We start from the raw sequence: 57,671 nt of genomic DNA, 5'->3' as shown, positions 1-57,671 counted from the left end.
TTTGGCGGAGCAGCCTCCGGTAAATTGAGGTTATCGGTTCATGCGGCGAGGTCAATCTGCTGATCGAGTGGCTTGGCGGGGAGCGTGTGCCATCCGTCGATTTTTCGCATCGAGATTTGGCCGGACGCAATCAACGCCCAGAACAACATTGCCGCGGTTTCGGCCGAAGGCAGCACGGTCTGGGTCTTGATGCGCCGCTTGAACTCTTCATGCAGACGCTCAATCGCGTTTGTAGTTCTGGTGCTTTTCCACTGGCTCGGCGGCAGGCGCGTGAAGGCGAAGAGGCGCTCACCGGCCTCCTCCAGGCTGTCGGCCACCGCCCGGCACTTGAGCCGCCATTTGCGCAGGAACGCCTTGCGGCGGCTCTCGATCTCCTCCGGCGTGGCCGCGTAGATCATGTCGGTGTAATCGGCGCTGATCTCCTCGTGCAGGCGCTCGGGAGCGTGGGCGAGCAGGTTGCGGTGCTTGTGAACCGTGCATCTTTGAACCGGCACCCCGTCCACAGCCCGGCGATCGCCCCGTCCAAGCCGGGTGCGCCGTCGACGATGAGGAACTCAGGGCGGCGGAGGCCGCGTGCGACGAGATCGTCGAGGATCGCCCGCCAGGCCTCGGTCGTCTCGCCGCCCATGTTCTTGACCGCGAGCAGGATCTTCTGGCCGTCCGCGCGCACGCCGATGACAACGAGCAGCGAGATCGAGGTCGCCTTGCGGTCGAGCCTGACACGAACCACCGTCCCGTCGAGGATCAGGCGCACGATCGGGCTCGTCGGCCAGCGAGCGACCATTCCAGGCGTCCCAGTCCGTCTTCACCTTGCGCCAGGTGCGGCTGACGACGTCCTTGCCGATCGCGCCGCCGAACAAGGCGGCAAGCGCACGACGGACGCGTCGCGTGTTCGTGCCCGCCAGGTAGCTCGACGCGATCAGTGCGTCGGCGGCCTTCGTGCGCCGCTGATAGGCGCGCAGAGCCTTGCTCCTCCATTCCACCGTCTTGTCCTCGTCGACATCAAGGCGCGCCCGCGGAACCGTGATCTCAGTGGTGCCGAAGGTCCCCGTCAGCGTGCGCGTCCGGCTGCCGTGGCGGTGGCCGGCGACACCGGTGGTCTCATCACTGGCGCGCCGCCGGCTGCCGCCATAACGGGGACGGGCAAGCACCGCTTCCAACTCGGTCTCGAGCATCGTCTCGATGAAGCCGCGCACCCGCTCGCGCAGGCCAGCTTCGATCGGATCAAACCAGTTGTCGAAAAGATAGCTCGTCGCCTCATCCCCCGGGATGAACGGCTTCGGCTTTCATGGTAGTCCTTGTCATGGCGTAGTATCCTGTCCGGCACCGCAAGGCCGGATGATTCGAGGTTGACACCCCGGAGACTACGCCAACTCACAATTCCAACCACTCCCGCGACGGCACCTTGGCAGTCATCTGCTCGGCAATCAAATCGAGCGGGACTTCGCTCTTGCGGGACTTCTCGAAGAGGAGGCGGGTTCTGCGAACCCAAGTCATCGCGACCACACGCCGGCGACAAGGATTGAGACCCAGCCGCCGTCGAGCACTTTCATGATATTCGCCGAGAAGAAGCCGACATCGACCACCCCGAAGACGAGCGCAAGGCCGAGCGCCGGGAGGAGCGTCCACCTCCAGATACGCCTCATCACGATGTGGAGCAGGATTGTCGTCACAACCATTTCGCCCGTGACCGATATGCCATAGGCTGACGGGAGGGCGCTGGACTCACCAAAGCCGATGACCGCAACATGACCGACCATGCGAGCAGCAGGTTGACGCGCGGCAGGTATATCTGCCCGAATTGCATTTCGGATGTATGCCGGATTTCGAAGCGCGGAAGCATGTTGAGCTGGACGGCCTGTCGCACAAGTGAATAAGCGCCGGAATCACGACTTGGCTGGCGATCACAGTTGCCGCCGTAGCCATCACCACCATCGGCACCAACGTCCAGCCGTGGTCATCTCGAAGAATGGATGTCAGATCGTCCCGCCTCGGGAAAGAACGAACGCGCCCTGCCCGAAATTGTTAAGCAGCAGGCACGGAAATGCGATCGCCAGCCAAGCCAGCACAATCGGCCGGCGGCCGAAATGACCGAGATCAGTGTAGAGCGCTTCAGCCCCGGTTACGGAAAGGCTCCGCGGGCGGCATACTGCCTTGCCGAAGGGGCCATAAATGCTGCGCATCTACACGGGCCAGAACGGCCATCTGACAGCAATTGACGGCTTGCCGGAGGCCGAAGCTCTCGGTGCTCTCTGGCTCGACCTCCTCAACCCGACTGTTGAGGAAGTGAAGCTTGTTAAGGCGCATCTGGCCATTGATATCCCGACGCGCGACGAGATGGCGGAAATCGAGTTGTCGGACCGTCTTTATCATGAAGACGGCGCCGAGTTCATGACGATCACCGCGGTCGCGAATATCGAGGGCGAGGACCCTGTCAAAGCGCCGGTTACCTTCGTTATCAAGGGCCAGACGCTCGTCACTGTCCGCCACGCCGAACCGAAGCCGTTCTTGATCTATGCGGCGAAAGCACAGCGTACTAGCGGCCCTCCCTGCACGTCCGGCGAATTGGTGATGCTGGGTCTGATCGAAGCGATCATCGACCGCGCGGCCGACACGCTTGAGCGCATCGGCGACGAGATTGATGCACTCTCACGCGAAATTTTTCGCAACACGTCTCCGAGCGCCTCGAAGAAAACACGCAACCTTCAATCCCTTGTCGAGCGAATCGGCCGGAAGGGTGAGCTGCTGACGAAAATTCAGGAGAGTCTCGTGAGCATCGCGCGGCTCGTCGCCTACCATAGCGCGAGTGACTCGACCAGCTGGGCAGTCGCGTCGTCCGGTCGCAAGTTGCAGAAGGAAATCCGGCAACGTATCAAGCTCGTCCAGCGCGATGCCACGTTCCTCAGCGACCATGCGACCTTCCTGTCCAACAAGATCAACTTCCTGCTGGACGCGACGCTGGGTCTCATCAATCTGGAGCAGAACCAGATCATCAAGATTTTCTCGGTCGCTGCCGTCGTGTTTTTGCCGCCGACGCTGGTTGCCTCGATCTACGGCATGAACTTCGATGCCATGCCCGAGCTAAAATGGCTTCTGGGCTATCCTTTTGCGCTGGGTCTGATGGTGCTCTCCGCCGTGGTTCCGTATCTCTTTTTCAAGCGGCGCGGTTGGCTGTGAAAGGAAATAGGCTGGTTCGGGGCGCTTACTGAAAGTCCCACGTCCCGGAGCGGTCGCGCAGCTCAGCGAATTCGACATCTTGACTATCGCACGACACGTTGGCCTCGAGGTTGAGCAGCTCAAGCGGGACATGGAAGACCGCGCCATCGAAAACGTCCTCGAGCGCAATTGCGCGCTCGCCAAGGAGCTGTACATCAACGTCACGCCGGCGTTGGTTCTCGGCGACGAAGTGATTTCAGGTGTGCTCAAGATTCACACGCTGGAACGCTTCATCGCCAAAGAGCGGGAAGAAGCTAAGCGTCGTGCCGGATCACCAACTTCGGCATTTTGACAGCGTGGCGGCCGGTGCGATCCCGTTCTCTGGCCACGAGTGCCGCCTCTCGCGTCGGGCCAAATCTCTTATATGGTCCGGCAACGCGGTAGTGGGCGGACCAAGCCGTTCTATGCAGCGCACCAGACAAAGGGCAATGACCAAAGCCGTCCCGGACATCGCATCGGAGTTCAACGTCTTTGCACCAATGCCCAGCAATGGTCGCCGCGACAAACAACGCCTGCAAACGGGCGCTGTGAGCCGCCGTCGTTCAACGAAAGATCACCAACGGATGTCCCGAGGAGGCCCCATGAATCGCTGCACATCAGCATTTGCAATTCTTGCTTCCGGCACGTTCTGCACATCGTCGACCATCGCCATGGCGGCGCATTCGACCACCTATTCAGCGCCCGACAAGAGCGTCGTGTTTCTTGGTGGCGTTGGCTACACCTGGCTAAAGGGCAACGAGCTTTTCTACGACGAAGTGGGCAATCGTATCAGCAAATTGATCTGGGAAACCGGCGCGCCGGTTCTGACCACCGGGCTAAAGGCCGAGGTCTGGAAGAACTGGACCATCTCAGACAACGGCGTATTGCCGGACAGGATTGGTCGGATCAGTCAATCCACCCCGACACCCGCCTTGACCGCTACATCAACCTTGACATGGCAGCAGGCCCAGACTTCGTGATCAACGATGCCACGGTTATCAACCTTCATGGTGGCTTCAAATACACCAACATGAAGTGGAAGGCCTATGGCGGTTCGTACATATAGAGTGGGGACGGCTTCGGCTTTCGCGAGGATCGCGGCAAGTTCCCGGACGGCGAACCGGTCATCGATTACGAACAGCGCTATTTCGGCCTGTTCCTTGGCGCGAAAGCGACCACGACGCTCGGGAACTTGACGCTCTCGGGTCTGCTCCGCAGCGGCTTCACCGTTGATGCAAGCGCTGTTGACCATCACTGGCTGCGCGAGGAGGGGCGCGGCCTGCGATTTGAGGACGACTTCTTCACGGTGCCGTTCATCTCGGCCGGCGCCAAGATCGATTATCAGATGACCGACCGCGCCAGCGTCTTCCTGGCCGGCAATGTCGACAAATATTTTCGCAACAAAGGCTAGAAAACGGCCTACAGCATCGCGACCGGCGAACAAGGAGCCCACAAGGATAGCGCTGGCATGGACTTCTATGCCTTGACCCTGTCGGCCGGCTTCAAGCTGACGTTTTAAGCGCAGTCATTTCTGACGCTGAGCACGTAAGACCATGCGTGCATTAAGGACGCACAATGCCTCTGCGCGCAATCCATTCAATCGCGGCTATCCAAGCGGCGCCGACGTCGGCCAGGATCTCAGGATTGTCCGGGCGGTCCGCCAGGCCTGGTATGGCCGGCGTGGAGGTGTTGTCCGCCGGTCATCCCGTCGATTTTAAGGTCCCGACGGCCGTCTGGCACCGGTGCGCGAGCCGCCAGAAAAGCGTGGCCTTCCGCGCGATCCCGAAGCCACAAACCGTGAGAACCCGTGCGACACCGCCGCATCACGTCGTGTCGTGCATCGATGCCAAGCGGCTCGGCGTTGAGCTCGCCGCACGCCAGAATAAACTTGGCGCTCCTCAAGATTGCAGAGTCAGGCTAGTGGGTTGCGTCCCGCGGCGTCGTCTCCCAGCGTCAACCGGATCGTCTCGGCAATCTCCTCATCGGGCGCGCCGGGACGCGGTTCATCGTAAAGGCTATCGAGCCGCTGTTCGGCAAAGCGCCGACGCAATGTGCCCACTGTATTGGGCGTTGCACCAAGGCGTAAGGCAATTTCCTTGTTCTACATCCTCTCGCTGGCCAGCAGCACTATCCGCGCCCGTCGCGGCAGGCCTTGCGCCGTGCCTCGACGCCGGACCAGACCCTCCAGTTCACTCGGCTCTGCTGCGGAGCCAGCGCCTTGAGCAGCGGCCAACCTGGACTCGTCCCGTCCTCGAAAAGCAAATTGTTACGCAGATGCTTGTCCACCCTGACCCGAGCCATCCTCCTGCACGCTTTCGCCGTTGCGCGCGACGAAGACCGCAACGCTTCATCGCGCTTGGCGTAGTGGCACCAGGGACCGCCCATCGAATGACTCATGCGAGGCATCTCAAGGCTGTCCGCGGTCCAGCGCCAGATCTCCGCCTCGCCCGAGGCGCGCAGAGCTGGCCGGTTGTGCAGGAGCCGTAGGCAATATTCGCCGTCCTTGTTCGGATGGGTAACGCTTGCGTCTCCCGTCGCATTCTACCTCGCTTTCCGAACGTAGCCGTGATGCGAACTCTTGCTGCATATAAAGTCGAATCAGGGGGATTTGGATCATACAATACGGAGGCTTGACTTTGGCAGTCGCTCTGCGACATTACCTATATAAAGGTCGAAATGAGGTGATATGGCTCATGGACAGGTCACGGAGACCCGAATGACGGCAACGCATAAACGCACCTATTCGCGCTACGCAATGGAAGCGCTTGGCCTTTTCGGTAAGACCATCCGGCTAGGCCGGATGCAGCACCGGTTAACCGCACAGGAGTTAGCCGAGAGAATCGGTGTTTCACGCAGCACCCTGCAGCGCATCGAGAAGGGCGATCCCAAAGTTGAAATCGGACTGATGTTCGAAGCTGCTGCCATTGTCGGTGTGAAGCTGTTCGATGCGGACGGCAAGGGCATCACAGCCCTCACAGGCCGCATGGACGATCGCATCGCGCTGCTGCCGAAGCACGTCTACAAGGCCGGCAAGCAGATCGTCGATGAGTTCTAAGGTCCCCAAGTACGACGAAGCCTATGTCTGGGTCTGGCTGCCGGGCGAGACCGCGCCGGTTGTCGCCGGGCGGCTATATGCCCATGACGGACTCGTCAGCTTCAACTATGGCAGGAGCTTTCGTGAACTGGGCAGCGCGATCCCGCTTTATCTCCCGGAACTGCCCCTGAAGGCAGGCGAATTGCCTTTGCTTCCTGGCCTAACCATGCCGGGATGCATCCGCGATGCTGCCCCCGATGCCTGGGGACGACGGGTTATCCTAAACCGCAAATTCGGTGTGAAGGGCGATGAAATCGCGCGGCTCGATATTTCAGAACTGACGTTCCTGCTGGAATCAGGCTCGGACCGCATCGGCGCGCTCGATTTTCAGTTTTCGCCCACGAATTACGAGCCGCGCGCACTGGCCAATGCCACTCTCGAAGAGCTTGTCCAATCGGCGGAGCGGGTAGAGAAAGGTATTCCGCTCACCCCCGAATTAGATCAGGCGCTGCATCACGGCAGCTCGATCGGCGGCGCAAGGCCAAAGGCGCTGATCGAGGACGACGCCATCAAGCATGTCGCGAAATTTTCCTCGTCTGCCGACCTTTACAGCGTCGTCAAAGGAGAATTCATAGCCATGCGGCTTGCCGCCTTGTGCGGCATCAGAGCGGCATCCGTCTCGCTCGTTCGCGCCGCAGGCAAGGACGTGTTGCTCGTCGAGCGATTCGACCGGATCAAGGTCACGGGCGGCTGGCAACGCAAATCCATGGTCTCAGCGCTGACGATGCTCGCGCTCGATGAGATGATGGCGCGTTACGCCAGCTACCAGGATTTGGCGGAGATCATTCGCCACCGATTCACCGCGCCGTCGGAAACTCTGCGCGAGTTATTCAGCCGCATTGTCTTCAACATACTTTGCGGCAACACCGACGATCATGCCCGCAACCATGCGGCATTCTGGGACGGGGCTAAGCTCACCCTCACGCCTGCTTACGATATTTGTCCGCAGGCCCGCAGTGGCCAGGAGGCCAGCCAGGCCATGCTCATCAGCGGCAATAACCGCATGAGCCGGATCGCGTCCTGCCTTGAAGCCGCGCATCACTTCCTGCTCAGCGCGCCGGAAGCTCTTGCGATTGTTGAAGGCCAGCTCCGATGCATTGCGGAGAATTGGCCGCGTGTCAGCGAGGAAGCTACGCTATCCGGCACAGATCGCAATCTGTTCTGGGGCCGACAGTTCCTCAATCCCTACGCTTTTACGGCGCTGGAAGGGAGCGCCGACGTTCTCCTCGCTCTGGCTGACGAACTACGCAACAGTGTTCACGCCTGATCCGGCGCTGGATTTCGGACAAGCTCGGCAAGCGCAAGACGCCCACAATATGGACAATCCTTGCCGTGCCAGCACGAAGACATGAACAGACGGCTCTTCGACAGCGACAACGTGCACTGCGGAGAGATGTGGAGCTGACACCGCAAGAGCCCACAGACGCGCGACTTCCCACGATACAACTCCACATAACTGAGCGTCTACAAGCGGTGCAGCCAGCCTAACATCCCGCCATCATAGCGATGATCGTCTGATCTTTTGCCGATGACATCACGTCGGGAAAGACTTGTTCGAGCGTTTGCCGCTTCATATCGATACCGGCCCGGGCGTAGCGCATCGTTAGTTCAGCCCCGAGTGGCCTAGCCATTGACTGATGGTGGCGATGTCAACACCCGCCTTGACAAGGTGGATGGCCGTCGTGTGCCGCAAAGAGCGGTGATGGATGCTTTTTTCCGCCAGGGTGGTTCCTTCCCCCGCAGCCATATCAAAATGTTTGCGCAGCAAGTATCCAACACCGAACCGGGTCAGCGGTGTGCCGCGGTCGTTGAGAAAGCCCCTTTGCTCGGCGGGACAGGGCGATACCAGACGAAGGTCAAAATTCGAAGTTTCAGGATTTCCTGAACTCGTGCATCCGTATTGAACATCAGCGAGAACAGCGCGTAATCCCGCTGTCCAGAAGGCGTGCGGCGGTCGATACGCGCCAGGACGCTCTTGATTTCCGGGCCCTTCGAGATATTCGACAGGTGCCACCCGCGCGCCCTCTTGAAGGGAAGTGTCACCACCAGTTGCAGCGTATCCATATATTCGGGGTGCTCCGAGATCAGGGACCGCGCAAAGGTATGCATCGCCGCCAGCCTTGCATTGCGGGTCGCAACTGCCACGCTCGACCTCAAGTGACGTGAGAAAGCTGCCGATCCTGTCGGTATTGATGTCGGAGACCGCTTCTTTCAAGAATATCTTCCCGCTCTCCGCGGCATGAGCCCGTGGCATGCTTCGGCCCAATGCGGTGGATTGATGTTTCTTCATGTCCACAACCTCGCTGACGAGACCGCCGAAAGCCCCTTCAAAGCGGTCGGTGGCGATCTCTCTCAGCTTTGGAAGGTAGTGCATTGATTTTTCGTGGAATGAGGACCCTGTTTAAGGGGTGATTTTCGTCCAAACGGGACCCCTTAACGATGGGGTCATCAAGATGCCTCCGGTTTGATCGGAGGCATTTGTGTTTTGGATGTTGGTTTTGGAGACGATTGCAAAGATACGTCGGCTGTCGCTGGTCCAGGGGAAGTCGATCAAAGCGATCTGCCGTGAGCTGAAGATCTCGCGCAAGGTGGTGCGCAAGGTCCTGCGTTCTGAGGAGACGGAGTTCCGCTACGAGCGCAAGCACCAGCCCTATCCCCGCATGGGAGCTTGGCGTGAGACGCTGGACCGGCTGCTGTCGGCGAATGCGGCCAAGCCGCAGCGGGAGCGGCTGACGCTGATCCGTATTTTCGAGGAGCTTCGCGGCCTCGGCTATGACGGCAGCTACAGTTCGGGGTGGCGGCATGCTCAGAGCTGGGCGGCGGATCGCGGCAGCGCCGTGGCCGAGGCCTACATTCCGCTGAGTTTTGCACCTGGCGAGGCCTACCAGTTCGACTGGAGTCACGAGATCGTCCTGCTCGACGGCGTGACGGTGACAGTGAAGGTCGCGCACATGCGGCTCTGCCACAGCCGCATGTTCTTCGTGAAGGCCTATCCGCGCGAGACGCAGGAGATGGTGTTCGACGCGCATGACCGGGCGTTCGCCTTCTTCCGTGGCGCCTGCACGCGCGGCATCTACGACGACAACATGAAGACGGCGGTGGACGCGATCTTCATCGGCAGGGATCGCCGCTACAACCGCCGCTTTGCGCAGATGTGCGGGCATTACCTTGTCGAGCCGGAGGCCTGCACACCGGCGGCCGGCTGGGAGAAGGGGCAAGTCGAGAACCAGGTCGGGCTGGTGCGCGAGCGCTTCTTCACACCGAGGCTGCGCTTCAAGACGTTGGAGGATCTCAACGGCTGGCTGGCCGACAAATGCGTTGCCTAATGCCAAGGCGCGTCGGCATCCCGAACAGGGTGAGCGCACGATCTGGGACGTATTCGAAGAAGAACGCGCCAGCTTCATTCCCTATGCCGGTCGCTTCGACGGCTACCATTGCATTCCCGCGTCGGTGTCGAAGACCTGCACGGTGCGCTTCGACAACAACAAATACTCGGTGCTGTCAAGCGCCGTCGGTCGGCCGGTCGAGATCCATGCTTATGCCGACCGCATCGTCATCCGCCAGGATGGCGCGGTCGTCGGCGAGCACGCACGCTCTTTCGGCCGCAACGAGGTCGTCTACGATCCCTGGCACTACGTGCCGGTGCTGGCCCGCAAACCGAACGGCCTGCGCAACGGCGCGCCTTTCCGGGAATGGGTTCTGCCATCAGCCATGGAGAAGGTGCGCCGCAAGCTAGGGGCGGCCGATGACGGCGACCGGCAGATGGTGTCGATCCTCACCTGCGTTCTGACCGACGGATTGAGCGCGGTCGAGAGCGCCTGCCAGGAAGCGCTCGAGCATGGCGTCTGTTCGGCGGCGGTGATCCTCAACATCCTGGCCCGCAGCCGCGATCCGGCGCCGGGCACGATCCTTTCCATTCCCCAGGCCCTGACGCTGGCTCACGAGCCGGTCGCCGACTGCGCCCGCTATGACAGTCTCAGGAGGACAAACAGCCATGGAACGCGCCGAGGTACTGGAACTGATGGGAGCGCTGAAGCTCTACGGAATGCGCAGCGCCTATGACGAGATCATGGGCGCGTCGCCATCAAGCGACAGCACGAGCCGCCCAGGATTGTCGGTGATCTCTTGCAGGCCGAGATATCGGAGAAGCAGGCCCGCTCCATCAAATACCAGCTCGCCGTCGCCAAGTTGCCGCTGGCCAAGGACATCGACGACTTCGACTTCGCCGACACGCCGGTCACCGAACCCCTGATGCGCGATCTCGCCCGGCGGCGCCTTCGTCGCCGATCAGCGCAACATCGTCCTGGTCGGCCGCCTTCACGGGTCACCCAACTCGCGCGGAAGGTCGACCGCATTGCGACGGGCGCGTGTCGACTTCCCAACAATGTCAGACAGGAGACACAACGCTATCGGAGCGATCGCATTGCTTTGTAATGAATTTCCCAGTTGGCACGACAAATGCGGTCCTATGGGCAAAAGCAAACTAGACCTGAGAGCCGCACCGCATGAATGTAGCCTCCGAACCTCTCCCGCTTGTGGCGCACCACGAAGCCGGGCACGCGGTGGCCGCCATCGTTTTGAAGCGTCAGATGTTCGACGACGACCGTGAATTCCCTGCTTTCTCAAGTGTTAGTATTTACCCCGACGCCGGTGACGGAGATTACTATGTTGTTGTCATGGGCAAGGCTTTTTATTCAGCGCAAGGATTCACCTCGAAGCGAAAGCCGATTTTCGAAGACGATATGGATCGATATTTGGAACGCGATGATGCGATCCGGGAGATAGTTACGTGTCTGGCAGGTCCTTTTGCAGGATCCGCATTCGAAGGCTATCTGGACCCGTTCGATATGGCGATGAATGCGTCCGACGCGAATGAGGGGAGCAGCGACTACGCGGATGCCAAGCGAATCTATGGTGAGTTGCGGTTCCTGATGCCGCGCCGCCCCGGTTGGAGGCGGATCGAAGATCGCACGGCCCGGCTAGTACTCGATCACTGGTCGGCCATCAAAGCATTGGCCGCGCATTTGCTGGTCAAGCATGATCTCCAATTCGATGAGGCTCTGACGATTGTTGCGCCGCATCTTCCGCCCATGCCAGTAGCTACGCCGCCAGAGCGTTTCCGCCGCCTGCTTGATCAGCCATTCGATGTGATTTGACCACATCTGCAACACCTCGCGCTTCTCCTTGACGTAGGTATAGAGATTGTAGATTTCGCCTATGTCTGTCAGGGACGCCGCCTTGTGATTCAGTATGTGCTCGATGACGTGTGGCAATACCTGCCGCCTGCCGAGATTTGTCGCGAGCGTCCTGCGCAGATCGTGAAGGGTCCAGTTCTCCAAAGCCACCCCGTCAATATTGACCTTGCCGTCTAGAGCCTTCTTGCCCTTCGCGTAGCCTGAGAAGTGGCTTCTTTCGTTGCCCCTCGCAGGGAAAACAAACGTGTCATTGGTCTTCGGTACCGACTGGGGGACCGACACCGCCAGTGTGGACAGCGGAATAAGCGTAGGCTCTTCGTTCTTCGTGCGGTCACCCGATAGTTCCCATGTTCCGGCTTCAAGGTTGAGTTCAGACCAACGCATCGCGGCAACTTTCCAGACCCAGCATCCCTCCGCATCGCTGCCGTCGAAGGCGTGGGTCATGATCGGACGAAGAGCGCTCGCGCCGATCGGCCGACCCCGTTCGAGGAAGGGCGTGATCTGGTCGGCGGCATGCAGAATCCGGGTGGCGCGGCTGGTCCGGGCTGACCGACAGATTGAGCGCGGTCGAGGCCGCCTGTCAGGAAGCCATCGAGCACGGCGCATCGTCGGCGCCGGTGATCCTCAACATCCTGGCCCGCAGCCGCGATCCGGCGCCGGGCACGATCCTTTCCATTCCCCAGGCCCTGACGCTGGCTCACGAGCCGGTCGCCGACTGCGCCCGCTATGACAGTCTCAGGAGGACAAACAGCCATGGAACGCGCCGAGGTACTGGAACTGATGGGAGCGCTGAAGCTCTACGGAATGCGCAGCGCCTATGACGAGATCATGGGCGCGTCGCCATCAAGCGACAGCACGAGCCGCCCAGGATTGTCGGTGATCTCTTGCAGGCCGAGATATCGGAGAAGCAGGCCCGCTCCATCAAATACCAGCTCGCCGTCGCCAAGTTGCCGCTGGCCAAGGACATCGACGACTTCGACTTCGCCGACACGCCGGTCACCGAACCCCTGATGCGCGATCTCGCCCGGCGGCGCCTTCGTCGCCGATCAGCGCAACATCGTCCTGGTCGGCCGCCTTCACGGGTCACCCAACTCGCGCGGAAGGTCGACCGCATTGCGACGGGCGCGTGTCGACTTCCCAACAATGTCAGACAGGAGACACAACGCTATCGGAGCGATCGCATTGCTTTGTAATGAATTTCCCAGTTGGCACGACAAATGCGGTCCTATGGGCAAAAGCACTGCCGCTCTGGATCGACCGAAAGGAATTTCCCATGATCACGCCTTTCGAACATGCCGTCGCCGCCGCCAACACCGCGGAGACCCGAGCCGACGGAAGCCTCTATCCCTTCTTTCTGAAGGCTGTCCGGACATGAACGCATTTGATGTCCGTCCAACGCTGGATGCTCCCGACGACGATCCCTATCTCTGGCTTGAAGATGTAGAGGGCGAGCGGGCACTTGCCTGGGCCGCCGGCCAGTCGGCAAAGACCCTGAAGCACTTCGGTGGAACGCAGTTCGAGCGCGACCGCGCGGCTCTGAAGGCAGGCCTGTTCCCTAGGCGGCGGCGCATCTCCCCCGGCCGAGTCGCATGGCTTGAATCCGATATCAGGGCTTGGATGGAAACTGGACCTGAGAGCCGCACCGCATGAATGTAGCCTCCGAACCTCTCCCGCTTGTGGCGCACCACGAAGCCGGGCACGCGGTGGCCGCCATCGTTTTGCAGCGTCAGTTGTTCGACGACGACCGTGAATTCCCTGCTTTCTCAAGTGTTAGTATTTACCCCGACGCCGGTGACGGAGATTACTATGGTGTTGTCATATGCAAGGCTTTTTATTTAGCGCAAGGATTCACCTCGAAGCGAAAGCCGATTTTCGAGGACGATATGGATCGATATTTGGAACGCGATGATGCGATCCGGCAGATAGTTACGTGTCTGGCAGGTCCTTTTGCAGAATCCGCATTCGAAGGCTATCTGGACCCGCGCGATATGGCGATGAATGCGTCCGACGCGAATGAGGGGAGCAGCGACTACGCGGATGCCAAGCGAATCTATGGTGAGTTGCGGTTCCTGATGCCGCGCCGCCCCGGTTGGAGGCGGATCGAAGATCGCACGGCCCGGCTAGTACTCGATCACTGGTCGGCCATCCAAGCATTGGCCGCGCATTTGCTGGTCAAGCATGATCTCCAATTCGATGAGGCTCTGACGATTGTTGCGCCGCATCTTCCGCCCATGCCAGTAGCTACGCCGCCAGAGCGTCCATTTCCGCCGCCTGCTTGATCATCCATTCGATGTGATTTGACCACATCTGCAACACCTCGCGCTTCTCCTTGACGTAGGTATAGAGATTGTAGATTTCGCCTATGTCTGTCAGGGACGCCGCCTTGTAATTCAGTATGTGCTCGATGACGTGTGGCAATACCTGCCGCCTGCCGAGATTTGTCGCGAGCGTCCTGCGCAGATCGTGAAGGGTCCAGTTCTCCAAAGCCACCCCGTCAATATTGACCTTGCCGTCTAGAGCCTTCTTGCCCTTCGCGTAGCCTGAGAAGTGGCTTTTTCCGTTGCCCCTCGCAGGGAAAACAAACGTGTCATTGGTCTTCGGTACCGACTGGGGGACCGACACCGCCAGTGTGGACAGCGGAATAAGCGTAGGCTCTTCGTTCTTCGTGCGGTCACCCGATAGTTCCCATGTTCCGGCTTCAAGGTTGAGTTCAGACCAACGCATCGCGGCAACTTCCGTACGCCTCTGTCCGGTCAGCATGAGCAGCTTGACGATGGAGCCGAACGAATAGCCGATATCGCCCGGTTCGGGCTCACAGCCCGTCCATATAGCCGCCAGTTCGGCATCGTTCACCACTCGCTTGCGCTTGACGATCGGGGCCGGATTTTCCAATTCCTCGCGGGGAAACCGCGATGAGCCGTTGCGGCGGTTTGCGACACCAGTTGAAAATGCCCGCATATACCAGAAGGCCGTGTTAGCCGCTTGCGGGTGACCCCCGGCGACGATCTTATTGGTGATGTTAGCAATGTCGGTGTCGGTCACATGGTGGATAGAGCGACTCCCGAGGGCAGGCACAAGATACCGGTTCAGGCTGGCCTCGACCAGTTCCCCAGGAATCCCATTCTGCCTTGCCGGTCTTTGCAAAGCCCGCTCCCTTGCATTCGCGCCGATCGGCCGACCCCGTTCGAGAAAGGGCGTGATATGGTCGGCGGCATGCAGAATCCGGGTGGCGCGGCTGGTCCGGTTGGACGCGGTCTGATCGAGGAAGCCAGCCGGAATGCCGGCGGCTCGTGCGGGAAGGGCGTTCATGAGACGGTCCTGTCGGGCGAGCGGTTTGGGGGCACGATCACCATAGTTGATCAGCTTCCCGAGTGGGGCATTCTCGTAAATGTCGCTTGCGGACATATGTTTGCTCTTTGTCCAGAAACAGAAAGGCCCGATGGGACGGCCGGCCCAGGGCGGTGTTTTGAGGGTCGTTACTTGGCGGCCTGGAGGTGATCGCCGTCGCCGTCCTCGGTATCGTCAGCGCTGATCTGCGCCTGATCGGCAAGGAAGGCTGGCAGTTCCGATGGAGCTATGCTGGAATTTGGGTGACGAGGCTGATCAAGCGGCGCTCTGCGGCTTCGTTTCGATGACCTCGATTCCGTCCAGGAACCTGGCACCTGCGATGAGTTTCGGCAACTGATTTTGTCCTTTCAATCGTCGCCACGTCCTGGCCGCGGCCATGACCAGCTTGAAGACCATCAGCTGGGCGGTTGTCGAGGATAGCGAGCCCTTGGTACGCACCGTGCGGTGGCGAACGGTCGCAAAGACGCTTTCGATGGGATTGGACCTTCGCAGATGATCCCGGTGTTCGGCGGGGAAATCGTAAAACGCCAGGAACGCATTCTGATCCTTCGTCAGGCAGTCGACCGCCTTAGCATACGCCTCGGCTTCCATCTCGATCGCCTGCGCAAGCAATTTGCGCGCGCCGCTGCGAAGTACATCCGTCAGGTATCACCGATTTCGTCGGGCTGACGAAGGCGAACAATGTTGATAGTCTCGTTCATGGCGTATCGCTCTCCTTGAGAGGTACTGGCAGGCTTCATCACCCGCCTCGATACGCCGCTCTCCTCAAACCGTCATCACCCAGTTTCCGCCATAGCTCCCCCCTGATTGGTCCGCTTCACCTGTGCAACTGCACAGGCTGCCATAGCGGGGAGATTGGCCTCCAATGGCGAAAACTTGCCGCAGGAGACCCTCCGATGACCGTGCCTATGGCGCCGCCGCTACGACAACTTGCCGACAAGCAGCGTGCGATCCACTGCCGCGCTACTGCGCCTTCAAGGGACGTCTGGATCGCGACGCAGGAGCCGATGACCGTTAAGGAATCAATTCCCTTGGCGTGCTCAGGTCGCGCTGGCCGTCGCTGTGCCCGTTCGACGGTCTGGTGGCAATTTGGGCACATCTTGTGTCGTCGCCAGTGCCAATGCCGCACGCTTCAACAAAAAGGTGCCTTCGACGTCTGCTGCCTTCGCCGGTGCTTTGCGAAGTGGCATAATGTTTCGACGCACGCAGGCGCGGGCAGGGGGTGTCAGTCATGAATCTCCTGACTGGCGCGGATCAGGCCGATTGGCGGGATGAAAGATCATACGACTACACCGCTGGCCTGACGCTGCGGGAGTGGGCTTGGGAGTTCTTACGCCGCAACCCGGCGTTCCAGCGCGATCTGACCGCTGCGCGCCAGCATTGCAAGACTTGGTCTCTCCGACCCTTTCTCGATATGGTCGCGTCGGCCGGCGACCTGTCACGCTGGGGTGTTCTGTTTCGCGGAGTCTTGTGGCCGCGCTTCGGTCGTATTCTGGTGTCCGCTCTGGTGCGTCCATGTGCTGCCGCTCATTGCGGAACGGTTGCCTGCCTCGTCGCCGACACCGCCGTTCGAACTCTCGGCATTGCCCTGTCGTGCAACCGTCCTGCAGGCGCCCGACAAGAGCCAGCATGTTCTTCTTCGCAATGCGGACCACGCGCTGCAGCTCGCCGTCTCGGGCGCGAATATCCTCCACCCTGTTTGCCTGCATACGCAAGCCATCTGGCCCGCGGTGCTTTTAAAGCATCGACTGAGGGGACTGGAGTGCCTCAATGCTCTCAGTCTAGGGCAACATTTGCCCCCCCGCTTGTTTGCGCCGGAAAAGCGCGGCGTCCGTTTGTCCTTCGTTCTTCGTGCGCTCGACGGTTCGCTCGCCGGAGCACCACATCGCGAGCTCGCCGAAGTTCTCATCGGTCAACGGCGCGTCCATGCCGACTGGGCGGATCCTCGCGATCATCTGCGCGACCGCATCCGTCGGGCCGTCTCGCGTGGCCGCGCGCTCATGAATGGTGGCTACAGAGATTTCCTAATTTGAAATGCGACAGTCCGCGCTGTGCGTCAGTGGATGAACGTTCGCTCGCAGCTGACCCGTCACCAACAGTTCGCCCGCCGACAGATCTGCATGGCGCCTTGCGGGTACGCTCTGGTCAGGCGTCGGCCGACGCCACAATGACATCGGTGAAGTTGCCAAGGCGGTGGTTCATTAGGGCCGGCCTCGACCTAAACCCACATCAGTGGTCGGAAAGCGGCGTGCACCGCAATGTCGCCATAGCAGCCAAGATCCTTTGAGTCCGGACCTGCAGTCCTGTTGGACCGGCGGGTGCAACAATATGGAGGGATTTGAGACCTCACACTGTCCCCTGGACCGACAGCTCGGTCAGACATCGCACTCACCGCTTGATTATGGAAATGGTGTGCCTGTAGTACAGCGGGTAGCGCTTGCTGCGCACTGTCCTAAGAATAGCAATCATGACCCGTCTGGGGGTCTGCAACACGACGATCCAACCGCTTGGGCATTGTCGCATATCCCACAATGTAGAGTGCGCAACAGGGCAAAAGCTGATCCATCGGCGGTTTATCAATGCTTTTTGGCTTGGCACGGCACATGCAACGCAATCGGCAAAAGGCGCACGAACTGAGTGGCCCCATCGGCCCTAGGAGCGCTGACTTATGCCCTCCCAAGGCATGTCCGGCCCGGCAGCGAGCTCAGTCTCCTGCCGGGCATCCGTGTTTCAGGTCAACGGCGTTTGGAACTTCAAATTAGGTGGCGGCATTGACCGCAGGCCGCCCCCGGTGGGCGGCCGGTGGGCGGAGAGACAGTGCAGCAGGTTTCAAATCCCGCCCATGCAGAGATATTTCATTTCCAGATAGTCCTCGAGGCCATGGCGGGAACCCTCCCGCCCGATGCCGGATTGCTTCATGCCGCCAAACGGTGCCGCCTCCGAGGACATGCGTCCCGTGTTTATGCCAACCATGCCATATTCCAGAGCCTCTGCCACACGCCAGACCCGCTTCATGTTGGAGGCATAGAAGTATGCGGCGAGGCCGTAAATCGTGTCATTGGCCTCGCGCACGACCTGATCCGCATCGTTGAAGCGAATGATCGGCGCCAGCGGCCCGAATGTCTCCTCTTGCGCGACTGCCATGACGCTGGAAATCTCGGTGAGGACCGTGGGTTTGAAAAACGTGCCATTCTTGCCGATACGTTGGCCCCCGCATCGTATTGTGCCGCCTTTCGCAATGGCATCTGCGATGTGAGACTCTATCTTGGCCAGAGCATGCCTGTCGATGAGCGGTCCGATGTCCACTCCGGCATCGAATCCGTCGCCAACCGACAAGTGCCGGACTTTCTCCACGAATTTCTTGACGAACTCATCGTGAACGCTCGATTGGACGTAAATACGGTTCGCCGAAACGCAGGTCTGGCCGGCATTGCGAAACTTCGCCTGGATCGCACCGTCAACAGCAGCGTCGATGTCGGCATCATCGAAGATGATGAAAGGTGCGTTGCCGCCGAGCTCAAGGCTAACCTTCTTGATCTGGTCAGAGCACTGACGCATCAGCAGCCGCCCGACCTCGGTCGAACCGGTGAAGCTGATCTTGCGGATCTTGGAATTGGTGCAGAGTTCACGGCCGACGCGATCACCTTCGGACGCATAGATCAGGTTGACCACGCCATCGGGAAAGCCGGCCTGATGGGCAAGGGCGAACATTGCGCCAGCCACGAGCGGCGTCTGTTCAGCGGGCTTGAGCACGATCGTGCAGCCCGCAGCCAAGGCCGGCGAGATTTTGCGCGCCACCATGGAGGCCGGGAAATTCCATGGCGTGATCGTGCCAACAACGCCGATGGGCTGCTTGATCACTAGCATTCGGCGGTCTGTCGAGGGTGCCGAGATCGTCTCGCCATAGACGCGATTGGCCTCCTCGGCATACCATTGCAGATACGCCGCCGCATGCGATACCTCTGACATGGCTTCGGCAAGCGGCTTGCCCATTTCCGCAGTCAGAATCGCGGCGAGATCGCCTGCATGGTCGATGATCAGCTGATGCCATCGCCAAAGAACGTCGCTACGCTCTCGGGCAGTCAACGCGGCCCATCCCGACTGCGCAACATAGGCCTTGTCTACCGCAGCACGTGTCTCCTCCACGCCCATATCGGGAAGCTCTGCCAAAACTTCGCCGGTCGACGGATTGACGACCTCGAACGTCTTATTGCCAACCGGTCTGCCGAGTGCCGGCAGGCGGTCGATGGCTCCAAACAGGTGCGGGGATTTCAGACGGCGGATCATCGGCAGGCACAGGGGCAATACCGGATTCCTCCTCAACGCAGCGAACATCCAGGTCGACAGGCCGTCGGTGTGTATTCTGCACCAGCGGGTTCGTCCTAGGGCCTCGGCAAAGCAGCTGGTAGACCAAACATACGACAACAGTTCCGTTAGTTTGAGTGCCGCCTGGACCGCCAATGCCGCGCAAGGCCCGCGAAACGACTCCGCGGGTCTGCATGATCTGCTTGGCCCACCGGCCTCCATATTCGCTCTTCCCACGAGAAGCCCCAAGGAAGAAGGAAGGCGAGATGAGTTTCTTTACTCATCCTTGCCGCCCAGCGGCGGGCCGACCACCAAAATGGCGGGCTCGGCCGAAAGCAGCTTCTTGGCCGCCGCCTTGACCTGTTTGAGCGTCACCCGACCGATGCTGCGGGCGCGACGCTGGTTGTAGTCGACGTCGGCCTTGTGAATCTGCAAATCCAGGAGCCGGTCTGCAATCGAGCTGGTCGAGCCCAGACGGTCAATGGCATAGGTGCCGATCAGGTGCTTCTTCGCCGCCTTGAGCTCGGCCCCGGTCGGTCCTTGCTGCGCCATCTGCTTTACCACATCTCGCACGATGCTCAGCGTTTGGGCGGCGCAGTCCGAGCGTGTCTCTGTCGTAACCAGAAGCTTGTCAAGGGTCAGTTCAGAGCTGACGTGATAGGCAAGGCCGCGTTTTTCGCGCACCTCCTCGAAAAGGCGGGAAGTCATGCCCGAGCCGCCGAGGATGTCATTCATCAGCACGGTGGCGAAGTGATCCGGCGCGCTACGCTTCACGCCAGGCCAGGCCAATCGCAGCGAAGTCTGCGGCAGGTCGCAGTTCTCCTCCACCAGTTGGCCGAGCTTCGGTACGACATCGGCGACGGGGGCGAGGGTTTGTTGCTCAGGCAAGTCACCAAACAGCTGGTCGAGCCTTTCCCTCAGCGTGTTTGCATCAATGTCACCGACCACGGCAATATGGAGCCCGTCGCGAGCGAAAATCGCCTTGTGGAAGGCGAGGAGGTCGGACGGCGTGATGCCGGCCAGGCTCTCTTTTGTGCCTTCTCCCGGCCTCGAAAAAGGATGCGTGCCATAGATCGCGCGCAGCCATTTGCGCTGAGCGATTGCGTCAGGGTCGCGCTCGCTGCCGACGATGTCGGAGACAATCTCGGCGCGGACGCGATCGATCGGCCCCTGGTCGAAGCGCGGCGCGTTGAGTGCGAGCCGAAGCAGGCCGAACGCGGCGTCCTGCTGTTTGGGAAGCATGCACACCGATCCGCAGATGTAGTGTCTTTGCGCCTCCAAACCCATCTCGGCGCCGGCATCGTCGAGCTTCATCTGGAAGGCATCGCTGTCGTAATTACCGGCGCCTTCGATGAACAGGCCGGCCATCAGATTGGCCATCCCCTCCTTCCCGACCGGGTCCTGCGTGATGCCGCCGTTGAAGGCAAAGCCGATGTTGACGATTTCCACTGTGTGGTCCTCCACCAGCCAGGCGATCATGCCCTTTTCGGACTTCACCTCCTGGATGTTCATCGCAGCATGGGGCTGAGCGCCGAGCGTCATCTCTTCATTCTCCGTCTTGGGCAAGAGATAGCCCGTGGTCGAACGGTCGAACGCGAGATAGCGGGCGGCAACTGCTTTGATTTGCGCGGCGGTAACCCTGCGGATGCGAGACGGCCGTTCCTCGACATCTTTCACGGTGCCGCCGGTGGCCAGCGTCGAGCCGTATATGCAGGCGAGGTCGTCCTGGTCGTCTTCGGCAAAGATCATATCGCGCACAAAGCGCTCCTTGGCCTTGCCCAGTTCCTCGCTGCTGACACCATCCTTGGCAATGCGAGCGACTTCGGCAGCGGCCGCCGCTTCGAGATCGGCCAGCTTGGCATCGCCGCGCGGCGCGCCATAGATGGCGAACCTGGTGTCGTCGAGCATGGTGCCCTGGAAATAGGCGCAGGCGCTGGAAGCGATACCTTGCTGGACAGCGAGCGCCTGGTAGAGCCGGCTGCGGTTACCGCCGCCGAGGATTTCGGACAGCAGGTCGAGCGCTTCGGCCTCGCCCGGCTTGGCGGTATGGTAAGACGGCACCACCCACTGCGTCGAAAAACTGGGCACGCTGACGCGGGCGTCGGAGAGCGTGACGGTGCGCCTGGTGTTCTGCTCGGGCTCAACCGGCCGGATGCGCGGCGGCAGGTCGGGCCCGCGCGCCACCTTGCCATAGGTCTTCTCGGCCAGCACCTTCACCGTCTCCGGCTCGACATCGCCGGCCACGATCAGCACGGAGTTGTTGGGCCAGTAGTATTTTTCATAGAAGGCGGTGGCGTCGACGCGGTTCAGCTGCTCGATCTCCTGCATCCAGCCGATGATCGGGATGCGATAGGGCTGGTTCTGCCACAGCGTCGCGTCGATCTCCTCATGGAGCACGTCCTGCGGGTTGGTGTCGGTGCTTGAGCGGCGCTCCTCGATGACCACGTCGCGCTCGGTCTTGACGACATCGTCGGTGAGGATGAGGTTTCGCATTCGGTCGGCCTCGAAGCTCATCATCAGCTCGAGCGCCGACGGCGCCACTGTCTGATAGAAGGCGGTGTAGTCGGAGGAGGTGAAGGCATTTTGCGAGCCGCCGATCTCGAACACTGCGCGGTCGAATTCGCCGGCCGCATGGTTGGTCGTCGCCTTGAACATCAGATGCTCGAAAAAAATGGGCAATGCCGGATTTGCCCGGCGGCTCGTCGGCGCTGCCGATCTTGTACCACACCATGTGGCTGACGATCGGCGCCCGGTGGTTGGGAATGACGACCACCTCCATGCCGTTGTCGAGCACGAAATCCGTCGCCTTGCCGTCCTCCCATGCGACGGGGACCGGAGCCGTCCTCGCGCCGCCCAACTCGGTCGCAACGGACGTCCTGCGAAGCCCGTGAGTGCGGGGCTTGCTTGGTAGTTCTGATAGGGAGAGTGGGATTATGGGCTGGGTTCCTGGCAAAGTGATTTGTTCCTCATTTTGAAGGCTCTATGTCTCCCGACGCCTATTGGGAGAAAGTGGATCGGCACGCGACGCCGAGCCAGATGAGCCGTCAGCGTGTTGCCGGGCCTGACGCGGGCCTCATCTTTGGATGCGTCCGGGGAACGTTCGGCAGTATTTTGGTGGGGCCATGGGAAGTCTGCTCGTTATCCATTGGGTGTTTGCGGATACCTGAGCATGCGCCGTGCCAAGTAAGAAAGCCCCGATTTGCAAGGTTTGATCCAACCTTGATACTTGCGATATCCGACATTGTCGGGCATCCGACAGAAAGCGCCTTTCGCCGGCGCGCCGGCTACGGCGCTCGCCTCCTCCGGCGTGACGACGATCCTTTGGCGGGCGCCGCGCACACCGATCTGCCCGCCTATCAGCACCGCGACATCGAAGGACAACGCGATCGTGACTGATGGGTCTTACGCAAACATGCAGCAGTGCCACCGCCATCAGGACTTCATCCGCCCCTCAAAGCCCCGAGCGCGAGGGGACGACGTGTAAGGCAACATGTCATCCTCGACAATGATGCCGCGCATAAAGAGGTAAGGTCCCTCGTCGTACCGGCGAGCCCCTTCGCTGGGTTCGCCGAGGGTCTGGTTTGCGAACGTCGACCGACAGCATCACGCATGGGCGGCCGGATCGATAGACAAGCATTGACCGTGCCACCAGCGCATTGAGGGCAGCGCAGAGTCCAATTGGCCTGTGCCAGCCGGTATGCTGGAGCTTCAAGTGTGGCCAGCCAAGCGGGCTGGGATATCCTGGACCGTCCAGATTGCAACGCACGACGCCTGGTCATCGCCCGAACGTTCATTGACGCTCAGCGAAGCTTGCGTCATCCGGACGATCTGGGAAAAGCTTGGCCGGGCCGGCGCCTTCCCAGGCGCACGGGACGCGCGACGACCCATGTGGACCTTGGATTTCACTCCGCACCTACGCTGCTTTGGCCTTGTCAGCAGCCTGGGCGGCATAGCTGAGTCCCGCCCTTGCTCAATCTGCCAAACCATCTCGCTCACAAGCGATCGGGTGGTTTGTGCCGTCTGAACGCGCATTGTCAACTTGCCGACAGTCTGGGGTTCCGAACCCGACAGTTGATTCAAACCGACAATGGCCCGCCTCAGAAGCAGGCAACCGCGCTTCGTAGCAGGCCGAAGCTAATCGAGGTTCGCGGGTCTCGGTTTGAGTGTGCAGTGTCGCTGCGCGCCTGATCTTTCGGTCTGATGACAAAAACATCGTCATTTTGGCCGACGATATCGGTCAGGAGCGGGTATTGCGGTCGAGCAGCGACCCAAGCACGTCCACAAGATGTGCCGAGTTTGCAGGGTTGGGTCATTGTTTCTGTCGACGTTTGAGCGACAGCGCACGACGAAACGTCTGGCATACGCCTCGTCTGGCACGCGCCTCGCATGTGTGGCAGGTGCTGCTGGAGATCAGGCGGTCGAGTGGGCCTTGCAATTTTCCGATTTTGCTGCGCCTAAAGTCTCGTGTACAAATCAGGCTGGCGTGAATGGCCTGCCTAAGTTGCGACTTGTTACAAAGGAATGGATATATGGCGACTGGAACGGTGAAGTGGTTCAACAGCACCAAGGGTTTTGGTTTTATTCAGCCCGACAACGGCGGTCAGGATGTCTTTGTCCACATTTCCGCTGTTGAACGAGCGGGCCTGTCGACCCTTAATGAGGGCCAGAAGATAAACTACGAGGTCGAACAGGATCGCCGCACCGGCAAGTCCTCTGCAGGCAGCCTCAGCAAGGCTGGCTAACGCGTGCGGCAAGGATGCGGCATACTCCGAACGCATTGACCGGCTCGAAACCCGGCCGGAGCATGCAACCAGGTAATGCCGCGGCAGCGATTGCTGGAGCCGTCGCGAATTCCTCTGGAATGAGGCTCTTGGACGGGAAAGGCGGGGCTCGTCCCCGCCTTTTGATTCCGCGCAGATTGGGCCTACGGCTGCCGCGCGTCCCGAACGACTGTTGATACGGATTTAGGCTGCGACCTTTTTGCGGGTCCGTTTCGCCGGCGCCGGCACCGGGGCTTCCGGCTCTTTCGGTTTGCGGCCGAGTCCGATGGTCTTGGCCAAGGCGGAGCGCGTAGCGGCGTAATTCGGCGCCACCATCGGATAATCCGACGGCAGACCCCATTTGGCGCGATATTCGTCCGGGGTCAGACCATAGTGCGTCGACAGATGGCGCTTTAGCGATTTGAATTTCTTGCCGTCTTCAAGGCTAATGATGTAGTCCGGTTCGATCGACTTTTTGATCGGGACAGCAGGTTTTTTCACAGGCACAGGCTCTTCTGCCGGTATTAGTCCGGCCGTGCCTTTTAGAGCCCCGTGCACTTGGGCGATCAGGGCAGGAAGCTCCCCCGCCGGGACGGGGTTGTTGGAGACGTAGGCTGATACAACCTCGGCAGTGAGCTCGATGAGGATGTCGGTGTTGTGGGCTTCTTCTGTCATAAACTTCTCCGGGCAGCTTGAAACACAGTCGGGCGAAGTGTCGCTACATAGTGGCGGTTGACGCTGAAAGCAAATGGATCGACGGGTGCGCTGCTCCCCACCATTGAAGTCTCGGGGAAGTATCCCGTCATCGTCCATCGGCCTAGAGGCAGCGTATTGCATTATGGGAGCGGTCGCGCCTGCCCCAAGTTAGAGGCAGGCATTCGCGCGTGAATTAATCAAATCCATCCTGAGCGTATCTCGCGTGGCAACCACGAAGGCGCTCTGGCAACGAAGCGAGGCGGATGGCCTTGCGGGTGGCCGAGAGATGTCATCCGGCTCTCCTGCCGACCTCTGCCGGCCAGATCTGGAGCAACAGCTTTGCGCAGATATGGCTCTCTTCAGAGGCCATCTATGATGGGAGCCGAGCGCGTCTCGAGCCGGGGAATAGGCTGCACATGCGCTGTGCCCACCTATTGCGATCGTGCTAACCTTGGCTGTTCGGACTTGCCGTTAAGGCAAGCGACAGATTGAAGTTATGCTGCACCATCTGATTCCCTGGCTCGGTTTCGAGAGCTCGCCGATACAGGGCCTGTGCCGCGTCATGCCGCCCCTCAATGTCCAAGATCACGCCCTTCGCATTCAATGCACGTACGTTTGCTGGGGCTGCAACCAAGACGCTGTCGAGCACCTCAACCGCTTCGTGCGGGCGCTTCTGGGCCACCAAGGCTTTTGTAAGCCGTATCGCCGCATCAACATTGTCCGGGTGCTGCTTCACCTCATCCCGCAAAGCCCGCTCTTGAACATCCTGACCAACTTCGCGCAAAATGCGTTCGCGCATAGCCGGATCGATTTGATCGGCGCTGAGCAACTCTGGGGAAGATGTCTCCTGCACGGAAAGAGCGGGCTTTTGCCAGCTGGCGCAACCGCCCAAAGGCAGAATGGCGAGTACGGCAAAAAGAAGTGAGCTCCGGCGCAGAAACATAGGCGATGGAGAAACTGTATTTCTAACAAATTTCATATTATCTCTCGGTTATCAGGGAGGCGGGTCGCGTTCAGTTAGGAAAGGTGGAACTACTCTAACAATCCGCTGTTCGATCCGTGCGGGAGTTTGACGGATCCTGCCGGGCGAATTGTAAAGTCGGAGGCGAGGTCTTGATAAGACAGCACGGCGAGATCGATCCCGTTTCGCGTCAGAAAGCCGCGGACGAAACGTCGGACATCCATTGACGTCAACAGAATAGGGCGGGTTTGACCCGGTTCTGTGTTCGAAAGGACCTGACGTATCTGTGATAGCATCGCTTCGCTTTGCCGATCCTCCAGTGCGAGATAGGGGCCTGCATCCGAATCTCGAACCGCGCCACGCATCACATCCTCGCTCTCGCGTTCGACGACCAGGGCGGACACGATGCCCTCGGTGTTGGCATAGCGGTGGCAGATCTGTCGCTTCAAACCAGAACGGACATATTCCGTCAGCAGGGCAACGTTTTGCTCACGCTCGCTCCATTCGGCCAATGCCTCCAACACGAGACGGGTGTGGCGGATTGGGATACCTTCCTCCAGGAGGCGGCGCAGAACATCGGCAATCCGAGGAATCGGCGTCGTGCGCAGCACCTCTTTCACAAGATCAGAATATTCCTGCTCCATTCGGCCCAGGAAATGTCGGGTCTCTTGGATGCCCACCAATCGCGGTGCGTAGCGGGTCAACGTTGCATGGACGCGCAAGGCGAGGAGTTCGCCGGGAGCCCAATGCTCCGTGCCGGCGCCCGTAAGGGCCTGTGCAGGGGTATGTTCGACCGGGAGTCTGTCCGTTTTCGGCTCACGCCTAAGGGGGATACCGCTCGAGTCGACGTGCGCTACATCGGCTCGGAGCGTCATCTGGCTTGGATCTATCGCGTCCTGTTCGACTGGCACGCCCTCGACATCTATCCGGAATTGCGATGTAGGCAGCTGCTCGTCAACCAAGACAGGGATGCGGGGAACGATAATGCCCAGATCGGCTGTGACCAGGAGCGAAACGCGCCCAATATGTTTTTGCAATTCGGCTTGATCGATCGCCTGCATAAGATTTGGCGCTAAAAAAAATGCGATCGGGAATTCCTTCGCAGGCGCGGCTTGCTTAGGCTCCGCTGCAGTTCCATCTTTCGCATCGGCAGTGCCGGCGCCCAGCACATCAGCCTTGACAATGCTTACCGCAGCGAACACTGCGGCCAGCATCAGAAAGACGGGGAGGGGAAACCCAGGAACGAACCCCATCACGACCAGGACGCCGGCCGCCAGCCGCAAGGCTCGAGTACTGGCCGTGAGCTGACTGACCATTTCGGTACCGAGGTTGATCCTCGCCGTCCCAGTCACACGGGTGACGATGGTCGCCGCAGTAATGGAGAGCAGAAGGGCCGGAATCTGCGATATCAATGCATCGCCTATCGTCAGCAGAGTATAGTGATGCAGCACCTCGCCGAAGGACATGCCCTTGGAGAGCAGACCGATCGAAATTCCACCCAGCATGTTGATGCAGATAACCACCAGCCCGGCGATGGAATCGCCCTTCACAAATTTCATCGCGCCGTCCATCGCGCCATATAGTTGGCTTTCCTTCTCCAATTCGGCGCGCCGCCGGCGGGATTCGTTGGCATCGATGTGGCCGTTGCGTAGCTCTGCGTCGACCGCCATTTGCTTGCCCGGCAGAGCATCCAGCGTGAAACGCGCCGCCACTTCTGCCACCCGTTCGGCACCCTTCGCGAGGACCATGAATTGCACCATGGTGACGACCAGAAATATGACGAAACCCACCACGATATTGCCTGAGATGACGAAATCGCCAAAGGTATGAATAATGCTGCCGGCCTCCCCCTCGGCCAGGATCAGTCGCGTCGTTGCGACCGTCAGCGCGAGACGGAATACAGTGGAAATCAAAATAACGCCGGGCAAAGAGGAAAAATCAAGTGGAGTACTGACATACAGGGCAACCATCATCAGCAGTATGGCCAACCCCATATTGAATCCTATCAGTGCGTCGACCACCACGACCGGGATAGGCATGACCATCATCGCGACAGCCAGAAGCAGCATCAACGCAACCATTAAATCCGGGCTGGCCGGCGCACGCTTGATGAAGTCACGCAGGACGTTGGCCATCGAGACACCTTTGCAATCGGTTGAGACTTACTCTGCTGTTACGCCCTGAAACGTAGCTTTCGAACTCCGAAGGCGCCTCGGCCTTGGCCAGCGCGTGACCCTGCATGAGAGCCACAAACAGGCGCGAAATGGCTGGGCAGCAAATGTTTCCACGCAGCCAGCTTGTCAGCACCGAGCGCCACAGGATGTTTGGCTGGCCATAGAGTGCTGCTTGATGGGGCCTGCGAGCTTTCAATATGGGAGAGCAGCAATGCGGCCATTCCTGCTCAGCAGCACACGGCTGTCCTCAATACGATCGACTACCCATCCATCAGCTAAAATGGCCCCGACAAAATACTTCTCGCTGTCGATGACAAGATACGGTTGGGCCCCATGCCACACAGCTTCGACCGCGATTGCGGATGGCGCCTTCTCCTCTTTGATGAGCACTCCGTTCACCAGTGTTAGAGTACCCTTGGTGCGACGATCGAACGATTGCTGAAGCTTCTGCCAGCTGATGACCGATTCAGACGTGACGGTGCCCTCGGCGGTCACAACACCCTTTGCGGAGCCAATCTTGACGTCGAGAAGACCCGCTCGATCGACTTCCTCCTGCAGCTCTTTGGCCGCTGCCCCCGTAAGTTCATTGTCAGCGCGGTGACTGATCGTTCTGGACGCGACTTCAGCCCGAAGTGAATTGGGGCTCGATCCACTTGCATTGCCAAGATAGGAGAACATGCCCGAAAGCGCGCCGATCCCGAGTGAGCTGATTATGACCATGGCGAGCACACCGATCGGTAGGCGCGGTATGCCGGTCGAACCAGGCGGCTCTGCATCCTGCACGGACCAAGCAATGGACATCTCGCCTACGAGCAGGACGGCAGGAAGGGGCACAACAACGGACTGGCCTGCGGCGATATTCCGGTTGCCCTCGATACTGAGTCCGGGTGCAAGCGCCTCGAGTTCGATCGACTTGCCAAGAAGAGTTACACGAAGATGATGCGGTGCCAGTCCTTGCTCGACAAAGACCAAATCGGCATCGAAGCCGCTGCCGATTAAACACGTTTGAAGATCCGTCTTGCCGGTCAGTCCGCAATAGAGCCCCGAAAGCACTTCGAAACGGAGGGAAACGGCGTCATCCACAGAGCATCTCTCAAACAGGATAGAAGCCGCACGGCAATTGCCATGCGGCTCATTTCGGGACTACGTCGCGTCAATAAGGAGACGCGCTAGGGGCAGTCTAAAAGCCGCTTCCGACATTACGAAACGCGTTCGTCGGCGGCCTTCTTGATGGTCTGGAGATTGGTCGTTAGAGTGCGCAACTGGACACTCCTTTTCGTCGCCTCCAAGCTAACATTGGTTAGTTCTTGCACTTGCGCCTGAAAAGCAGTAGCATCAGCTCCGCTTGTATTGCCGGGAGTGCCACTGTTAGTTTTATCGGTATTGCCGGCGCTACTGGTATTGGTATTGCCTGATTTCTTATTATTATCAACTGCAGCCATGGTCATTCCTTTTTCTGTTGGAGTTGTGCCGTCAATAACGGCCTGTATGACCTCACGCCGGATTTTCCCGCGTCAGGCATCTTCTGTGTCATCCAAAGCTTCATCGGCCTCAGCCATCGCATCGTTCGCGAATTGGAACGCGAACGATCGCAGGATACTTTGGAAGGCTTCACTTTGTGCTGCAGACTGTGAGTTGTCTTGAAGTTGATCATTTGAAACGGTCCGGTTATCCGCCCGATCGTTCCCGCCAGCTGGCTTGCCATCATTCCCACCAGCTGGCTTGCCATCATTGCCACCAGCCGGCTTGCCATCACCAGAATGCTCGGATTTCGAATCCCCATGGCCCTTTCGGATCAAGGAAGTCCCGAGGTTGCCAACTCCACTCCCAATTGCTGCTATCATCAGGTACTCCGGCATTTGCCATTGGCGGCGACGTGTTAAAGGTTAACCTCGATCAAGCTAAGGGCGGGAGCTTTCGAGAACCTGACGGCTTTTGACAAAAACCGGCCAGCGCAAAAACGTATGCTCTGCAGGATGTTGCTCTCGCATCGAAAAGTCGACCACGATCTCGGCTGTTCGGCCAATCCCGCCGTCCACGCATGCCGCGACCGAATGGCAGCCGCAGCAGCTCGTTTGCATCCTCGATGCTGTGGTGTCGAACAGGAGACACGGTCCACGTGCTGCATGACCGCAATGACCGTATTCTTGCTGGCTCCACGGGCGCACGCAACGAGCAGGAACTCGGTCTTTGCATCACCATTCTCTCGCCTGCACATCACGGCCCGGCGCGGTGAGCTCATTGGCTTCGAGAAGGTCGGCGACCGTACGAACATGGGATGGTCTGCCGGCTTTGGGAGGCCGGTGCGGATCCTCTTCTCACCATATCGAAAGCTTGAAGCGGTCGGATTTTCTTGCCCTGTTCGTGAGAACTCCCATCGTCAGCTAATCGTCAGCCAAGCGGTCTATCTAGGCCGGCCGTGCCTGACCTTCGGATCCAAAGGTCCCGTCTCGACACTTTTTGTAACTATAGATCGAAATGGTTTCCCGCGCGATACGCAACGCACACGCTTCTCTGAAGCAAATGTGTGACTTTGTCGGTGGCGAACGAGAGGAGTGACGCCTCAATAAAATCGTCAGGCACGTGTCTAGGAAGGGGAGCTAGCCGAGTTGGTCTGATTTCATTCGCTGTTCCTGGAAATCGGCGGACTGAAGCGCTGATAATCTCAGGACATCGATGGCAACGTTGCGAAAGTCCTGTGAGCTCGGGCCAATCTTGGCCTGCTACTGAGAAGCACTTTGGCGGGAACATTACGCCGTCGCGGGTCTGGCTGACCGTGACGTTAACCGAAAGATGCCGCTGGTCTCGTCAGCCGCCAGCACAATAGCAGCACATTCTCGCCTACTACGGAGACGCAATATGAAGGGCATTGGCCGACCACGGAAATCGCAGGCTGAAACTGGAGCCAGCCGCGCGGGGCGGGCGAGCAGTTCCCTTTCGCAATCAAGTCTTGCTGCGGGAGAAGGTGGACAGTCATTCGATTCCGTTGTGGAGCAGATGCGCTCTGGGGACGCCGATAGGAGGCCCTCCTCCCTTCCAGTTGCGCGCGGTCCAGGCGATGCCCGCGAAAGTCTGCCAGGCGCCTCGATTGGCGAAGATCAAATCCTGAACGCACCGCCACGTGGAGCCGCTGCGCCACCACGCGGAACCGTAGCGCCACGTGGCGCAGCCGCAAGGCGGCGCGGTTCTCCCTCCATGTCTGAGGGCGAAGCCATGGCGCCGGTCGGTAGCCAACTATCAACCGCGCAGGTGGAAGGCACCAGCTCATCGTCAAATGAAGATATCAGTCCGACACAGCTCAGAATGAACAGTCTTGTTCAACAACTGACTGATTGCGAGGCTGCGGCCAGGAAAACCGACGTCCCCGAGGAGGCGGTGGAGCTGATCAGTCGGGTCGTCGATGCAGCCTCAGCAATTCTGGAGTACCGCGCTAGCCTGCCTGCGGCTGAGGCGCAGACAATTATGCCAGACGACAAGGTGCGTAGATGTTGCCAGATCGTGTGCGACGCCGCGAATGAAGTAGACAAACTTGGCCTGTCGACGATCACGAAATTGGACAAAAAGACCAAGAAAGCGGCAGGTATGGTCGATAAACTCTACTCCTACTCCCAGGCGGACCGGCAGGAGCTGTTGATTTTAAATGTGGAGAACCACCATACGGCGGCAATTAAGTGGTGGGAAAAAAAGGCATGGCGCTCCGAACGGCAGCGATCCGCCTGCGCTGCCACCGCTAGCCTATCCAGTGGAACGCCCGTGATGCGGGAAGCCGAGCGGTGCGCACTGCGGCTGCGTGCCGGCTCGGTACTGAGTGTCAGGATCTGGCTGGTCCGTGAGCGGATCGGTCTTGCGCGGGCCAAGATTGAACTGCGGGCGAGCAGGTTCGAGCCAGATTTGAAGGAACTCCTCGTCGGTCGAAATGGAGTGGTGCAGCTGATGGCAAGCGCCGTTCAAGAAGCTCTTCGCGCCCTCTCTTTGGCGAAGGGCATAATGGATGATGGCAAAGCACTCAACGCTCATGATTGCGCGGTTGTAGAAAAAATCATGGAGCGGCTTTCGGATTTTGGATTGGCGTTGCACGAGGTGCATACCAAGCTAAGCCATACCTACCCAGATGCCGGCCTCCCATTGAAACTGTTCGAACGGATCGTGGACGATGCATGGATCACTGCGCACGATGCCATGCACTTGTTGAACCTGCAGTCTCCGCCGTCAGCCATCATGGCGCCACAGGCCCAGGCGGGCGCTGCGATGCCGGCCAGGGCAGGCGCTGCGATACCGGCTGACACTGCTGGTACGGCTGCAGTGTCAGAAGGCACTACAGCGCGAAGGAAAGGGAAGTCAAAGCATAAGTCGGCAGCTCGCGCCGGGACTTCTGCCGCCGGGCAGCCATCAACACCAGTCGCTGCGAACGCCGGCACAGTGCCAGCAGCCAAGGTTCTCGCGCGCTCGGATCAAGTTGCGAGTACACAGGTGAGAGCGCAAGAGGTGGCTGCGAGTTCGTCGGGGGCAGGCTCGACAATCGGGGGCGCCGCGTTGTCAATGGAGGTATTGACGGAGCGGCTCAAACGATTGGACGAACTTTTGCAGTTCGATCTGGCCGGTCAGCAAAGCGTCGTCTCCCAAGTGCGCCAGATGAAGCCTGAGGAGGCCGGTAAGGTCGTGGACGATGTGGCCCAGTACCTGCGAGCCCAGGCCATTGAGATGCAAACCTGTCTCGCCGGGTTGCAGGGGCGTAATGTACGCCTGCTACTCACCTCCACCCAGCTACCCAAAGTGCACGAACGCACAGACCAGCTCAAAGGGTTGCTGAACATGGTGCTGGGACAGGCCAACGCATTGAATGAAGGAAAAGCCGGCATTACGACTGATTGCATGAAGACCTACGCATTTCCGGCGCAAAAATACCTGGAACATTTGTGCAATGCCGACGAATTGATGCCGCCGGAGGCACCGGTCGCGCTGCGTGGCGAGCCAGGAAAGCTGTTTGAGATGAAGCTGCAGCCCAAGATGCTGGTCAATGGTGCGATGCCGAGCCCGATGTGGGTGCACATCCACACGAGTCGCCCCGTCATGGCCAGAAACTTGGAAGGGCTGGCTGATTCCGAATTCACCGCTTGCCACGTTAAATCCAACGAACAGCGCGGCTACAATCGAGAGCGAGAGGAAGCCGATGCTAGGTCCGGTCGCGAGAAGGTCATAATTCATCGCGGCAAACTCACCCCCGCTTTCTGTAAGTCCTTGTTGACCTCGGGGCTTGGCCGCCAACCACGCCATTCGCGTGCCGAGCTCCCGTCGGCGCAGGCTGCATGACAGGGCACGTACTTTGGGGTCTAGGGCAGAATGCGGCCGGCCACGCTGTGAGTCAGCGAGCATTTCTCCTGGCCAAACCGCGAATGCCGCTGCGCGAGTCGCGGTCCGGCGATTGGAGTCGATCGGCTACCGTCAGGGCCGATTTGCGATGTCGCGTTACCTGCTGTTGACGTGGCGGCGTATCTTGCCTCCCATCCAACTTATCGCCGAGATCGCGCCGCCAAGATCGAGGCGGAAGGTCTTCCTGCGAGCGCGGAGCAGGCATAGCCGATCCGATCGGGATCGGCGCATCGCAACGACCCAACGGTGTGGTGGAGAAAATTGGATTCGGGAGAGCTCGTATCCAAGAGGCGGAGTTCCGGCCCGAATACAATCCGCTCGCAAGCACCCACGATGCGCATCCGCAGTTTATTGTCTGGGAGATGGGCTGGATCGCTCGGCGGCGCTGGCGCTAAGGCGGGGCTGTCGCCGGACAATTAGCATTCACTGCCAACAGCCTTGCAACCGTCACCAGTTGCAAGGCTCGGCGGCGGGTCGACAAATCACATGAAATCGTCGTCAGACCCGCTATCGCTGCTGTCGCTGTCCTCGGTTTTGTGGAGATAGAGTGGAGGTTTGCCTGCACGCTGCCACTCACCGGCACTGTTCTTCGTCCATTTGTCGGGATGCTGCGTAGGGTCAAGCACCAGGTCGCCATGATCCACTTCAACAAACCCCATCGTCTGCGCGCGCGCTTGTGCTTCCGGATTAGCCGCACGCCAATTCAGCAACGGTCGGTCGCCGTCTATCCGAAGTTGATGCTCCAGCAGAATATCGCCCGCATTTTCGACGAGCGGATGGGCGACTTGAAGATCCACTATGGAAGTGACCTCAGTTCGACCAGGAAATTGTTCCCGCCAACTTTCCGATTCGAACTCGTTCATGCTGAATCCGCCTTCCATTCTCAGCAGTCCGGCACTCCGGTCTCCCAATTGGTAACTGAAATATCGCGCGTGCTCCGTATCTCGACGGATGCCATATTGCTGAGCAACGTCCGCGGTGCGCCTGGCTCGTGACGATACGAACTCCGAATACTCTTGAGGATTGTCGGCGATGTGCGTGATTTCATCACCATGAAATTGCCTCACCTGTCTCCTGAAGGAAGTCCTGTTGATCTCCACCACAGGAGGTCGGGAATTGAGGGAGTATGCTTGGGGAGCCGCCGATGATGAGGCGCCGCTACCTTCCGATCCGGATAAGTGCATTCGGGCAAATGTGTCCGCGAACCCTTCGCTTCCTGCATCCGATTGCTCGCCGGCATTATGCGCGCGGTAACTATCGGATGAGCCACCAATTCGACCATACATGACGATTCGTACTCCTATGTTTCGCAACCGAGCTCAAGTTAGCACGGCTGTTCAACATAGGTCGCTTAGTTGACGACTAGCTGACGAGGGCATTCCAACGGCTGCACGAATCAAATCCGCACTGCCGGCCTCAAAACCTCGGACTGCGCCACGCACCGGCCAGCAGAGGCTGAAAGGTCATGCCCGGAGGACTTGCCGTAGTTGCTGGGTGGCAGATCCGAGGGGAGTGATTGCCCCAGGCCCGCGGTTGCGCGGTTGGCCTGACAGAGACACTTGGGCACGGATGGCCAGCCGACATTTGCCACTAGCATGGAACCAGGTCAGTTTTGAACTGGGCAGTCGTGGACTTCCAATGACTAGGCCAAGCCTGCGGCAAAGAATGCTTTCGCGACAGGCTGGAAATATTGCATAGGAACCGCGTGGCCGAGTTTTGTAGTGCTTATCAGCTGACGCGCTAAGACATGGTCATGGACGATCGTCAGGCGTAGTGCCCGCGCCTCACTCAACACATGTGAAACGCGCTCACCTTCGGCACGGCAAACTAAGAACGGCACCCCGGTTTCACCGCGAACGTAACGCAGACCGATCAGGACCGCCCTTCCTGTTAAGACCAGCGTGGCGCGATGCACGCCAAGCGCAGGCTCGTCGGCCGCCTCCTCGCGGATGCGACGCTGTTCACCTTTCAACTCTGGCGCTCCTTGCTGATCCTTCGACTCGCGCGTCACTTCGGTATTGGTCATGCGCATTTCGCGCAGATACAACGCGCGCTGGAGCAGGAGATCGATCAGTCCGCCGACCAGCAGTGCGCCGGCGCCAATTCCCATCAGCAATTTTGTCTCCATAAAGATGAGGCCAACACAGCCCATGCCGCAGATCGGCAGAGGGACCATTGTCTTCCACATCCCGAGAAGGACAATGGAAAAGGTTGCGCTGAGAACCAATACCTTGAACATGGTCTTGCAGACTTCGACCATGGAACGAGCAGACCCCAAGCGCTTCAGCCCTTCAAAGGGGTCAATTTTCTTAAAGCTGAGCTTCATCGGCTCCAGAGAGAAGACAAATCCACCATTGGCTAGCAGGCTGGCCAAAATCACCGCGGCGACGAGGGTTCCAAGCAGCGGGCCAACAGCCGCGACGGTGAGTTGGACGAGCACAACCAATGCCTGCGGCACCGCGGTATCGAAAGGTAGGCTCTGCAACTTGGTGGCTAATAGGAGCGCTTCCCGGCATTTGTCCTCGATCACGCTGCCTCTTAGCCAAAGGTAGCCGAGCCCAGCGCAAGTCCCGACCGCGCGGACGAAATCGGAGCTACGTGGCAGCTGTCCTTTTTTGCGCGCTTCACTTAACTTCTTCGGGCTGGCGGCGTGTGTCTTCTCTTCACTTGTGTCGCTCATGGCAGCAATTTGTCGAACCACTCCAGCGCGCCGTTGGCTTGTGTGACCTCCAGTTTCATGCTCTCCACCAGATAGGCAGCGTAGGTGACCATGAGAACTGGAAAGACAATGTTCTTGATTGCCGGAGACAGTTGGCTCGCCTTAAATTGCGGGGCAAAGCGACGCAGCAGCATCATCGATATATCAATCAGTATCAGGAAGAACACGACAGGCCCCGATACCAATAATGCCGTGCGCATTATGCGGTCGAGAAGCCCCAACAACTCCATTGCTCCTGGCCCGCTCAGTGTCGGGTGAAACTGATACACCGGCCAGATCAAGTAGCTGCGGTACAGGACACTGATCAAAGTTTCCAGGCCTCCTGATCCGACGAATATGGCAATCGCAGTGATCCCCAGAAAAACGCCCATCGCGGAAGCCTGACTGTTCGTCGCGGGATCGGCCGAAGCGGTCGGGCTGCTGATGCCGCGTTGGTTGTCGATAAGCTCCCCGGCAGCCTGAAGGCCCCAAAGCGGAATGCCAAGAAAAGTGCCAAGGAGTACACCGACAAAAACTTCCTTGAATCCGAGCAGGGTTAGCTGGATCAGGCGTGTATCAGAATCCAGCGCCGGCAATCCGCCGCTGACGTGTGCCAGGCATGGTAGTGCGAAGCCAACAGCCAAACAGCCCCGGATCAGCCCACTGATCTGCGAGCGTGTGAATACGGGAAAGATCAGCATGATGCCCATCGCGCGGGCTGCCCCAAGACCTGCCGCAACGACGAGTTCGAGAGCCGTCTGGATCAGAATTTGAATATCGGCCGATGGCGCGTCCATGGGGCGGACTAGTAGCTAAGTGTCATTGCGGGAAACTCGGTGAAGATCTGATCGGCTAGCTCTATGAGCGGGGCGCTTAGCACAGGAGCAAACAGCCCAATCACCGCGACAACGACCAGAAGCTTCACGGTGAGCGGCAAGCTTTCATCCTGGATCTGCGTCGCCGCCTGGAGGATGCCGATGACGAGGCCGACAACCACTGATGCAATGAGCGGCGGTAGAATCCAGATCATGAAAACCACCAGTGATTGGCTCATAAGAGTAATGATGCTGGATTCAGTGATGATCAGCCTCCCGGTAACGTATAACTCAGCACAAGCCCATGCATCAATTTTGACCAACCATCAATGGCAACAAACAAAAAGATCTTGAACGGGACAGATATAACAGTTGGTGAGACCATCGACATACCCATTGCCATCAAGATAGTTGTCACTATCAGATCTATAACAATAAAAGGCAGATAAAGTAGAAATCCTATCTCAAATCCGCGCTTCAATTCTGATAGCAAGAAAGACGGTACAAGTATTGCAAAGTCATCAGGCGTGGCTGCAGCGTGCATTTCCTCTGGCCAGACCTTTTCTGTCGAAGATAGGAAAAATCGCCGCTGCTCTTCATTTGTGAATTTCTTGAGATGCTCGCGCAAGGGCTCACTTCCGGCTTTAGCGGCGCTTACCCAGTCGTCGAATGTCTGATAGTGGAGCTTGGGATCCGACATGCGGTCATAGGTCTGCTCAGCAACGGGCGCACTAACGAACATAGTGAGGATCATCGCCGCGGCGTACAGCACCACATTGGGTGGTATGGTCTGGGTCCCGAGCGCATTGCGGACGAGGAAAAGAACAATTGATACCTTTACAAAGGCCGTTGTCGTGGCAACTGCTAAAACCAGCAGACCGAGTCCGGCGGTAACCGCAAGAAGCGCCAGGATTGTCGGCTGAGCTTCACTCATTGCATGCAAACCCGCCACGGAGCCTGATGCCCAGCTCTTCTCCGATGCGGACAATGTCGCCACGCCCGATACGCTGACCATTGGCCACTATGTCGACCGGGCCGTCGATCGGCCATCCAAGTTCAAAAATATGCCCTTCGCCGGCACTTCTTAATTCCCCAAGAGAAATAGGCCAGCGGCCGCATTCAAAGACAAGCACGATCTCGACATCGTCGAGATCCTTAGTAAGCTCCAGTTGCGATCCGGGTTGTGTCATATGCGCATTCTCCAAAGGACACGGTCGCGGGCGGAAAGGCCCCCGCAAGATTAATTCATCGCCGTCAAGATCCGCCCCGGCGCACAACTGGCCGACAGCTAGGGTGATCTGGCCGCGGCCGAACGGCGCAATATCGGGCAACAATGCATCACCGACACATGCGCTTCGAAGAAGCGCCGCAGGAAGGCGAAGCGTGCCGACCTCTCCTGCAACAATGAGCGGGAGCTCTGGAGGCAGCCCGCCCAGCTGCCGCGGCAACTGGGCAAGCAGTTCGCCTAGCGCGCGAAACGCAGGCGGTACTAAGCCGTCAAGAGGCGTGAACAGGAATAGACGGCCCTTGCCCTTGACCGCGCCGAAAATGATGTCGAGTTCAAGATGAGGAGCCAGCATCGTGGCTTCGCATACGCGCACGAGTTGCACGTTCAGACGCGTCGTCTCCTCCAGTCGAGTGACAAGCGGCTCAAGAGCGAGTTCGAGAATAAGCGAAGCAGTTGGCTCGGAAGGGAAGGCCAAGCCGTTCTGCACTGTCGTGATGAACTCCTCTACGAGCGGGCGCGACAGCGACAAGATGACCGTTTCGGCTCCCACTCTCCAGACGCAGTCAAGCATCGGAATGGCAGCAGGTTCCTGCTGCCAGACAAGCCCTGCCGTTCGCACCGATAGCGGCACCTCGTTGATCCGGCTTTGAAACGGCGTGCGGGGCGCTGCTGTATCATTGAGCCACGAGACAACCGTGCGGGACAGTTTCAGAACTGGTTCGAACATGGCGGGTGTGACCGCAGCGGCTATCAAAGACTGCACGGTCGTGTCATTCGGACGACCTCTTGCGACTGTCGGATCCGGTTGCGCGGCATTTAGGCAAGCGACCCCCTCGCATATTTCAGCAGTATCTCGTCGTCGGCCTCGATCTCGGCTGCGGCCTCCGAATGAGTTTCGACGGCGCGCCGCACGTCGTCCTCGATTTGTTGCCATTTGTCCCTTGCCGCCGAACATATGACCCATAGCTCCCTCGTCCTGGACGCCGCCATCTCAGCCTCCTCTTGAGCGATTTGGGCATCATCAAGCATCTGCCGCCTGGAAGTGATCTCAGCGGCAAGCTGTTCAGTGTGAAGGCGGTGACGGTCGAGCGCTGCGCTAGACAAGTTGTCGAGTGACATCAGATGCTGATAGAGCGCTGCTTCTGTTCTTGAACAATGTTGCTGTATCATTGCAAGCTCCCTAGCGGCATTTTGTACGGCTGAGGCGGCCACATCGCGCTGGGCTTCCTTCTTGGACAGCTCGCCAAGGGCACGACGCTCTTGCATTTCCTTCAGAAGCCGTAACCTCGAAGACTGAACCCAGTTCACGCGGTCAGACGCGACATCCATGCGACCGTCTCCTCGAAATCTGACGCGTCATCTTCGCTCTGGCGCAGAAACTCCCTCAGTTCGTCGATTGACGCGACGGCCCGGTCAGTCAGGGGATCTCCACCTGGCTTGTATTCGCCAACATTGATCAAGAACTCGGTCTCGGCATAGCGCGATAGGAGCTCGCGGAAAATGGATGCTGCCTTGCGATGTGTCCCCGAAACGACTGCATCCATGACGCGGCTGCGACTCTGCAGCACATCAATAGCGGGGAAATGCGATCGCGCCGCAATAGCGCGTGAGAGGATGACATGGCCATCGAGAATACCACGCGATTCCTCGGCGATTGGATCACCCGTGCCATCACCCTCTACAAGCACCGTATAGAAGGCCGTGATTGAGCCCCGCTCACCCATGCCGGCGCGCTCGAGCAGGCCTGGCAGCATGCCAAAAACGGAAGGAGGAAAGCCCCGTCGCGTCGGCGGCTCACCCGCAGCAAGGCCTATTTCGCGCATAGCGCGGCAGAAGCGCGTCAGCGAATCCAGCATGAGAGCAACGCGTAGGCCCTGATCGCGAAAATATTCCGCGAGCGCAGTCGCCATTGGAGCGCATTGCGCACGCTCCACCGCCGAGCGGTCGGAGGTTTCAACCACGACGACCGTACGGAGAAGGCCCTCTTCACCAAGATTCCTTTCGATGAATTCACGAACTTCCCGTCCACGTTCGCCTATGAGCGCCACTATGACGACGTCAGCGGCGGCACCCTTTACGATCTGTGACAACAGCGTCGACTTGCCACCACCTGGCTCGCCATAAATCCCGATCCGCTGGCCCTCGCCGCACGTCAGCAGACCATCGAGGACACGGACCCCAAGCGGGAATGGCCGCTCAATCATGCGCCTCGTCATCGGATTGGGGGCTCTGCCATGCAGGGGCCGAGTTTCGACGGTCTTGATTTCGCCTTTGCCGTCCAATGGGCGGCAACGACTGTCGATCACGCGACCGAGCAAATCGCCGCCGACGGGCACCTCACGCATTCGGCCAGTGGCCACGACCTCTGCGCGGCTGGATAGGCCCACCAAGTCCCCGATCGGTGTCAGCAATACACCATCACCCGACAGGCCGATCACCTCGGCCTCGAGCGACAGCCCGGTTCGCGGGTCCTCTAGGAGGCAAAGTTCCCCAATACGAGTATCTGGCAAGACGGCATGAACCAGTGTGCCGATAGCCCGCGTGATCCGACCGCGCACCGCACGCGTGTCAATTCGCTTGGCCGCAGCCCTCAAAGACGAGATTGCTGGAACGAGAGCTCGAGTGTCGGCGTCAGCGTTATGTTCTGGGACGGGCTTTCTCATAGCTCGCCTTTTTCACATAGCGTCCCGAAACCAAGGCGCAGCGCGCGCATCTGGGCGTCAAGTCCCAGGTCGACATTGCCGTACTCGCTCCACAGCACGCACCGTTGCGGCGACAACGTCGGGTCGGGCTCGATCCGCACCCTTGGTCGACCATCCTGGCCGTCGCATCGAGCAAACTCTCGTGCAAGCATGTCGACTTGCATGGGAGAAACATGAAGGCAAACTTCGGCGCCGCTGTATTGACACTCTATGGCGTGACGAACAGCCCTCACCAGTAGCTCGCCCGGATCGAAAGCGCCGATAAGATCGCTCAATATTTCCATCACGAGCTGCGGCAATTCCTGCTCCAGAGCCGCCTTTCGTCGCGCGATTTCGGAGATTGTCTCCGCAATCAGCCCTGCCATCTCCTCGGTGCCTGCATTCGAGCCCTCCATGTGGCCGCGCACCCACGCCCGCTGGTAAACGGCGCGTGCCCAGTTTCGAACGCGCTGCCGATGCCGTTCTGCCGCGGCAAGCGCTTGCGCGGCGCTGTGCCAGGTTTCGAGCTCGCTCGCGGGTATCAGTGGTCCGATTGGACGCATCTGCGGCGCTATTGGCCCCTCGGAAAGTTCGGCTGTCATTTCACCGGGGTCTCTGTCTCAAAATGAGCTAGTACAAGTGAAAGCAATTGGCCGGCGGCGGTCCAATGCTCAGGTGCTGGAGTCTCCGCGGCAGTCCCCTCGGGCAACCGAAGAAGCACGCGGTTACGCTCGGTCGCTGAACTGTCCTGGAGCCAAGCCCCAAGACATGCATGTCCATCGTATTCGATTTGCTGAGCGAGTTTTTCTGGGTCCGCGATCAGTCTGTTCTCAACGGCATGCAGCAGGTGTCGGATTCCGAATGCGTGTGCATCCACGCCGATGCGTTTAACAAGGATGGCAAGCTCAGGCTGAGAGACAAACGCGACCAGCGAACGGGCATGCCAGATACTACCAGCAAGAAGGGCAGCTCGATATGGATCGTGCCCGCGTAGAAGGTCCGGCCTGCAGCCGATGTGGTTCAGATCCACGTCATAGTTGCCCAGCAATTCTGCCAGCCTTGGATGCAGTCTGGAACACTTCTGCAACTTCACTAACGTTTCTGCCGATAACGCTGGATCAAGACGCGCCGCTAGACGGGTCGGATGGGCCGAAGCCGCAAGCTCGCTCGCGCCCGGAAAACGCAATTGGTGCGGACCATCAGGTCGGGCGGTCTGTATAGGCATTGGCAATGAGATGTCACCCACGTCCAATTGCAGGCATTCTTTTGCGAATGGCCTCGACAGCAGAAGCATCCCGGCGCCCCTCGACCTTGGAAACGCCGGTTGATTGCTTGCGCCGACGCGTAGCAACGCTGACCAAGAGATAACAGGCCACTGCGAATACGGCTGCGGCAAAACCTGTCACGGTCGCCAGAATTGGCGCAGGAAGAGGTGTTGATGCTTGTGGCAAAACAGCAGTCGGATCGGGCCGTTGCTCGTGTGCGGACCGTTCTACCGGCACCAAAACCACTTCCACCTTATCGTAGGACAAGCCTTCGATGCTGTCGGCTACCAGCATCTTTATCTTTGGCAGCAGAGCCGCGACATTTGTTTTGGCGTCGTGCCTGATAAACACCGCGGCCGAGGATGGCGTGGCGCCGGCTCGCACAAGGTCGTTATGCGGCAGCACGACGTGAACACGTACAGAAAAAACGCCATCGATATCGCTGATCGTCCGCGACAACTCTTCGCTCAGGGCATACACGTAACGGGCACGCTCCTCGGTCGGCGAGGCAATCAGGCCTGATCCTTGGAATATCTCACCGAGGTTCTTGAAGGATTGGCGCGGCAACCCCTTGGCGTTCAGAAGGTTGATTGAGAAGGCGAGCAGCTTTTCGTCAACCTGGATCGTGCTGGTCCCATCCTTGGCGACCACCCGGATCGCGGCGACCCCGTTGTCTTCAAGAAGTGCGAGCATTTCATTTGCCTCACGCTCTTGCAATTGCGTGTAGAGGTCGGTTTTGCAAGCACTGAGGGCGACGAGAACTAGCAGCATGACAAGTCTAACCGACCGCCACCCTGACAGGCCACGCATGATTTCGCCCTCGGCCAAGCCAATCATGCGCGCGGTTCAGCCTTCCTTCAAAAGTTTATTCACGGATGATGTGACGCCGCTGACGCCTTTGGAGATAAGCGCCACCTGGGTGACGCCGTTGTAAACATCCCGAAGACCAGCCATCATCGTTTCGAAGTCTTGCCCTTGTTGAGGAATGCCCGAGATTCCGGTTCCCGCCTCACCTGCGACGGGAAGCTTCTGCGCCGGTCCCGGTAGAGCGCCCTTCGAAAGGGCTATGTCATGGTCGAGCGCGGGGAAGGAAACAGTGTTGTGTGGATATAGGGAGGAAATCGTCTGCAACACGCGATCGCCCATGCCGCTCGTCGGCGCAGCCGCGCGCTGAACATCCATCGCCGCAGCAACTGGCGCCGCACTCGCTGGCCCCGCGGCGGCATCGTTTTTCAGCGAGTCGGCTGCATGCCCTAAGGCGCGCTCAAACTGGGCCTGCTCGACAATCGACGGTGATCCGACCCTGGGGAGGCCAGCCGTTAGAGTGGCAGAGATCGACGTGACAGGCATCATCATGTAAGGACTCGGTTGCTCTCTCTGACCGGGCGAGCCCCGCCCATTCATCACCCGGTGTCGGCGCAACACTCCTAGGGGGGCAAGCTGACAACAAGCTGACTAACGGCGGCGTCATTTCGACATCTAAAATCTCTTCGGCAATTTAGTCACTTGTGATGATTTCAGCGTTTGGTTTATCAGTGCGACATGCCGAGAACGCTTATCCAACCCGTCACCCTGCATGTTTTGAGACTTCTCTGTGCCGGGTTTTTTCTGTCCACCGGGATTCACCCGGCGCACGCAGTCCCGCTGTCCCTTCCGGCGACACCCTATAGATACACGGTTCTGGATCAGGAACTCGCTGCAGCGTTGCAGGAATTCGGCAACAACCTGAATATCAGGGTCAACATCAGTCCTGCGGTGAAGGGGCGAATTCGCGGACGTATGCCTGATTTGCCACCGCGCGCGTTCCTCGACCGCTTGACGAACCTTTACGGTCTCCAATGGTACTATGACGGCCTTGTGCTCTATGTGTCTGCTGCACAAGAATCGCAAACTCGAATGCTTTTGATGACGTCGATTCGCTTCGATGCGTTCAAGGGGGCTCTCGACAAGCTTGATATCTCCGACGAGCGCTATGTGGTCAAACCCGTGCCAGGCAATGGCCTCGTCTTCGTTTCCGGTCCACCGCGCTTCGTCGCACTCGTGGAGCAGACCTTTAACGGCTTGGTGGCGGAGGCGCAGGCGCAGACTCACATAGCGGCCACGCCAAAGGAATCAGTGCTGATCTTGTTTCGCGGCTCCTCCACTACGGTCGTTCGCGACGGACGACCGGATGCTTCTTATTCTTCTGACATCCCACAACAGGATAGCGTTGGCGGGAAGCCTGAGCTGGGCAAGAAATGAACATTGAGGATTTGCCGCAGCTCTGAAGAACATGACTGCGGCTACCCCTTTGTGAACTCTTCGCAAACTCGTCAGTTTCTCGAAAGCTAATCCGCTCATGATGAGTCCCGGCAGCTCTCGCGGTGACTCCGGCCATTGTGTTGGACCGAACCTTGGAGCCGGCCCGGAACACAGCAATTGAAGGCAGGGCAGGCGCATTCGTGACCTGCCGACGCTTGGAATTGTCGAATTTTGTGAAACGCAAGGGATCTTCTGTCGGGGTCTCTTGTGGGGATTTCAACGTCACGTCTGAGGATGCACAATGTCGGCCAGCAATCTTTCAACTTTCTACCGCTCAAATTCGCTACAGTCCGCAAGGGGTTGGCCGGGCCTGAAAGTTTCCCATTTTGCGACCCAGCATCAGCAAAGTGCATCGTGCTTCGAAGCGATGCTGTCCACTTGTGTGCTGGCAAACAAGCCCGGCTCTTTCGCGCAAGGGGATCTGCCAACGTCGAATCTTGATTCGACAATGGATAAATTGCGGCAGGACCCTTTGGGCCATCTGGCACCGGATGTCGAATGGACATTGAAGGGCTTGGAGCAACACCCACTGGATCTGCTGCCGCCACATATGAGGGCGGCTCTCAAGGAGGACCAATCGCAACGCTCCAAGGCGACTGAAGCCCAACATCTGCTCCGCGTCACCCCGAAGATCGAGCCGGCTCCCAGGCCGAGCCCCGGAATCACGTGGAACGGTGGGTCGCTGACCACGGCTGAGTTGCAGATTGTTGCGGTACTCAACCGTCACAAGGACCAATGCCCGCTTAGTTGGAAGTCGTTGACCGAGAAAGCCAATGATCCCTCTACGCCACCGGATCTGAAAGCGGCGATCAAGGGACTGCAGCAGGATTCGGGACTTTTTTATGCGATTGGCTCGCAGGGCGACGGCCGCTGTGGAGGCAAGATCAACGCCAAGGACTTGGCCGGATTTTCAAACCACCACCCACAAGTTGCTGCATTTCAGGAAGCCCAAGCGCAAAGCTACGAGCAGAACTACATACCATCCGACGGCAGCGGAGGTTTGCAGCCTTCGGTCATGACCTTGAGCGATGCCTTGCGGGAGTTTTACCGGTACTCCGAAAATCTGTCCAAGGACCTGAGTCTGGATGAGTTCAAGAAAATGGTCGGCGGCGAATCGAAAAACGGCAAATTTCCGCCCCAGGTCATTGCGGCGGCGCAATATTTCCTCGATCACCCCGATGCTTGGAACCAGTTGTGCGGTGGCTCGAAAGGGAAGATGCACAAAGAGGATTTCCTGCAAGTCGCCTCATCGTCGATGAGCCTCACGCAAACTGAGCTGAATACGGTCGAGATGATCAAGGACCATCAGGACACGTTCTTTGGAAGCGGTGTTCTGACTCGCGACAAACTGGCGAAAATGAAAGACGACAAGAGCCTTGATCCGAAAGTGCGGGAAGCAGCCTCTCAGCTCCTTTCAGATCCTCTTTTGTTTGGCCTCCTGAACAATTCGATCACGGGCTATAAGACCCATCATAAATTCTTCGACTTTGGCGGCGGGCATACGGTTGATTCCGGCAATATCAGCAAAAAAGACTTTGCCCATTTTTGCACAAACATGTCGTCTGCGAACCGCAACGTTCAGCAGCCAATCACCCACGGCGCCCAAACCGCAGAAGAGCAGAATGCCGTCGCGGACATGAAGATGGGCCTGATGGACCAGCCTGACATTAAGTCAGCCAAAAAGAACGGCGGGGCCGTCATGCACGTCGTCGACTCCGTGCTCAAAATCGAGACGAAAGTGCTCGACTTGGCGGCAACGGCGGTGGGACTGCTCAGCTTCATTCCGGGCCTCGGACAAGTAGCCGATCTTGCCTCGATGGTTCTCGAGGCTGAGTCGCAAGCAGCCAATCTCCTGCGTACGGCCATTAACGGAGGCGATATGAAGCGAGCGCTGGAGGAAGCTGGCCTCAATATGGCCGCGCAGGCGATCGGCCTTATCGCAGGCCCCGAGGTCAAGCTGGCCATTCGAAATGGGCTCGTAAAGCACCTGATGGAAGAGGCCTTGGCGGCAGGCATTGATCTTTCGGTCTCGACGGCGCAGGACTACGCAGAAGGCTATGTGAATAACCTCCAAGCGCGCCTTGCAGGCGGCCCTGAGCAAAACCTAGGCCTTCCGAGCATGCCATCATTCCAGAGTGTGGCAAGCAATGTGCCCTTCGTCGGCATTGCCTTATCCTAGCCGTCGCCTTGCGCGGAAGCTTTGGCTCGCGCGCTGAGATAAGGGTCATTGTGGCACAAGCAGGGGTTCATCCGCATCAACGCAAGCGGTGTTCCTGACGCCATCTTGATCGGACTGTGAGGGAGATGTCCGAAGTCTGTGAAGGCTTCGGTATATGACGACTTCAGAGTTACGCTGAGCCCAGCCATCTCGAGCCGGTGCGCCGGGTCGAGGTTTTCACGGGCGCCGGCCGGCAGCGGGAATGGTCTCCGGAAGGCACGGCGCGGATGGTGGCGGAGCTGGCGCAGCCGAAGGAACGGCTGTCGCGCGCCCAGGGCGGCCTCCCGAACAGCCAGACGATGATCTCCTGCGGCCTATATCCTTGTGCCCACGCTCAAGGCAGTCGGCTGAAAACAGCGCTGATTTAAAACAGCATTATCCTGCACTGCACCCTCGATCCTTGCGCTCACCGATCGCTCGTCGACACGCACGCGGTCAAGTCGTTATCGGCGCTATGCCGATGGGCTTCGAGAGCAAGGTGGACGCTGAGCGGTGCGTCAGCCTCAGGGCGCGGCTGGCCAGCTTTGGGTCTCACGCTCTATGACGGCAACACCCGGCTGATCCACTTGGCCTGTTCGGGGGCTCCCGGCAGCGGCGCGGAAGCCACGGTCCGCCTTCCTCGGCTTCAGGCCAAAGACACCGCAGCATGCTCCAGAGCTATGTCTGCCGCCTTCGCCCCATCGTCGCTGGTCATGTGGAAAGGACAAGCAGGCTACGCACCCCATAATCCCGTCGGGCAGGATTCGACAGTCGACGGCGAGACATTCGCCAAACCTCACCCTTGATTCTCAGCAACGTTAAAAAAAATTCACATAATGTTCGTGAGCGTAGTCTCCTGTCAGGTGGTACATTAGCCCCAATATCTGGCGTCTTAGTCGTAGAAAGGACTGTGATCCATCTTCCATTAGCATCCATACCAGCGGATTTACAGCAAATGACGAGAAGAGATCTCATGCGGATTGATGGGGATAGAAGGGCTAGCGGCTTGCTGCATCCCGTCCGGGTTGATGCCAACCAATGTTGACACTGGTAAATCGCGTAAGGACGGCAGCGCATCTTGATCGCCTTCGAATCCTGGGCCTTTGCGCGCATGCGGATCTAACCGTCGGCGAGCTGGCCGATATTACCAGTCTGCCTCGCGAGCAGGTTCGACGCCACGTCCGGCGGCTGGTCAGAGCCAACTTTCTTTGCTGCAACGAACAACGTCCGCAGTCTTCGTACCATATGCAAGCAGGAGGCAAGGATGGCGGGCTGGCTCAATTGGTGGTCGATCTCCTGCCCCACGATGATGGTCATCATAAAAGAGACCTACAACGCCTGGAAGCAATACAAGACGCGCGGTTGAAGGGACCGCCTGCTTGATCGTGAAATAGATCAGTCCAAATGGAGCGCGACTACCATGGATAACTCCGCCGGCGGCGCCATCGCGCAGCCCGACACTTACGGGCGGCCTCACTTAGCCGCCGTCGACTCCCGCGTTCGCGAACTGCTTCTAAGACAGGAGCGCCAGGAGCGGACAACTCTCAAACTGATCGCCTCCGAGAACTTTGCCTCCTCGGCGGTGTTGGAAGCGACCGGGTCGATTTTCACCAACAAGTATGCCGAGGGATACCCCGGTGCGCGCTACTACGCCGGAAACGAGATCGTCGATGAGCTTGAGACCCTCGCGATCGAGCGCCTGAAAGCGCTATTTGGCAGTGAACACGCCAACGTCCAGCCTTATTCAGGCTCGCCAGCCAACCAGGCTGTCTATCGCGCGCTTTTGAGCCCCCGTGACAAAGTGATGGGCTTGCCTTTACCCGAAGGCGGCCATCTGACTCACGGTTGGTCCGTCAATTTTTCCGGCAGCGATTATCAGCGCGTCCCGTACAGGCTGCACGAAAAGACACAGCAAATTGACTATGACCACTTGCGCGAGACCGCCAAGCGGGAACGCCCGAAGCTAATTTGGGTCGGCGGAACTGCTTATCCGCGTATTTTTGACTACGCGGCAATGGCCGAAATTGCTTCGGAGGTGAACTCGTATCTGGTGGCTGACATCGCCCACATCAGCGGCCTGGTTGTCGCAGGAGTGCATCCGAACCCCGTGCCCCATTGCGATGTGGTCACCAGCACCTCTCACAAGTCGATCCGCGGTCCCCGGGGTGGCTTCATTTTATCAAGGAATGAAGACCGTTATCAGCCCCTCCATCATCCGAAGAGCAAACACAATCTGGCCAAACGTATAGACCGCGCCGTGTTCCCTCTTCTGCAAGGCGGACCGCATATGAATACTATCGCCGCGCTTGCCGTCGCTTTGCAGGAAGCAGCGAACTCGTCCTTTCGTGTCTACGGTCAGCAGATCGTCCACAACGCCAAGGCTCTGGCCCAGGCGCTTCTGGAGCGAGGTTATGAACTCGTCACCGGGGGCACTGACAATCACATGCTGATCCTTGATCTTCGGGACCGGCCGCTGTCAGGCAAAGCCTATGCGGAGCGATTATCGCGTGCAGGCATCATTGCGAATTTCAATATGGTCCCGGGCGACCGGCGGCATCCGGCGCTGACAAGCGGCATCCGCTTAGGGACACCAGCGGTGACGTCCATGGGCATGCGCGAAACGGAGATGGTGCAGATCGCCGCTTTCATCGACTCGGTCTGCCGCCAGCCCGATGACCAGGAAGTTCATGCGAGCGTACGAAGAGACGTTGCCGACTTCTGCACTGCGTTCGATGTTCCCGGCATCCCCGACCGATAAGCCACCCCAATCCAGAAACTCCTCACTAACTCCAGCACTTGAAGCGAGGGCATTTTTATGACCAGGCAGTTCGTGTTCTCTTCCGAATCCGTCGGCGCGGGACACCCCGATAAGATGGCAGACAACATCTCCGATGCCATTCTCGATGCGGTCCTGCGCACCGATCCGAAGGCGCGCGTCGCCTGTGAAGTGTTGGTGAAGACGGGGATGGTCGTTGTGGCTGGCGAGATCACCAGCCATGCCCACATCGATTACAGCCAAGTCGCCCGCGATACGATACTCGATATTGGCTACGACGATGATGCGATTGGCTTTGATGGTCGACGTTGCGCCGTCGTTCTGGCCCTCACCGAGCAGTCGCCCGACATAAGCCAGGGCGTTGATGAAGGACGAGGGCAGGATCTCGGGCAGGGGGCAGGGGATCAGGGCATCATGTTTGGATTCGCATGCAACGAGACGGATACATTGATGCCCCTGCCGATCCAACTCGCTCACCATTTGACGAAAAGACAGGCCGAGGTCCGGAAAGCGGGACAGCTTGGCTGGCTGCGTCCGGACGTGAAATCTCAAGTGTCCGTACGCTACGAAGGGCTCCGCCCGGTGGCGCTGGATACCATAGTCCTGTCGACGCAGCATGACGAAGCGGTCTCACAAGCCACGGTCCGCGAAGGCGTCATTGAGGAGATCATAAAACCGGTCCTGCCGGCCCACCTGGATACTTCGGGGATCAGATTTCTGGTCAACCCAACAGGGCGGTTCGTGGTCGGTGGGCCTGCCGGCGACTGCGGCCTCACAGGACGGAAGATCATCGTCGATTCCTACGGTGGGACCGGGCGTCACGGCGGCGGTGCCTTTTCGGGCAAGGACCCATCCAAGGTTGACCGCTCGGCGGCCTATGCCGCCCGGTATGTCGCGAAGAACATCGTTGCCAGCGGCCTTGCGGAGGTCTGCGAGGTTCAGCTTGCCTACGCGATCGGCGTGGCCAGTCCGGTTTCTGTCATGGTCAATACTTTCGGAACCGCAAGGATCGAGGAAAAAAGGATCGAGCGCCTTGTTCTCGAGGTTTTCAATCTCCGACCGAAAGGCATCATCAAGATGCTTGATCTCTTACGCCCGATATACCGCAAGACGGCGACATACGGACACTTCGGGCGTGAAGAGCCTGAGTTCACCTGGGAGAAGACGGACAAAGCTGACGATTTGCTGCGTGAAGCAGGACCGGCAGCTGCGTGAGGGCGGCTGGATCAAGCGCATGCGGCAACCCATTTCAACTCGCGAGACCACGCCCGGCCGGCATGGCAAGAAGCCGGCTCGGGTTTTTGGCGGAGATTTTGATGCGGATTATGACGTGCTCTGCATCGGTAATGCCATTGTCGACATCATCGCCCAGTGCGACGAGGCATTCCTCGAGACCAACGGCATCATCAAGGGAGCGATGAACCTCATCGACACAAGGCGCGCCGAGCTGCTCTACAGCCGCATGGGTCCGGCGATCGAGGCCTCCGGCGGCAGCGCCGGCAACACGGCGGCCGGCGTCGCCAGCTTTGGCGGCCGCGCCGCCTTCTTCGGCAAGGTCTCCAACGATGCGCTGGGCGAAATCTACGCCCACGACATCCATGCGCAAGGCGTCGCCTTCGACACCACGCCGCTCAAGGGTGAACCGCCGACGGCGCGCTCGATGATCTTCGTCACGCCCGACGGCGAGCGCTCGATGAACACCTATCTCGGCGCCTGCGTCGAGCTCGGGCCTGAGGATGTCGAGGCGGACAAGGCCTCTGGCGCCAAGGTCACCTATTTCGAAGGCTATCTGTGGGATCCGCCGCGCGCCAAGGAAGCAATCCGCCAGACGGCGATGCTGGCGCACGCGGCAGGCCGCGAAGTGTCGATGACCCTGTCGGATTCGTTCTGCGTCGACCGCTACCGCGACGAGTTCCTCGAGCTGATGCGTTCGGGTACCGTCGACATCGTCTTTGCCAACAGCCACGAGATCAAATCGCTTTACCAGACGGCGTCGTTCGACGAAGCGCTGGCGCAGATTCGCAAGGATTGCCGCATCGCCGCCGTGACCCGATCGGAAAAAGGCTCGGTGATCGTGCGCGGCGACGAGACCGTGGTGATCAAGGCGACCGCCATCAAGGAGCTGATCGACACGACGGGCGCCGGCGATCTCTATGCCGCCGGCTTCCTGCATGGCTACACGCAAGGCCGTGACTTGCAGACCTGCGGCGACCTTGGCTCACTGGCAGCCGGATTGGTGATCCAGCAGATCGGCCCCAGGCCCCGTCAGAATTTGCGCCGCGAGGCCGAGCAGGCGGGGCTGACCATTCCGGACGTTCAAACGAGTTAGTGGCCTACCTTCCCGTTGTGCAGGCTATCTCGCCAGAAGCGCAATCACGGAATAGGGAAATCCTGATGTCGAACATGATGAAGGCGCTTGTGAAGGCCAAGGCCGAACCGGGCATCTGGATGGAAGAGGTGCCGGTGCCGGAAATCGGCCCCAACGACGTGCTGATCAAGATCAAGAAGACGGCGATCTGCGGCACCGACGTGCACATCTACAATTGGGACCAGTGGGCGCAGAAGACGGTGCCGGTGCCGATGGTGACGGGCCATGAAGATGGTGACGGGCCATGAATTCGTCGGCACCGTTGCCGATTTCGGCGCAGCGGTCACCGAATACAAGGTCGGCCAGCGTGTATCGGGCGAAGGCCACATCGTCTGCGGCCATTGCCGCAACTGTCGCGCCGGGCGAGGGCATCTGTGCCGCAACACACTCGGCGTCGGCGTCAACCGGCCGGGCGCCTTCGGCGAGTATCTGGCGATCCCGCAGCACAATGTCGTGCCGATTCCCGACGATGTGCCCGACGAGATCGCCGCAATCTTCGATCCCTTGGGCAATGCCGTTCACACCGCACTGTCCTTCGATCTGGTCGGCGAGGACGTGCTGGTGACTGGCGCCGGGCCGATCGGCATCATGGGTGCGCTGGTGGCGCAGTGCGTCGGCGCGCGAAAAGTGGTCATCACCGACATCAACCCGGTGCGGCTGGCACTGGCGAAAAAGCTCGGCGTCCAGCATGTCGTCGACGCCTCGAAGGAAAAGCTGCGCGACGTCATGCCGGCGCTCGGCATGACCGAGGGGTTTGACGTCGGCCTCGAAATGTCGGGCGCAGCCCCCGCCTTCCGCGACATGATCGATACCATGAACAATGGCGGCAAGATCGCCATTCTGGGCATTGCGCCGACCGGCTTCGAGATCGACTGGAACAAGGTCATCTTCAAGATGCTGCATCTCAAGGGCATCTACGGCCGCGAGATGTTCGAGACCTGGTACAAGATGATCGCGCTGGTGCAGGGTCCTCTCGACGTATCGGGCCTGATCACACACCGCATCGGGGTCGATGACTACCTCGACGGTTTCGAGGCGATGAAGAGCGGCAATTCGGGGAAGGTGGTGATGGATTGGTAGGGATTGCCTTGGCCGCTCTTCAGGAAAAGCTGACGGGACAGCACCCCTCTGGTCCGCCGGACATCTTCCAACGAGGGGAACATGGCTGGGTGGAGAGCTATGGCTCCGCTAGGTGCGCCCCCTAATCATGATACGGCGACGTATCGCGGCCCATCCGATAACGGTCGATGGTGGCAATTCGCCTCAGCCGATGACGGAAACCCGGTGAACGGATGCTCACAGGCCCCCACGCGATCGTCTATTTCCTAAGATCTGCGATTGAGGTCGAGGTGTTGCCGCCGTTTCAGCGGGTAAGATGCGTTAGACGACTTCCGGTACCTTTCCGGTCAGCGAATTAAGGAAGGCAACGAGCCGCATTGGACAGGTCGTGCCATTCCGGTTCGGGGGAAGTATGGCGCGGCTCAGCATGGCGACACGGTCGGAACTGAAGCGGCGATCGTGGAGCGTTATCGCGGCGTTGACAAGCGGCGCATTCTGAATGAGTTCGGGGCGGTAATCGGCTATTATCGCAAGCGCGCGCGATCCGTCTTATGAACCGTCGTGAGCAGAGGCCGTCTGCGGGCAAGAGCCGCAGCCGCTGTTACGGCAGCGATGCCCGCGAGGCGCTCATCGTGTTGTGGGAGGCTTCGGAGCGGCTGAGGTCCGCATCGTCGCTCGCGGCGGCCAGCGCCGCCGGGCAGGAATGAGTTCGGCAGTTCGCCGCTCGGTGCAAGCCCGCACCTTCGGCGATTGGAAAGATCCGCCGCCCGGCTTTGTTGAGCGCATTCGGGCACGTCTTGGTCGGGGAGCTTCGTGCAGACGATGGTGCTGACCGAAATTGCCACCGGCTGGACCGAATGCATTCCGGTCCGCACGCGCAACAGCGGCAATGTGATCATGGCGATCAAGCAGGCCCGCTCGCGGTTTCCCTGACCCTGTGCTGCTGTTTGCCGGCATCCGCCCGCACAGGAAGAGCTTGGAAAGCGGTCGATCGTCGTGGCCTGAATGCGGAAATCGAGGAGCCGTTGGTCGTCGATCTCCAGCCTGAACGCGGTCGTTTCCTGGTGCCGCAAATCGGCTGTTGCATACACATCCCTGTCAGACGTCAGTTTTCCTCGCCCATTTTGGTGTCGAGACGCGAAGTGCTCTTTTGGACCAGCAAGGCTTTTTGGAAATCTGAGAGCGGCTTTCCGCGGGGCGCTCCATTTTTGAGCATCAAGCTACCACAGCCAATGACGCGCAGGTTCCACCAGACTCGCCAGCCTTGAAGGACAGCGAAAATAGCATAGCACGACAGACACAACAATCCATCAGGAAGCCGCAGTCGTTGAAGATGCGGCGCTGCATCCATACCGTGGATGCATTCGATCCAAATAATCGATTTGTTCAATCAGTTTCTCGAAAGCTAACCCTACCCTCTGTGGGAATCGGGCTCTGGGCCGCGACGCTGCCTTGCGAGCGCAGGGGCTGCACGTAGGAGAGATGATGCAACGAGAAATCGCACGCGGGTTGCTGGCGTCGTGGGTTCGCCGACCGGCGTATTTGAGCCCGTCAGTTGGTCCTCACCCGCGCCTATTGCCACCGAGCGACTTGCATGTCCCTCCAACTCGGACCTGTTCCGAGAGATGCGACGAGTTGCGCGCCGTGTGCTCCGATCAGATGGCCGCCGGTGACGCGTCTCTCTTCGATAGGAGATGAAATGCGAACGCTGCTCGTGGATCATCATGCGGATCTTGCGCGCGCCATGCGACTTGCGCTCGGGGATGGCGGCTTCGTCGTTGATGTCGTTGGTACTCTGGAACTGGCCTCGAGTGCATTTTCTTGCGCCAGCTACGAAATTCTCCTGCTGGAATTGGCTCTGCCAGATGGCGATGGCTTGGGTTGGCTGAGGCAGTTGAGGACCCACGGGCATTCAGTTCCTGCCGTCATTATGAGCAGCCTTAACGATCTCGATAAGCGAATTGCGATCTTCAACGGTGGTGCGGACGACTTTCTGCTCAAACCCGTCTCTACCGATGAGCTTATCGCCAGAATGAGAGCCATTCTGCGCCGGGCGTCACAGATGACCGACCTGAGGCTCGTATTTGGCAATCTCAACTTCGATCCGGTCGCCCGGCAGGTTTTCGTTGCTGGGCACCCAATGATGATCGCACGTCGCGAACTCTGTATTCTAGAGCATCTGCTTAACCGGGCAGGCCGCATCGTGCCCCGTGCGCAGTTGGAAGATCACCTCTATTCGTTCAACGACGACGTGTCTGCCAACGCGCTTGAAGTCGGAATCTATCGTTTACGTGGACATCTGACCAGATCAGGTGCAACGCCACGGATCAAGACCATCCGTGGCATTGGCTACATTCTAGAATTGACTGACGCGTCATCCGCATAGTTTGTCGAATCGAAAGAAGATCTATTTTGCTGATCCTTCAACATCCTTGCCCTGCGCTCAATTGGCGGGCGATCGCCATCAAGGTTCCGAGACCTGCAGTGCCCCGTTACCTGGGCCATCTCCTCTGCGCGCTTATTGTGACTTTCCCACTTGGTGTCGCGGCGCAAAACAAGCAGGACAAAGGCGCGCCGCGTGCGGCTTCGAATAGCATCAATGCCACGCTGACCCTTTCCTCTTCGCTCGGGGAGACCGTTCATCTGCCCGCGCCAGCCACGACCATCTTTGTTGCTGACCCGACGATCGCGGATTTTCAGGCACCATCGAGCAAAACAATCTTCGTCTTTGGCAAGAAATCGGGGCGGACCAGCCTATTCGCCTTGGACGGCAACGGCGAGCCTCTCGCCGAATTGCGTATCGTTGTCACGCAACCGATCGGGGATTTACGCGCCATGTTGCGGGAGCAGGTCGGCGACTATCCCATCCGCGTCAACTATACGCCGCGCGGCGCAATCCTTAGCGGGACGGCGCCCGACGCAGAGGTCGCCGACACCGCAAAAAGAGTCACTGAGCAATATCTGGGCGACGGAGCGCAAGTCGTCAACAACATCAAGGTCGCTGGATCCCTGCAAGTTAACCTCAGCGTGCGCGTAGCCGAAGTCTCACGCAGCGCCATGAAGTCACTTGGCGTCAACCTGTCCGCCTTCGGTCAAATCGGCAATTTCAAAGTGGGCGTTCTAAGCGGAAGCGGTGCAAGCGCTGGATCTGGTTCAACCCAGGGTGGCGGTACAGCAGAAATCGGATTCGACAACGGTGTCGTCAACGTCAGCGCGGTTCTCGACGCGCTCGCCAAGGAGCATATAGCTTCCGTCCTGGCTGAGCCGAACCTCACCGCTATGTCGGGTGAAAAAGCCAGCTTTCTAGCTGGCGGCGAATTTCCCATTCCTGTCCTGCAGGAAAACAGGCAGGTATCGGTTGAATTCCGTCACTTCGGCGTCAGTCTGGAATTTGTGCCGACAGTTCTCAGCAACAATCAAATCAACATTCACGTAACGCCCGAAGTCAGTGAACTGTCGACGCAAGGTGCCGTGCAAATCAACGGAATTTCCGTGCCGGCAGTTTCCACGCGCCGAGCCGATACGGTCGTCGAACTCGCCAGTGGGCAGAGCTTCGCAATCGGCGGTCTAATCAGGCGGAACGTCAACAATGATGTCAGGGCCTTTCCCTGGCTCGGAGAAATGCCGATCCTGGGACCGCTTTTTCGCTCGTCCTCGTTTCAAAAAGAGGAGTCAGAACTGGTCATTCTAGTTACGCCTTACATTGTAAGACCAGGCTCCAACCCAAACCAGATGAGCGCACCTACGGAGCGGGCGGCACCGGCTTTGAACGGAGGGGGCGCTCCGACGAATTCCGTGGCAAGTCCCCCGCGAGACCGCGCTGCTATCCGTGCGGGCGCGCCAAGCGCCCAGGGCGGTCTCGGCTTCATCATCGAATAGTGTCGTCCAATGATGTTGCGTTTTATAGTCCTCTTTGTCGCTCTGGCACCAAGCGTAAGTGGCTGCACAAGCACTACGCCAGTTGATGTCGAACCATCGGCATCAATGCTTGTCCGAGAGGAGACCACCCTCCTGACGTTGCAAAGCCTGCGCGCTTCCGAACGGCAGCGTTTGCGTGATTTCCTAAACAAGGCCAGTCGCGGCCGATTCGATGCCCTCCACCTCCTCATCAGCGGTTCGCCCCAGCTCAGCGCAGGGGTAGCCCATCAGGCCAGGCAGTTGGCAATCGAAGCAGACAACATTCAATTGCTCGATCAACACGACGCCGGCTCAGTGCGAATTGAGGCGATTGTCTATCACGCCCGTCCGCCGGTCTGTCCCTCATATGGTGCCTTACCCAATGAAGAATCCTTCAAACAGCCGCTTGGTTGTTCGACAGGATTTAACCTGGCCGTGATGGTCAACGATCCGCGCGATCTGCTCGACAATCAGGCCGTCAAGTCCGGCGATGGCGATCGTGCTTCTGTACCAGTTGCCACTTACAGAACATTCGGGACGGATAAAGGTGGCTGATACCGGCCCTTATCTTGGCAGCACTCCTACCGGAGATTGAAAGCTTCCAATCTCGTCCTGATCTAAAATCAAAGGAACCGCTGGATGCAATATAGGCGCGATATCGCGGGCCTTAGGGCTGTTGCTGTACTTCCGGTCGTACTCTTTCATTTCGGAATTTCGGCGATCCCGGGTGGCTTTAGCGGGGTCGATATCTTCTTCGTCATCTCCGGCTACCTGATCAGCGGAAGCCTCTTGGATGACCTTGAACGCGGCCAATTTTCGATCGTCAACTTCTACTGGCGCCGTGCCCGGCGCATTCTGCCGGCTCTCGTCTTTGTGATGCTTCTCACCTGCATTGCCGCATTGTTCATTCTTCTGCCATCGGATCTGCGCGAATTCGGTCTTAGCATCATAGCTGCCTCGACCTTCTGGTCGAACGTTTTTTTCTGGAAAACGTCAAGTTACTTCTCGATCGATGCCGCGCTTCGACCACTGTTGCACACCTGGTCGCTTTCCGTAGAGGAGCAGTACTACATCTTCGCCCCAATCCTGATGTTCCTAATCTATCGCTACATCGGGAAGCGCTGGCTGACGACACTTCTTCCGATAATTCTCTGCAGCTTCGTAATGGCGGTGATGGCGACATCGCTGGCGCCCACCGCCGGATTCTATCTGCTGCCGACCCGAATCTGGGAACTCATGTTGGGCGCCCTGCTCATGCTCAAACGCCCCCCGCCGTTGGGCAACAGAT

The 57,671-nt window shown here is 59.0% G+C and carries 46 protein-coding genes and 9 pseudogenes (1 of these 55 cut by a window edge); 27 read left to right on the top strand and 28 right to left on the bottom strand.

The window, feature by feature from the left end:
• Nucleotides 1-38: 38 nt before the first annotated feature.
• Nucleotides 39-1,271: pseudogene (locus tag EJ070_RS00780) on the bottom strand (IS256 family transposase).
• Between the two features lie 124 nt (nucleotides 1,272-1,395).
• A pseudogene (locus tag EJ070_RS00775) lies at nucleotides 1,396-2,132 on the bottom strand (KUP/HAK/KT family potassium transporter); the annotation flags it as partial.
• A gap of 40 nt (nucleotides 2,133-2,172) precedes the next feature.
• On the opposite strand from EJ070_RS00775, the gene EJ070_RS00770 reads away from it, so the two are divergent.
• From EJ070_RS00770 to EJ070_RS36750, 3 genes are all read left to right on the top strand, one after another.
• Nucleotides 2,173-3,177, top strand: coding sequence for a magnesium transporter CorA family protein (locus tag EJ070_RS00770; RefSeq protein WP_029354811.1), 1,005 nt, complete (start codon nucleotides 2,173-2,175; stop codon nucleotides 3,175-3,177).
• A 79-nt stretch (nucleotides 3,178-3,256) separates the two neighbouring features.
• Nucleotides 3,257-3,508, top strand: coding sequence for a DsbA family protein (locus EJ070_RS00765; protein WP_236370651.1), 252 nt, complete (start codon nucleotides 3,257-3,259; stop codon nucleotides 3,506-3,508).
• A 136-nt stretch (nucleotides 3,509-3,644) separates the two neighbouring features.
• Nucleotides 3,645-4,175 carry a hypothetical protein gene (locus tag EJ070_RS36750; protein WP_245464989.1) on the top strand — a complete coding sequence of 177 codons (531 nt, stop codon included), beginning with the start codon at nucleotides 3,645-3,647 and terminating at the stop codon, nucleotides 4,173-4,175.
• On the opposite strand, the gene EJ070_RS37350 is transcribed toward EJ070_RS36750, so the two are convergent.
• Nucleotides 4,106-4,639 (bottom strand): hypothetical protein, encoded by a 534-nt coding sequence (locus tag EJ070_RS37350; RefSeq protein WP_245500214.1) that lies wholly within the window; start codon nucleotides 4,637-4,639, stop codon nucleotides 4,106-4,108. The two genes, EJ070_RS36750 and EJ070_RS37350, sit on opposite strands and share 70 nt — an antisense overlap.
• Before the next feature lie 1,272 nt (nucleotides 4,640-5,911).
• Between EJ070_RS37350 and EJ070_RS00755 the strand changes: the two genes are divergently transcribed.
• Together EJ070_RS00755 and EJ070_RS00750 are read left to right on the top strand one after the other, a co-directional pair.
• The gene (locus tag EJ070_RS00755) at nucleotides 5,912-6,250 is read left to right on the top strand and encodes a helix-turn-helix transcriptional regulator (protein ID WP_029354813.1); all 339 of its coding nucleotides are present in this window, start codon (nucleotides 5,912-5,914) and stop codon (nucleotides 6,248-6,250) included.
• Nucleotides 6,240-7,556, top strand: coding sequence for a HipA domain-containing protein (locus EJ070_RS00750; RefSeq protein ID WP_126089921.1), 1,317 nt, complete (start codon nucleotides 6,240-6,242; stop codon nucleotides 7,554-7,556). The genes EJ070_RS00755 and EJ070_RS00750 overlap by 11 nt, the downstream gene beginning before the upstream one ends.
• A 336-nt stretch (nucleotides 7,557-7,892) precedes the next feature.
• Here EJ070_RS00750 and EJ070_RS00745 read toward each other — a convergent pair whose 3' ends face one another.
• Nucleotides 7,893-8,663, bottom strand: a complete 771-nt coding sequence (locus EJ070_RS00745; RefSeq protein ID WP_126089920.1) for a tyrosine-type recombinase/integrase — start codon at nucleotides 8,661-8,663, stop codon at nucleotides 7,893-7,895.
• A gap of 115 nt (nucleotides 8,664-8,778) precedes the next feature.
• Between EJ070_RS00745 and istA the strand changes: the two are divergent.
• Together istA and EJ070_RS00735 are read left to right on the top strand one after the other, a co-directional pair.
• Nucleotides 8,779-10,351: pseudogene (gene istA / locus EJ070_RS00740) on the top strand (IS21 family transposase).
• A pseudogene (locus tag EJ070_RS00735) lies at nucleotides 10,284-10,601 on the top strand (ATP-binding protein); the annotation flags it as partial. The pseudogenes istA and EJ070_RS00735, both read left to right, overlap by 68 nt.
• A 667-nt stretch (nucleotides 10,602-11,268) precedes the next feature.
• Here the strand turns inward: EJ070_RS00735 and EJ070_RS00730 are convergent.
• Nucleotides 11,269-11,928: a tyrosine-type recombinase/integrase gene (locus tag EJ070_RS00730; RefSeq protein ID WP_189350278.1), complete on the bottom strand. Its 660-nt coding sequence runs from the start codon at nucleotides 11,926-11,928 to the stop codon at nucleotides 11,269-11,271.
• Between the two features lie 95 nt (nucleotides 11,929-12,023).
• Between EJ070_RS00730 and EJ070_RS00725 the strand changes: the two are divergent.
• The 4 genes and pseudogenes from EJ070_RS00725 to EJ070_RS00710 form a co-directional block, all read left to right on the top strand.
• A pseudogene (locus tag EJ070_RS00725) lies at nucleotides 12,024-12,305 on the top strand (IS21 family transposase); the annotation flags it as partial.
• Nucleotides 12,238-12,555, top strand: a pseudogene (locus EJ070_RS00720) (ATP-binding protein); the annotation flags it as partial. The pseudogenes EJ070_RS00725 and EJ070_RS00720, both read left to right, overlap by 68 nt.
• A 300-nt stretch (nucleotides 12,556-12,855) precedes the next feature.
• Nucleotides 12,856-13,134: an AlpA family phage regulatory protein gene (locus EJ070_RS36740; protein ID WP_127856285.1), complete on the top strand. Its 279-nt coding sequence runs from the start codon at nucleotides 12,856-12,858 to the stop codon at nucleotides 13,132-13,134.
• Nucleotides 13,131-13,763, top strand: a complete 633-nt coding sequence (locus EJ070_RS00710) for a hypothetical protein (protein WP_126089918.1) — start codon at nucleotides 13,131-13,133, stop codon at nucleotides 13,761-13,763. The genes EJ070_RS36740 and EJ070_RS00710 overlap by 4 nt, the downstream gene beginning before the upstream one ends.
• Here EJ070_RS00710 and EJ070_RS00705 read toward each other — a convergent pair.
• Nucleotides 13,726-14,889, bottom strand: coding sequence for a site-specific integrase (locus EJ070_RS00705; RefSeq protein ID WP_126089917.1), 1,164 nt, complete (start codon nucleotides 14,887-14,889; stop codon nucleotides 13,726-13,728). The genes EJ070_RS00710 and EJ070_RS00705 overlap by 38 nt on opposite strands.
• A 198-nt stretch (nucleotides 14,890-15,087) precedes the next feature.
• Nucleotides 15,088-15,477: a transposase gene (locus tag EJ070_RS00700; protein WP_281015618.1), complete on the bottom strand. Its 390-nt coding sequence runs from the start codon at nucleotides 15,475-15,477 to the stop codon at nucleotides 15,088-15,090.
• An 872-nt stretch (nucleotides 15,478-16,349) separates the two neighbouring features.
• On the opposite strand from EJ070_RS00700, the gene EJ070_RS00695 reads away from it, so the two are divergent.
• Complete coding sequence (locus EJ070_RS00695) at nucleotides 16,350-16,865, top strand: DUF2285 domain-containing protein (RefSeq protein ID WP_236370644.1); 516 nt, start codon at nucleotides 16,350-16,352, stop codon at nucleotides 16,863-16,865.
• 796 nt (nucleotides 16,866-17,661) lie between these two features.
• Here the strand turns inward: EJ070_RS00695 and EJ070_RS00690 are convergent.
• The 3 genes and pseudogenes from EJ070_RS00690 to EJ070_RS00680 form a co-directional block, all read right to left on the bottom strand.
• Nucleotides 17,662-19,137 (bottom strand): NAD-dependent succinate-semialdehyde dehydrogenase, encoded by a 1,476-nt coding sequence (locus EJ070_RS00690; RefSeq protein WP_091595859.1) that lies wholly within the window; start codon nucleotides 19,135-19,137, stop codon nucleotides 17,662-17,664.
• Nucleotides 19,138-19,413: 276 nt separating this feature from the next.
• Nucleotides 19,414-20,592, bottom strand: a pseudogene (locus tag EJ070_RS00685) (pitrilysin family protein); the annotation flags it as partial.
• Nucleotides 20,593-20,688: 96 nt separating this feature from the next.
• Nucleotides 20,689-21,994 (bottom strand): annotated as a pseudogene (locus EJ070_RS00680) (pitrilysin family protein); the annotation flags it as partial.
• Between the two features lie 1,672 nt (nucleotides 21,995-23,666).
• Here EJ070_RS00680 and EJ070_RS00675 point away from each other — a divergent pair.
• Nucleotides 23,667-23,879: a cold-shock protein gene (locus EJ070_RS00675; protein WP_008874821.1), complete on the top strand. Its 213-nt coding sequence runs from the start codon at nucleotides 23,667-23,669 to the stop codon at nucleotides 23,877-23,879.
• Between the two features lie 222 nt (nucleotides 23,880-24,101).
• Here the strand turns inward: EJ070_RS00675 and EJ070_RS00670 are convergent, their stop codons facing one another.
• The 6 genes from EJ070_RS00670 to EJ070_RS36045 form a co-directional block, all read right to left on the bottom strand.
• The gene (locus EJ070_RS00670) at nucleotides 24,102-24,572 is read right to left on the bottom strand and encodes a MucR family transcriptional regulator (protein WP_091595855.1); all 471 of its coding nucleotides are present in this window, start codon (nucleotides 24,570-24,572) and stop codon (nucleotides 24,102-24,104) included.
• Nucleotides 24,573-25,038: 466 nt separating this feature from the next.
• Nucleotides 25,039-25,572, bottom strand: coding sequence for a tetratricopeptide repeat protein (locus tag EJ070_RS00665; RefSeq protein ID WP_101918715.1), 534 nt, complete (start codon nucleotides 25,570-25,572; stop codon nucleotides 25,039-25,041).
• Nucleotides 25,573-25,625: 53 nt separating this feature from the next.
• Nucleotides 25,626-27,689 carry a type III secretion system export apparatus subunit SctV gene (sctV, locus tag EJ070_RS00660; RefSeq protein WP_029354834.1) on the bottom strand — a complete coding sequence of 688 codons (2,064 nt, stop codon included), beginning with the start codon at nucleotides 27,687-27,689 and terminating at the stop codon, nucleotides 25,626-25,628.
• A 231-nt stretch (nucleotides 27,690-27,920) separates the two neighbouring features.
• Entirely contained in the window at nucleotides 27,921-28,811 is an 891-nt protein-coding gene (locus EJ070_RS00655) for an EscD/YscD/HrpQ family type III secretion system periplasmic domain-containing protein (protein WP_029354836.1), read from the bottom strand.
• A 116-nt stretch (nucleotides 28,812-28,927) separates the two neighbouring features.
• Nucleotides 28,928-29,170 (bottom strand): nodulation protein NopA, encoded by a 243-nt coding sequence (locus EJ070_RS36735; protein ID WP_224570034.1) that lies wholly within the window; start codon nucleotides 29,168-29,170, stop codon nucleotides 28,928-28,930.
• 72 nt (nucleotides 29,171-29,242) lie between these two features.
• Nucleotides 29,243-29,572 (bottom strand): hypothetical protein, encoded by a 330-nt coding sequence (locus EJ070_RS36045; RefSeq protein ID WP_091595908.1) that lies wholly within the window; start codon nucleotides 29,570-29,572, stop codon nucleotides 29,243-29,245.
• A 1,351-nt stretch (nucleotides 29,573-30,923) separates the two neighbouring features.
• On the opposite strand from EJ070_RS36045, the gene EJ070_RS00640 reads away from it, so the two are divergent.
• Nucleotides 30,924-33,038 (top strand): hypothetical protein, encoded by a 2,115-nt coding sequence (locus EJ070_RS00640; RefSeq protein ID WP_029354840.1) that lies wholly within the window; start codon nucleotides 30,924-30,926, stop codon nucleotides 33,036-33,038.
• 542 nt (nucleotides 33,039-33,580) lie between these two features.
• On the opposite strand, the gene EJ070_RS00635 is transcribed toward EJ070_RS00640, so the two are convergent.
• The 9 genes from EJ070_RS00635 to sctL form a co-directional block, all read right to left on the bottom strand.
• The gene (locus EJ070_RS00635; RefSeq protein WP_024505378.1) at nucleotides 33,581-34,384 is read right to left on the bottom strand and encodes a hypothetical protein; all 804 of its coding nucleotides are present in this window, start codon (nucleotides 34,382-34,384) and stop codon (nucleotides 33,581-33,583) included.
• A gap of 356 nt (nucleotides 34,385-34,740) precedes the next feature.
• Nucleotides 34,741-35,778, bottom strand: a complete 1,038-nt coding sequence (locus EJ070_RS00630; RefSeq protein WP_029354843.1) for an EscU/YscU/HrcU family type III secretion system export apparatus switch protein — start codon at nucleotides 35,776-35,778, stop codon at nucleotides 34,741-34,743.
• On the bottom strand, nucleotides 35,775-36,593 hold the full coding sequence (sctT, locus tag EJ070_RS00625) for a type III secretion system export apparatus subunit SctT (RefSeq protein ID WP_091595845.1): 819 nt from the start codon (nucleotides 36,591-36,593) through the stop codon (nucleotides 35,775-35,777). Before sctT ends, EJ070_RS00630 begins: the two co-directional genes overlap by 4 nt.
• Nucleotides 36,594-36,601: 8 nt before the next feature.
• Nucleotides 36,602-36,877, bottom strand: coding sequence for an EscS/YscS/HrcS family type III secretion system export apparatus protein (locus tag EJ070_RS00620; RefSeq protein ID WP_024505375.1), 276 nt, complete (start codon nucleotides 36,875-36,877; stop codon nucleotides 36,602-36,604).
• Between the two features lie 2 nt (nucleotides 36,878-36,879).
• Entirely contained in the window at nucleotides 36,880-37,545 is a 666-nt protein-coding gene (gene sctR / locus EJ070_RS00615; RefSeq protein ID WP_029354851.1) for a type III secretion system export apparatus subunit SctR, read from the bottom strand.
• Nucleotides 37,538-38,566: a type III secretion system cytoplasmic ring protein SctQ gene (gene sctQ, locus EJ070_RS00610; RefSeq protein ID WP_187331393.1), complete on the bottom strand. Its 1,029-nt coding sequence runs from the start codon at nucleotides 38,564-38,566 to the stop codon at nucleotides 37,538-37,540. Before sctQ ends, sctR begins: the two co-directional genes overlap by 8 nt.
• 89 nt (nucleotides 38,567-38,655) lie before the next feature.
• Nucleotides 38,656-39,168: a hypothetical protein gene (locus tag EJ070_RS00605; RefSeq protein WP_091595843.1), complete on the bottom strand. Its 513-nt coding sequence runs from the start codon at nucleotides 39,166-39,168 to the stop codon at nucleotides 38,656-38,658.
• On the bottom strand, nucleotides 39,144-40,502 hold the full coding sequence (sctN, locus tag EJ070_RS00600; protein WP_024505372.1) for a type III secretion system ATPase SctN: 1,359 nt from the start codon (nucleotides 40,500-40,502) through the stop codon (nucleotides 39,144-39,146). The genes EJ070_RS00605 and sctN overlap by 25 nt, the downstream gene beginning before the upstream one ends.
• The gene (sctL, locus tag EJ070_RS00595; RefSeq protein WP_091595841.1) at nucleotides 40,499-41,122 is read right to left on the bottom strand and encodes a type III secretion system stator protein SctL; all 624 of its coding nucleotides are present in this window, start codon (nucleotides 41,120-41,122) and stop codon (nucleotides 40,499-40,501) included. The genes sctN and sctL overlap by 4 nt, the downstream gene beginning before the upstream one ends.
• A 170-nt stretch (nucleotides 41,123-41,292) precedes the next feature.
• Here sctL and EJ070_RS37345 point away from each other — a divergent pair, with 170 nt between their 5' ends.
• The gene (locus EJ070_RS37345; protein ID WP_029354860.1) at nucleotides 41,293-41,514 is read left to right on the top strand and encodes a hypothetical protein; all 222 of its coding nucleotides are present in this window, start codon (nucleotides 41,293-41,295) and stop codon (nucleotides 41,512-41,514) included.
• A 244-nt stretch (nucleotides 41,515-41,758) separates the two neighbouring features.
• Here the strand turns inward: EJ070_RS37345 and sctJ are convergent, their stop codons facing one another.
• Nucleotides 41,759-42,595, bottom strand: coding sequence for a type III secretion inner membrane ring lipoprotein SctJ (gene sctJ, locus EJ070_RS00585; protein ID WP_281033078.1), 837 nt, complete (start codon nucleotides 42,593-42,595; stop codon nucleotides 41,759-41,761).
• 36 nt (nucleotides 42,596-42,631) lie between these two features.
• Complete coding sequence (locus EJ070_RS00580) at nucleotides 42,632-43,141, bottom strand: nodulation protein NolB (RefSeq protein ID WP_126089916.1); 510 nt, start codon at nucleotides 43,139-43,141, stop codon at nucleotides 42,632-42,634.
• A gap of 186 nt (nucleotides 43,142-43,327) precedes the next feature.
• Here EJ070_RS00580 and EJ070_RS00575 point away from each other — a divergent pair, with 186 nt between their 5' ends.
• The 8 genes and pseudogenes from EJ070_RS00575 (at nucleotide 43,328) to EJ070_RS36725 (ending at nucleotide 53,193) form a co-directional block, all read left to right on the top strand.
• Nucleotides 43,328-44,026: a secretin N-terminal domain-containing protein gene (locus EJ070_RS00575; RefSeq protein ID WP_091595837.1), complete on the top strand. Its 699-nt coding sequence runs from the start codon at nucleotides 43,328-43,330 to the stop codon at nucleotides 44,024-44,026.
• 427 nt (nucleotides 44,027-44,453) lie between these two features.
• A complete protein-coding gene (locus EJ070_RS00570; protein WP_245464983.1) occupies nucleotides 44,454-46,265 on the top strand; it encodes an HrpF/NolX family T3SS translocon protein in 1,812 nt (603 codons plus the stop codon).
• A 1,056-nt stretch (nucleotides 46,266-47,321) separates the two neighbouring features.
• Nucleotides 47,322-47,666 (top strand): helix-turn-helix domain-containing protein, encoded by a 345-nt coding sequence (locus EJ070_RS37545; protein WP_091595831.1) that lies wholly within the window; start codon nucleotides 47,322-47,324, stop codon nucleotides 47,664-47,666.
• Nucleotides 47,667-47,703: 37 nt separating this feature from the next.
• Nucleotides 47,704-49,041: a serine hydroxymethyltransferase gene (glyA, locus tag EJ070_RS00555; RefSeq protein WP_091595829.1), complete on the top strand. Its 1,338-nt coding sequence runs from the start codon at nucleotides 47,704-47,706 to the stop codon at nucleotides 49,039-49,041.
• A gap of 57 nt (nucleotides 49,042-49,098) precedes the next feature.
• Nucleotides 49,099-50,274 (top strand): methionine adenosyltransferase, encoded by a 1,176-nt coding sequence (gene metK / locus EJ070_RS00550; RefSeq protein ID WP_063169265.1) that lies wholly within the window; start codon nucleotides 49,099-49,101, stop codon nucleotides 50,272-50,274.
• 19 nt (nucleotides 50,275-50,293) lie between these two features.
• Nucleotides 50,294-51,388 carry an adenosine kinase gene (locus tag EJ070_RS00545; protein ID WP_245316490.1) on the top strand — a complete coding sequence of 365 codons (1,095 nt, stop codon included), beginning with the start codon at nucleotides 50,294-50,296 and terminating at the stop codon, nucleotides 51,386-51,388.
• A 65-nt stretch (nucleotides 51,389-51,453) separates the two neighbouring features.
• Nucleotides 51,454-52,507, top strand: a pseudogene (tdh, locus tag EJ070_RS00540) (L-threonine 3-dehydrogenase).
• Between the two features lie 530 nt (nucleotides 52,508-53,037).
• On the top strand, nucleotides 53,038-53,193 hold the full coding sequence (locus EJ070_RS36725; RefSeq protein ID WP_245464778.1) for a hypothetical protein: 156 nt from the start codon (nucleotides 53,038-53,040) through the stop codon (nucleotides 53,191-53,193).
• Nucleotides 53,194-53,591: 398 nt separating this feature from the next.
• Here the strand turns inward: EJ070_RS36725 and EJ070_RS00530 are convergent, their stop codons facing one another.
• Nucleotides 53,592-53,876 carry a hypothetical protein gene (locus tag EJ070_RS00530; protein ID WP_126089914.1) on the bottom strand — a complete coding sequence of 95 codons (285 nt, stop codon included), beginning with the start codon at nucleotides 53,874-53,876 and terminating at the stop codon, nucleotides 53,592-53,594.
• 309 nt (nucleotides 53,877-54,185) lie between these two features.
• Here EJ070_RS00530 and EJ070_RS00525 point away from each other — a divergent pair, with 309 nt between their 5' ends.
• The 4 genes from EJ070_RS00525 to EJ070_RS00510 form a co-directional block, all read left to right on the top strand.
• Complete coding sequence (locus tag EJ070_RS00525; protein WP_029354874.1) at nucleotides 54,186-54,872, top strand: response regulator transcription factor; 687 nt, start codon at nucleotides 54,186-54,188, stop codon at nucleotides 54,870-54,872.
• 71 nt (nucleotides 54,873-54,943) lie between these two features.
• Nucleotides 54,944-56,365: a type II and III secretion system protein family protein gene (locus EJ070_RS00520; protein ID WP_051695798.1), complete on the top strand. Its 1,422-nt coding sequence runs from the start codon at nucleotides 54,944-54,946 to the stop codon at nucleotides 56,363-56,365.
• 9 nt (nucleotides 56,366-56,374) lie between these two features.
• On the top strand, nucleotides 56,375-56,938 hold the full coding sequence (locus EJ070_RS00515) for a CpaD family pilus assembly lipoprotein (RefSeq protein ID WP_029354878.1): 564 nt from the start codon (nucleotides 56,375-56,377) through the stop codon (nucleotides 56,936-56,938).
• An 84-nt stretch (nucleotides 56,939-57,022) separates the two neighbouring features.
• Nucleotides 57,023-57,671: the start of an acyltransferase family protein gene (locus EJ070_RS00510; protein WP_126089913.1), read on the top strand. 1,223 nt of this gene lie beyond the right edge of the window; only the first 649 of its 1,872 coding nucleotides appear in the window; the start codon lies at nucleotides 57,023-57,025; its stop codon lies off the right edge, out of view.

It is taken from the genome of Mesorhizobium sp. M1E.F.Ca.ET.045.02.1.1, from assembly GCF_003952485.1.
Lineage (GTDB): Bacteria > Pseudomonadota > Alphaproteobacteria > Rhizobiales > Rhizobiaceae > Mesorhizobium.
This window is presented reverse-complemented; position numbering and strand designations above follow the sequence as displayed.

Excerpts from the sequence above, each read along its gene's own strand:
- EJ070_RS00770 (WP_029354811.1), top strand. The coding sequence starts at position 2,173 with ATGCTGCGCATCTACACGGGCCAGAACGGCCATCTGACAGCAATTGAC.
- EJ070_RS36750 (WP_245464989.1), top strand. The coding sequence starts at position 3,645 with ATGACCAAAGCCGTCCCGGACATCGCATCGGAGTTCAACGTCTTTGCA.
- EJ070_RS00755 (WP_029354813.1), top strand. The coding sequence starts at position 5,912 with ATGACGGCAACGCATAAACGCACCTATTCGCGCTACGCAATGGAAGCG.
- EJ070_RS00750 (WP_126089921.1), top strand. The coding sequence starts at position 6,240 with ATGAGTTCTAAGGTCCCCAAGTACGACGAAGCCTATGTCTGGGTCTGG.
- EJ070_RS00745 (WP_126089920.1), bottom strand. The coding sequence starts at position 8,663 with ATGCACTACCTTCCAAAGCTGAGAGAGATCGCCACCGACCGCTTTGAA.
- EJ070_RS00730 (WP_189350278.1), bottom strand. The coding sequence starts at position 11,928 with ATGACCCACGCCTTCGACGGCAGCGATGCGGAGGGATGCTGGGTCTGG.
- EJ070_RS36740 (WP_127856285.1), top strand. The coding sequence starts at position 12,856 with ATGAACGCATTTGATGTCCGTCCAACGCTGGATGCTCCCGACGACGAT.
- EJ070_RS00710 (WP_126089918.1), top strand. The coding sequence starts at position 13,131 with ATGAATGTAGCCTCCGAACCTCTCCCGCTTGTGGCGCACCACGAAGCC.
- EJ070_RS00705 (WP_126089917.1), bottom strand. The coding sequence starts at position 14,889 with ATGTCCGCAAGCGACATTTACGAGAATGCCCCACTCGGGAAGCTGATC.
- EJ070_RS00675 (WP_008874821.1), top strand. The coding sequence starts at position 23,667 with ATGGCGACTGGAACGGTGAAGTGGTTCAACAGCACCAAGGGTTTTGGT.
- EJ070_RS00670 (WP_091595855.1), bottom strand. The coding sequence starts at position 24,572 with ATGACAGAAGAAGCCCACAACACCGACATCCTCATCGAGCTCACTGCC.
- EJ070_RS00665 (WP_101918715.1), bottom strand. The coding sequence starts at position 25,572 with ATGAAATTTGTTAGAAATACAGTTTCTCCATCGCCTATGTTTCTGCGC.
- sctV (WP_029354834.1), bottom strand. The coding sequence starts at position 27,689 with ATGGCCAACGTCCTGCGTGACTTCATCAAGCGTGCGCCGGCCAGCCCG.
- EJ070_RS36735 (WP_224570034.1), bottom strand. The coding sequence starts at position 29,170 with ATGGCTGCAGTTGATAATAATAAGAAATCAGGCAATACCAATACCAGT.
- EJ070_RS36045 (WP_091595908.1), bottom strand. The coding sequence starts at position 29,572 with ATGATAGCAGCAATTGGGAGTGGAGTTGGCAACCTCGGGACTTCCTTG.
- EJ070_RS00640 (WP_029354840.1), top strand. The coding sequence starts at position 30,924 with ATGTCTGAGGGCGAAGCCATGGCGCCGGTCGGTAGCCAACTATCAACC.
- EJ070_RS00635 (WP_024505378.1), bottom strand. The coding sequence starts at position 34,384 with ATGTATGGTCGAATTGGTGGCTCATCCGATAGTTACCGCGCGCATAAT.
- EJ070_RS00630 (WP_029354843.1), bottom strand. The coding sequence starts at position 35,778 with ATGAGCGACACAAGTGAAGAGAAGACACACGCCGCCAGCCCGAAGAAG.
- sctT (WP_091595845.1), bottom strand. The coding sequence starts at position 36,593 with ATGGACGCGCCATCGGCCGATATTCAAATTCTGATCCAGACGGCTCTC.
- sctR (WP_029354851.1), bottom strand. The coding sequence starts at position 37,545 with ATGAGTGAAGCTCAGCCGACAATCCTGGCGCTTCTTGCGGTTACCGCC.
- sctQ (WP_187331393.1), bottom strand. The coding sequence starts at position 38,566 with ATGTTCGAACCAGTTCTGAAACTGTCCCGCACGGTTGTCTCGTGGCTC.
- EJ070_RS00605 (WP_091595843.1), bottom strand. The coding sequence starts at position 39,168 with ATGGATGTCGCGTCTGACCGCGTGAACTGGGTTCAGTCTTCGAGGTTA.
- sctN (WP_024505372.1), bottom strand. The coding sequence starts at position 40,502 with ATGAGAAAGCCCGTCCCAGAACATAACGCTGACGCCGACACTCGAGCT.
- sctL (WP_091595841.1), bottom strand. The coding sequence starts at position 41,122 with ATGACAGCCGAACTTTCCGAGGGGCCAATAGCGCCGCAGATGCGTCCA.
- EJ070_RS37345 (WP_029354860.1), top strand. The coding sequence starts at position 41,293 with ATGTCCATCGTATTCGATTTGCTGAGCGAGTTTTTCTGGGTCCGCGAT.
- sctJ (WP_281033078.1), bottom strand. The coding sequence starts at position 42,595 with ATGCGTGGCCTGTCAGGGTGGCGGTCGGTTAGACTTGTCATGCTGCTA.
- EJ070_RS00580 (WP_126089916.1), bottom strand. The coding sequence starts at position 43,141 with ATGATGATGCCTGTCACGTCGATCTCTGCCACTCTAACGGCTGGCCTC.
- EJ070_RS00575 (WP_091595837.1), top strand. The coding sequence starts at position 43,328 with ATGCCGAGAACGCTTATCCAACCCGTCACCCTGCATGTTTTGAGACTT.
- EJ070_RS00570 (WP_245464983.1), top strand. The coding sequence starts at position 44,454 with ATGCTGTCCACTTGTGTGCTGGCAAACAAGCCCGGCTCTTTCGCGCAA.
- EJ070_RS37545 (WP_091595831.1), top strand. The coding sequence starts at position 47,322 with ATGTTGACACTGGTAAATCGCGTAAGGACGGCAGCGCATCTTGATCGC.
- glyA (WP_091595829.1), top strand. The coding sequence starts at position 47,704 with ATGGATAACTCCGCCGGCGGCGCCATCGCGCAGCCCGACACTTACGGG.
- metK (WP_063169265.1), top strand. The coding sequence starts at position 49,099 with ATGACCAGGCAGTTCGTGTTCTCTTCCGAATCCGTCGGCGCGGGACAC.
- EJ070_RS00545 (WP_245316490.1), top strand. The coding sequence starts at position 50,294 with ATGCGGCAACCCATTTCAACTCGCGAGACCACGCCCGGCCGGCATGGC.
- EJ070_RS36725 (WP_245464778.1), top strand. The coding sequence starts at position 53,038 with ATGAACCGTCGTGAGCAGAGGCCGTCTGCGGGCAAGAGCCGCAGCCGC.
- EJ070_RS00525 (WP_029354874.1), top strand. The coding sequence starts at position 54,186 with ATGCGAACGCTGCTCGTGGATCATCATGCGGATCTTGCGCGCGCCATG.
- EJ070_RS00515 (WP_029354878.1), top strand. The coding sequence starts at position 56,375 with ATGATGTTGCGTTTTATAGTCCTCTTTGTCGCTCTGGCACCAAGCGTA.